A 51,744-nucleotide genomic window follows, 5' to 3' on the forward strand; every position below is an offset into this window, starting at 1 on the left:
ATTTGTAGAAAATTTATCTAAACTCGCCGTGCAATTTTTACACTTTCAATTATTGTAACATTGGTGTTTATTGGCTGTCAATCAGCGTATCCCAATGGAATAGTGCATAAATCAGCATCAATAATAAGTCGCCTTTCATTTTCAAGCAGTCCTGTTTTATCAATACCTTCTATTATTAGCACCCTGACATTTTTATCGCAGCAATGTTTGTAAAAGTTATCAATACCCATTTTTGACAAAAACTCTTTGCCAAAAACAAGAATGAGCAATTTGAGAGGCTTTAAGTCACAAAGCAAATTTACATATTCGCACAACCTTTCAAGCAAGCCCCGCTTGTCATCTGCAATTTTAAGAGAACAAACTTTGGCGAGATTGCTGCCATTCATAACCGCATCGTATTCAATGTTTAAGCCTGATTTCAATCTAAAATTTTCCGCTAAATTAAGTATTATGGCTTCAAGGTTCATAAGCGGCCCTGACTGCTCGCCAAGACCCAAAAACTCTGCGAATTTTTTGGTCAGCAAATTTGTTATTGTTTTTGAATTGAAGTTTATGTCTGTAAAATCGAATATGATTGACGCATTTTTCTCGATATCAACGGGTTTGCCACCAAAAGAAAGGTTAAGGCCATCGTCATTGTCGTTTTTACCATCTTCTATTTGACATCTTAATTCCGTCAACATTTGAAGCAAAAATTTCTTGTTTTCAACCACAAGTGTGAAAAAATTTGTTTCGGGGATTATAATGCTAGGTTCTATGCCGTATCTTGAAAGTGTAAGTTCATTCATCCTTTATTCCTCATCGTATATTGTCAAACGCTCGGTTGTGTCCAGGATATTACTTTGTTTGCTGCCCAATATCCAAGCAATGTCTGAAAACTGCTTTTCTGTTATTTCCATAACTGCTATATTACCGATTTCAGGTTTATTCTGCTCAAGCCGTCTGCGAATTTGACCGGCTACGGTTTTGTTGATTGCAAGTTTTGTATAGACAGAAAACTGTAACATCATAAAGCCATCTTCAATAAGAAATTTGCGAAACCTCGTATAATTTTTTCTGTTTTCTGCCGTTTTAGTCGGCAAATCAAAAAACACCATTGTTCGCATAAATCTCCAGCTCATTCCCGGTTCTCTTTTTCGTCTAAAATTTCTATACCGAATATATCGTCAACCTCCTGACGCATAAAGCGAAAAATGCGGTGCAGATATATTCTTATTGCGGGAACAAGGCTTTGATTTTCACCATTCATTTTTACCCTTGAATATAAAAACGGCAGCATATAGCGTTTGTATTTTTCTTCGTCATCTTCTGGAAGAAATACAACAAATCTGTCAACAACCACCCTAAAAGGCTCCATTAGGTCACTTGCCAAGTTGAAAGCATTTTCAACGCCCTTGTGCCAAATGCCCAGTTCGGTTAAGTAACCACAAGCAGAAATTTCCCGTGCAAATGCTGCCATAAGCAAAGTATAGCCATAATTTAATGCAAAATTATGAAGGCGCGGAGCGCTTCTGCTAAAGTCTGAACCAAATAGCACCCTAAAATAAACCGCCGCCGCCCTTGCCTCATGATTTTCAAAGTCGCCTATCCGTACATTGTTTTGATATTCCATCAGTGCAGAGTGTTCTTCTTGCTTGTCCAGTTCTGACAAAAATAAAGCCTGCTGGCGGATTTTTTCTTTAATTATCTGCCGCCAACACCTTGCTTTTAAGGTTTCGTTCCAAGCAATCTGCTCTTTAATGTTTTTTGCAGCACTGAAATGGGCGTGAACGGGCAGAAAAACAGAGGCTGGGAGATGCTTTTTGTCACAAAATATTATATTCGCACCTGCCTCGGTCAAATCTGCAACAAGGGCGGCTGTTAAAGCGACAGCCGTACTTTCGATGATAAGTGTTTCAATCTCTTTGATGTGTATCCGCTCTTCGGTTTCCGAGCGAACAACAAGCGAGCCGAGCAGAGATTCTAATTTACAACGCTTGTTAATGACAATTGTTCGAAAACCCGCCATAAAATCACCTTTTATGGTTTATAACAACTCTGTTTTCAAACAGCCCTGTGACTGATTGGGTGATGAGGTATATATTTCTTTCCGGAATTTCTTTAACCTTATATATGGAAACTTCATTTGCGACACCGCCAATTTTTACTGCATTGAAACCCTTGCCATTTGTTGTTATTAAATTCAAAAGACCGACCAACTGCTCCATTTGTTTATAAGTTGGCAATTCCCTGAATTTTTCTCTATCAATTTTGTTTTCTTTAACTTTTTTTGCAAAAGTGTAGTTCGCATAAAATGGCTTTTTGACTTGCTCTATTATTGCATCATAAAGCTTGAGGTTATTTTCACGGGAAATTTTTTTGCCCTCTTTTGTTTTTGGGTTTCTCTCGCGAGTGGCAAAAACAATATCTTTATATGTTTCTTTGTCTTCGGTGATTTGTTTATCTTTGACAAGTTTTTTATATTTGTAAATGTCGTGAATAATCTGAATAATCCCCTTGTCGGGATACCATTCGGTTGTAACAGAGCATTGCAAATCGCCTGAGCGCATGTGATAACGAACTCCGTCCACTTCAAGGACACTAAACATTTGTATTTTTGAAATAATAACTTTCGGGTTTTTATCAGCAATTTTATTATCAGCCACTATTTTTGCCAGTAATTCATCTCGTCTGTTGTCTTTTTCAAGATGAACAAACCTCACAGGGACAGAGAAAATACCTCGAATTCTTTCACCATTTCTGCCATCATCATATTCAATAAGGCAGTTATAAGCAGTGTATCCCCTTATATATCCGCCGTATTTTGCAGTATCAAAGCCTTTGTGAAGCTCAAACTGCCCCTTGCCTTTCGGATGAATTGTTTGGTCGTAAAATTCTCCTTTTTTCTCAAATGGGCGGGTGGTTACGGGGAATTTATCAAGATATTTCTTGTTGTCGAACAAATACGCTTTTATTTTATCAATATATGTATTTTGCCAAATACCATTGCGGTCACATTTGAACAGCTTGTCGATAGCAGTGTTTTCGTTAAATGTGAAATTAGTTTTCCAATATTGCCCAAAAACACTATCCCACACATTGCCGACAACAATATTGAGATACGCATCGTGAGCGTGGTGCAAATTGTTCACTTCGCGGCATTTGACAAGCCCATAATTATTTCTAAAATCGCTTACATTGCTTGCTTTAGAGTAAACAATTTTCGTATCATCGCCAAATAGAATTTTAAGTGCATTCGCCGTTTCTTTTACCGCTTGATTTGTCGAAACAAGCTGGCGGTTGATAAACCCGCCGATAGTGTCATAGTCCAGACTTTGAGTGCAAATAAGACGACTATATTTTTCGGCGTTTATCAGCCCCTTGCCTTTTAACATTCCCCAAAACGAGGACATTTTAGTTTGAATAGGTTGTTCAATCGGGTACGCATCACTTTTGTATGCGTTGTCGTACCGTTTAACAAGCACCCTGTTTGTTAAACTATCATCCTTGATTTTGCTTTGTGGATAAATATGATCAATGTCGTAGAGACTGTAGTTGTTCAAATTGGACAACTCAATTTTTTCGCCGCTGTACATACATTTACCCAACTGTGTGAAATAAAAATAAAGCCTATCGGAACGAAATTCCGTTTCATCCGTTTTGCCGTCAAACTCTGCTTTTAACGTCTGAATGTCACGACTATCTTTAGCGGCCTTGTTTAAGAGTTCCTCAATTTGCTTGCGGCGGCTTGATTTCATCTTGCCTTTTTGCTTTTTGTCATCAGTACGGGTTACTTCTATGAAAACTTTTTTTGGCGCACAGCCGTTAATTTTCATGAGTTCTTTACAAATTAAAATCGCTTGCCAAATGGAGCGTTTAACTGTTGGCGAACAATAAAGCCCTGCTACAAGGTCATGGTCAACTTTTTCTTTTTGTAAGCCTGCATTCTCTTTTTCAATGACATTGGTAAATTTTTCGATGATACTGCCGCCATTTCTTTGAATGTAGTGGTCACTGTTGAGAATTTCCATTAAGTTAAGGGTCGTTTCTTCAAGCAATTTTATAATTGTCAAAGCTGTTTCGCCCGTCGATTTATCAGTAACGGTAATTCCGCTCAAAAATTTAGCGGAAAATCTCGCCCAGCCTTTAAATGACAATTTACTTAGTTTTTGTATCTGCTCCTCGGTAAGTTTATCACCGTATTGTGCTTCGATTTTCGCTCTGACAGGGGACTTTTCATCCCCAAAAACTGTGTGCCACTTTATAATGTTTTCGCACATTTCTTCATTAATGTTGTTGCCCAAAATACCTTTAAATTTAATCAGTGATGAAAGCGACGAATTAAAAGCCGTGTCGTTATCATTTTCTTTGCCAACCGCATCTTTGGTGCGAGTTTCCCCTTGTTCAACTAAATATTTTTTGATTTTTGTTTTTGAAAGCGAGGTTTCGCGTTGACACATGTTATTATATAAAAGCTTCTTTAATTTTTGTCCTATGCGATTGCCATTGATTTTAAGATTATTTAAGTCATTTAAGAGCATATACTTTTGATAAAGCAAACTTGATTTCGGGATAACATCCTCGGCCTTGAGATAGGTGCATTTTGCGGTCATTCGGGTAATGAAATTTTCACCGCTTTTTGCGGCGTCAACAACTTCATTGAAATTCCAGGGCAAAACCTTTGTATTTTCAAAGCCAGAATTTTTTTCAATCCAGGTAAACTTGCCTTTGTGCTTTTCGTTTAATGGTCCAACATAGTATGGTATGCGAAAAGTCAAAAGGGATACGATTTTATCTGCGACCGTTCCGTGGTTATCTTTATTTTGCAGAAAGCCGAAGTTCCCTGTTTGTTTTTCTAAAATTGCTTTAAGTTCCGCTTCGTGCAGTTGATATGGAATATATGAATTGTCTTGCGTGTTGTGAATCTTGCAAAGTGTTTTGTTTTCAATTTTTTCTTCCAAGGTTTTGCATTCGTCAGTCGTCCTTGCCTCATCGCTTGCTTTTTCTAATATACTTTTCGTGTATTTCAAAAAATCTTCATGGTTTGCCGTCATTGGCTCTGACCCTTTGTCGATGCACATTATAAAATGCGAAACTGATTTTTTATTGTGGACAATATTAGAGCCAACATAATTAACGTAAGAGGCGTGAATAAAATCTTTATCTTTAAAATCCGTGTTCTTACGGAACATTTTACCGTATTCATTTGAAAGATATGTTTTGATAAAGTTTTTTAGTAATTTTAAATCGGCTTTATGCTCATTGTATCTTTGTACAAGCGCTTCTGAAACAAAATTTGAGTCCGCCATAACGCGATTAAGCTGCACTAAATCATAGAAAGATTTAAGCAACACTAAAAAACCAAGTTGGTCATCATTTAAAATAGTTTCAACGTCAGCTAGACATTCGTCATATTTTTCGGAAACAGCGGAAAATTTGAAGTTTTCGAGTTGTTTATTGCCCTTTAATTCCTTTTCGTCATCTTTTAAATGAGCGCCAAAAATTTCGGACAAATTGATTTTATTTCCTTGCATTGCGGTAAATACATGTTTTAATGACCTATTATTGTTGGGGTTTAGTTTTCCGTGAATCTCAAGCCATTGTTTTGCCACGGATTTACTTTTATCCTTGATAATTCCGGCAATGGCTTCAATATTGGTGGCGTCAAAGGGTGTATTATTCTCAAAGGTTGTATTATTCTCTTTTTGCGCATTTATGGCATCAATTATGTCTTTGTAGCCGCTATTGCTGCGGCTTGTATTGAAATTTGAGGATAAAAAATGCCCACGATATTTTATCAAATGATGGCAGGCAAGATATATTAAGCGAGGGTCTTTTTCGTCATTTTCAAGAAGATGCTTTCTCAAATGATAAATTGTCGGGAATTTTTTGTAGTAGTCTTTGTCTGCAAAATTAGAGTCATTAAACAGGGGATATTTAGCTTTTTCAGTCTTATCGTCGAAATGTAAATTGCTTTCATTTAAGCGAATAAAAAACGCTTGGTCCTTTTCCGCAATCGCCGAATTAAAAAGCTCTTGCAATAAATCAATGCGAACCTTGCGTCTTGCAAAACGCCTGCGTGATGAACGAAAACCGCGCCTTGTCGATGCGTCTTGCGCACCTTCAAATAATCTTACACCACATTGCAGTTTACCGTTTTTGGTTAGAATATTATATTCTGAATCAGTGGCGGAAAATCCGACTGAATTTGTACCTATGTCCAGCCCCAAATACCAGTCCCTTATCATTTTCTTTGCCAACGGCATCTTTTTATTTATTTGCTTCATCCTAGCCCCCCATTCCTTTGAAAATTGTTTAGATTTTAATCATAATTAAATCCCAAATATCACCCTCTATTTGTTAATTCGATTATTTCTCTTTTATCCCGACAATACTTATAATTCACAATTTCACCCGTAATAATCAGTTCTATTGCAGCGCAATCACATCAAAGGGAACCTGAAACCACTCATTCAGATTTCTATTATACCATAAAAATATTTTTAAATTGTGTGCAATAGTCACAAAATATCCAGAAATACCTGCTATTCATCCGGTTCAGAGTGATCACTGTAAGTATATATAAATAAAGGAGTTACTCCTTGCTGGCTTTGATTTTTGTCAAAATATAATATCACTGACTTTAAATTTATTATGCAAAATTTTCTCAATGATTTGTGTTTATCACCTTTGTACTGGGTTTCACTTACAAGCATAAAGGCAAGCCGCAGGGAGCGATTAAGCTTTAGCCCCTTGGTTTTTCGACCTCATTTATATATTTCGTCCATAATCCATTAATGCCTCTAAAAAACAGAAATTACTTGAAATATTACTTAAACGCAAGACTTGAGAGGGAAGGGTGCGTTTAAATTTTTTAAGTGCTCTATGGTCCGGAAAAACAAATTTTGGTGCAATTTCATTTTTCACAGAATCCGACTTTTCGGGATGCCTCTATCTCGAGCACACCGCCAGTCTTGGCGATTGCAATGCAAGTGATTGAAAAACCATACTGCCCGATACAGGACACGGATTTCAAACAGGCTATTTTTTGTGATTGATAAAAAGGTAAGTATATGATATTATTGACAGGATTAAATGCCGAAGGCGGGATTTGAACCCGCACAGGCTTGCACCTACTAGACCCTGAACCTAGCGCGTCTGCCTATTCCGCCACTTCGGCACTGCATCAGCTTATATGGATATTGAGTCTATGTCAAGAGGTGAACTATGAGAATTTTTGAATCCCTCGATATATCCGAGAGATTTACCAATCCGGTGCTGACCATAGGCAACTATGACGGGGTTCATGTGGGGCACAGGCAAATCATTGAGAAAGTGAAGGATGAGGCTCATCGCTTGGGAGGAACATCCATGCTTATGACCTTTAGCCCCCATCCCCTCACAGTAGTGAAGCCGGATGCGCTTATCGGACTCATCTCGCCCAACGGCTTAAAGAGAAGGTTGATAGAGGAAGCGGGGATTGATGCGCTTATCATTGTACCTTTTACGGAACAGTTCCGTCTTATAGAGCCCGAGGACTATGTAAAAGACATCCTTGTGGATAAATTGGGTATCAAGGGGCTTATTATAGGTTATGATTTCAGGTTTGGACGGCAGGGGAGAGGGGATGTGGATCTTCTGAAGGGTTTGTCGGCGCAAAACGGTTTCTTCTTTCATGTCGTCGAGCCGATCACACTTGATGGCGAAAAAATCGGGAGCAACAGGATCAGGAAGATGTTGAGATCGGGCGAGACCGAGAGAGCCATGGCATGCCTGGGCCAACCCTATCTTATGGAAGGACGGGTTATAAAGGGATTTGGCAGAGGAAGAGAACTGGGGTTTCCGACCATCAATATCGCGACAGCGGTCGAACTTATCCCGAAGGAAGGTGTTTACGTAACGGAAATTGAAACGACCAACAGACGGTTCCATTCAGTGACCAATATAGGTTATAACCCAACTTTCGACGGCAAGGAACTTTCAATAGAAACTCACATCATGGATTTTTCCGGTGACCTTTATGGCTGCGAAGTAACCCTGTATTTCTATAAGCGGATTCGGGATGAAATGAAATTCGGTTCCGTGGAAGAGCTGAAGCGGAGGATAGCGTTTGATGTGGAAACCGCTTCCGATTATTTTATAAAGCGGGGACTGGAGTGAGGGAGAGTTATCTTACTTCCCCTGCTTTGCCTTCTTGAGTGATTTTTTGCTGCAGGGCATATTCTTATGTACGAGTGATTTCTTGAGGGTGCAATACATGGCGACAAAGGTGCGGCAGCTGCCTGCCCCATCCAAGGCTGTTTCCTCCGGTATACTTGCATATTTGCACATGAGATCGCAAAATTCAAAAATATGTTTCATGGGACGCTCCTTTCGATAAAATTCGACCAGTCTGCGGTTGCTCAGGAATCCTTAAATCCTGCAGTTGCCTTCTCAACGGCGCGTCGGACTATCTCATCTGCCTCGACCTGGCTACCAGATTCCTTTACTCTTGCGAGACGTACTCCATCTTCATCGCCGTAGGCTATGCGTAATGTGAGGACACCATCGGTCACCGCCGCATTGATGCCGAGAGGAACACTGCATCCTCCGCCCATCATATTCTGGACTTTTCTCTCTATAGTGACAACTTTTCGGGTCTCCGGGTCGTCAATCGGTCTCAAGAGATCAATCAAAACCTTTTCATCCCGTGTCTCCACACATATGGCGCCCTGGCCAGAGGAGGGGACCATCATGTCGAGAGATAAAATATCCTTGACGAGACTCTCGAAGCCCATCCTTTTCATCCCGGCAAGGGCAAGAATAGCGCCATCCAAGCCAAGGGTCTCAATCTTACTGATCCTCGTATCTATGTTACCCCTTATCGGTATGATTACAACTCCAGGATTCAAATTTAGGATCTGGGACTTCCTTCTCAAACTGTTTGTCCCTATTTTCGAACCTTTTGCCACACGGTCGAAGCGGGAGAGATTGAAAGATACGAAAGCGTCCCGGGGATCTTCTCTTTTCAGGGCGGCGCCTACGACAAGTCCTGGCGCGAGGTCGCCGGGAAGATCTTTCATGCTGTGCACCGCGAGATCAATCCCTCCACTAAGGAGATCGTCCTCTATTTCCTTCACAAAAAAGCCTTTGTCGCCTATCGACTGAAGCGGTTTGTCCAGCATGATATCGCCTGTGGTTTTTATTATCTTCGTAATAAATTCTAAGTCCGGATGAAAGGACTTAAGCTGCTCCATAACCATGTCTGTCTGCTTTAGGGCGAGCTTACTCCCTCTGGTCCCTATTATCCATTTCCTCTTCATTCTCCTCCTCCAGTTCGAATAATTTCTTCATTACCTCCAGTACTTCGGGGTTACCGTTCTGCCTTATGAGGGCAAGGTGGGGATGGAGAAATTTGGCGGTCAGTGCCTTGGTCAGAATATCAATGCGGTCGAGAGTCTCTTTGTCCGCTCCTTTGAGTTTGGCCAATGCTTTCTTTACCTCCAATGACCGTACCTCTTCAAGCCTTCCTGTTATCCTGGAAATGATGGGGGCTATATCAAGCTGTTCGAGCCAGTGCGCAAATTTACGGGCCTCTTCCTCCATGATTTCATGCGCCTTCTGAGATTCTTTGAGCCGATCGGAAAAGTGCCGCTGAGAGATATCTTTGAGATCATCAATGTCGTAAAGATATACGTTTTCAATGTTGTTCACAAGGGAGTCCACGTCCCTTGGGACTGCAATGTCTATAAAAAAGAGGGGACGGCTTTTCCTCTTTTTCATCGTGGAATGAACAGTTTCCTTGTCTATGATAGGTTTTTCCGATCCCGTGGACGAGAGCACCATATCGACTTTGACAAGCAGGTTCGGTATCTCTTCGAACGGGTAGGGGGTGCCATTATACTCTTCGGCAAGAAAGCGGGCGTCCTGAAAAGTCCTATTGGTGATGAAAATGTCGTTAAGCCCCTCTTTCTTGAAATGCTTGAGAGCAATCTCGCACATCTCCCCTGCGCCAATTACAAGAATCTTTTTCCGGCTCAAATCCAAGAAGATTTTCTTGGAAAGCTCAACCGCCATTGAGCTTATGGATACGGGGTTATATCCTATCCTTGTTTCCGTTCTTATACGCTTGGCTACGCGGAAAGTCCGGTGAAAGACTTTGTCCAGAAGAAAGCCGGTGGTGTTATGGGACGCGGCAAGGCGGTATGCGTTTTTAACCTGCCCGAGAATTTGGGATTCACCGATGACCATGGAGTCGAGTCCAGAAGCCACGAGAAAGAGATGTTTATAAGCGTTTTCGTCGAGGAAGGAATAGACGTATGAATCAAGTGATTCACGTCCCGCGCTGAAACGACTACCCAGGATATTGCCGATGACTTCCAGGGGTTCATTGCAGTCTCTATATGAAAAGTAGATCTCTGTCCGGTTACAGGTCGACAGGACGACTGCCTCGTCTATTCCACGGTCTTTCAATTTGGTCAATAATTCGGGCTGAGAGCGTTCCGGAATATAGAGTCCTTCCCTGATCTCAATGGGGGCGGTATTGTGGTTGAGGCCGAAGACGCCAATGTGAAGAAAATCTTTCATGTCCGCCATCACCAGTTTGCATAAGAATGCAAACCCCCGATAAGGAGATTTACTCCTAAAAAAGTGAAGAGCAGGGAAAAGAATCCTACAATCATCATATAGGCCGTCTTCCTGCCCCTCCATCCTATTGCGAGGCGGTTATGGAAGAGAATTGCATATAGAATCCAAGTGATCAGAGACCATGTCTCTTTGGGATCCCAATTCCAATGCGATCCCCATGCGAGGCCAGCCCAGATTGATCCGGTGATGATTCCCATGGTGAGAAAGGGAAAGCCGTAAGAGATACATGTGTAATTTATAGAATCCAGGGTTTCGAGGGAAGGGATACGCAAAGAGAGGGAAAAGAGTGTTTTTCGTTTAATGCTTCTCTCTGCCGCGAGATAGAGAATCGAAACACAGAAGCTTATAAAGAATATGGCATTTCCAACAAAGGAGAAGATCGCGTGAATAGGAAGCCAGTAACTTCTGAGCACAGGCGGCAGAGGTTTGATCGCTACGGGAAACATGACCGCCCATATGAGTATTACGGCCAGAATGGCGGCTATTATGCATCCTATGATTTCTATACGGTAAATCCTTCTGAGATAGAGATAAAAGCCAGCGATACAGAAAGAGAGAAATAAGAGGGCTTCGTGGAGGTTTGTTGTGGGCGTGTATCCTGCTTCCACGTACCGGAGAACAAGAGATATGAATTGAAGGAAAAAGCCCGCTATCAAAGAAAGGTGGGCGGGTATCCCAAGGCCTTTTTTCCCGGAGACGAGAAGGGTCAGATAAAGGAGGGTGGATACAAGGTAAAAACAGAGAGAGGTAATCAGAAGGAATATACTCATTTGTTGCCGGACGTGAGGAACAGTTCCTTGACTTTGCGGAAACCCATCCTATTTACTTCTTTAATATCCATTTTTCCCAGCTCGCTTAGGATCATCCTCCTTTTCTTGCCATCCTTTTCTGTGTCAAGGAGGAATTTTCTTGCTTTGCCGACTATATCCGCATACCGGACATAATCGTTGCCGATCTCATCCGCAATCAACCCTTTCAATCTTTTTGACAAAGAAGGGAGGGTTCCTGAAGTGGAGATAGCGATGACAATGGGCCCCTTCTTTACTATGGAGGGGACGATAAAATCACAGAGTCTCGGGTTATCAACCACATTTACGGGAATATTTTTTTTCTGCGCCCCGGCCCTTATGCTGGAATTGATATTTTCAACATCGGTCGCCGCAAACGCGATAACGACTCCCTCTAGGTCATTTTCTATATAGTCTCGTTTTTCCAGATGCAACCGTCCAGTCTCCGCGAGTCTCAAGAGACCCTTCGTGACCTCGGGACTCACCAGTTTGACGACCGCGTTGAACTTGAGAAGCATCCTTACTTTTCTTTCCGCAACCGCACCGCCGCCGACTACAAGACAAGTCTTGCCTGCGATATTCATAAACAGGGGATAATACCCGACATCAGTGTTTAACTTCGAATGTAGTGAACTCACCCGTACATCCTTCTTCGGCGAACGCCTCTGTCCTCCGCCAACGCTACCCTAAGCCCTCTCTTACCGCTTGATCATGGGGGGCCTTAGTAGCCTGGACTCTGTCCACGAGGTTCCTTGCCCGTTCTTTCAGGCCCAACGCCTATCTGTGGAACGTAGGCAAAATGTCTGGAATAAACATTTTGTACTAAACCATGTACATAAATGCGAACATGTACCATCGGTTATTTTTTGTCGAATGCTTCCTGCTAATGTAGTATTAATTAACATAGAGACCTTGTAAAATCAAAAGTTTTTGAAACTGCGTGAGAAAGCAAATGTACAGAATCGGTATTGATATAAGATTCTGTCGGTGTGAACGTTGCAGTGATGGATGAATCGGGCATTGTTGTTAAGAATAGCTATTACGTGGAAGGTCGTACGAGGGCAGGGGATGTAATTACTGAGGGAATGAATATAACGCAGATTTTGTTGTGGCAACGAGAACAGGGACAAGTAACTTTGTCTCATTCATAGGTACTTTTTTTATCAACGAAGTTGTAGCTCCCACACAGGCATTCAGTAATCTTCATCCCAACTTAAGAGACGCCATAGATATTTGGGAGCAGATTCCAAGCTGATTTTTTTAAAAGAGACACCTGATGCGCAGGCGAAAAGTAAAAAATTTTTCGAGGATCAGCCAGGTTATTTCATCGCCACAATACACCACCGGGACGCCTCCATCATCATGCCACTGCAATGCTTACAGATAAAAATTTTTGTTTACCGCGTTATTATCCTCTCCTCTTAATAATTGATTACGCGCAATTCAAAGTACGCCTGCGGATGGTCGCAGACAGGGCATTGGTCCGGGGCGCTCTCACTGTCAACGATGTGGCCGCAGTTGCGGCAAATCCAGACAGACTTTTCCTTTTTCGTAAAGACAGAACCGTCCTCAATGTTTTTTAGCAGTTTGAGATAGCGTTTCTCATGCTCTTTCTCAATCGCACCTACCGAATCAAATAGGACCGCGATGTCGTTAAAGCCTTCTTCGCGCGCCTCGGTCGCCATGCGCTTGTACATATCAGTCCACTCACCGTTTTCACCGGCAGCGGCAGCCTTGAGATTATCGACAGTGCTGGGTACTTCTCCGCCGCAGAACAGTTTAAACCAAATCTTTGCATGTTCCTTTTCGTTACCGGCTGTTTCCTCAAAGACGGCTGCGATCTGCTCGTAGCCGTCTTTTTTCGCTTTGGAAGCAAAATAGGTATACTTGTTACGTGCTTGGCTTTCGCCCGCAAATGCCTCCATTAAATTTTTTTCGGTCTTGGTTCCTTTCAAGTTCGCCATTTTTATCTCTCCTTTGTTGTTTTATACGAATCCTCGGCAGTTAATGCTTTTTCCATTGCACCAACTTAGGCGCAAACTGAATAAGTTACTTTCGCGCAACCTTTTCTCCGATCTTCCATGCAAAAAAATGAAGTATACCTATCGTTTACTATATCATGCCCTTATAGCAAAATACAATAAACGCTATCACATTCCATCTGCTTCTTCGCTATAGGATAAGGCCTGAATGAGTTTTGTCAAACGGTATTCTATCGCTTTGGCAATGGGATGTTGAGTCTATCTTTACTCCTCAAAAACCCCCATTCCTCTGAATTTTTCATAGCGTTTTTGCTTCCGCACTTCGGGAGACATGTCCATTACGGTTTTCAGATTATTTGTCAGCAGCGGCGTTGTGTTCTTCATCGTCTCCTGCCAATTCCTGTGTGCCCCCCCAAAGGGTTCTCGGATAATATCGTCGATCACTTTCAACTTCAGGAGATCATATGAAGTGGGTTTTAGGGCTTCGGCGGCGAGAGGACCCTTTGAGCCATCCCTCCAGAGAATGGCTGCACACCCTTCGGGAGAGATTACCGCATAAGTGGCATTTTCCAGCATCAGTATGCGATCACCCACCCCGATAGCCAACGCCCCGCCGCTGCCCCCTTCTCCTATGACAAGGGTGATAATGGGAACGTCGAGAGAAAACATGAAATAAATACTTGATGCAATCGCTTCAGCCTGACCTCTTTGTTCCGCCTCAATTCCGGGAAAGGCTCCCGGAGTGTCTATGAAGGTTATGATAGGTTTTCCCCAGCGGTTTGCCATTTCCATAACCCTCATGGCTTTTCTGTAACCGTCCGGATGGGCCATACCGAAGTTTCTGAAAGCCATGCTGCGTATATCTTTGCCTTTCTGATGTCCGATGACCGCGACACTGATACCTTCAAGAAATGCGAACCCGGAGACTATGGCAGGGTCGTTGCGGTACTTCCGGTCACCATGAAGTTCGGTGAAATCTGAAAAAAGGCTATCCACATAATCAAGCGTATGCGGCCTGTTGAGGTGCCTCGAAACCTGAGAGCGTTGCCAGTTAGTCAGTTCGCCATAGATTTCTTTCTCCATCTTGGCGATCTTTTTTTGCAGTGAGGTAAGCTCACGGGAATAATGAGAATCATTTGTGTCATAAAACCTCTTTATCTCGTCAACTCGCCGCTCAAGAGGCTCAAGTCTTTTTTCGAAATCAAGATAATATCTCATCCAACACCTCGAAAGATACACCTTGCGGGAAATTCCTCAGTACTACGTCCATTTTAACGGGATCTACCCGTAAATCTCTGATCTTCAGGAATTCCATGTTACCGTTCAGCAGAAATTCGAGAGAAACGGACGCCTTTCCCTTGAGGCTCACCAGAATATCCTTCAATTTTCTCAGGTCTTCTTTTTTAAACACCTGGCAATCTATTCTCAAGCTCACCTGTCTTTTCATCTCTCTGGCCACATCTTCCAGAAGAGTTATACTCTTTGCTTTTATTCTCGCCCCTGTCTCGTCCGCCTTATCCAGTGTCCCCGTCACAATCAGCGGTTTCTCTGAAGAGATGCCGGAAAGGTTTTTCGAATAGAGGTCCGGAAAGACGATCACTTCAGCGGTACCCTTCGTATCCTCCAGGGTCAGATAGGCCATCTTGTCGCCTCTTTTCGTCACAACTTCCTTGCGATTACTTACCATCCCGACCATGCTTATGTCTTCCGATGTTTCAGTATCCTTCAGATTCTGACTGTCAAAGGGAGTCACCTGAGCGATTAGTTCCTCATAGCCTTCCATGGGGTGTCTGCTGAAGTAGAAACCCAAGGCTTCTTTTTCACCTCTGAGTATCTCATCGCGGGTCAATTCCTCTATCTCGGGTATGTCAATCGAATCGTTTGTTCCGTATTCCTTACCAAATATATCCATCTGATAGAGGTTACGGGTATCTTTTTTTTGTAATTTGTCCGATTTCTCCTGAAGTATATAGAGAAGCTGAGACCTCTTGAGGCCCATAGTATCGAAACAGCCCGCTTTTATGAGACTCTCCATAACTTTCTTGTTTGCTTTCCTTGAATCAATCGCGCTCAAGAATTGAGGAAAAGAAGTGAACTCTCCGAGCTCTTCTCTCATCGCAATGATTCCGTCAAGAGCTGCATCTCCCACGTTTTTTATTCCCGAAAGGCCGAACCTTATCCTGTTATCTACCACGGTAAAGGATTTATCGCTCTTGTTTATATCGGGAGGCAATATCTCTATGCCGTCCTCCCTACACTCGGTGATGTATTTCACCATCTTGTCCGTATCATTCACTTCGCTTGTTAGGATAGCGGCGAAATAGGGGACATAATGATGAGCCTTCAGGTATGCTGTCTGGTAGGAAACAAGTCCGTAGGCTGTACTGTGGGACTTATTGAAACCGTACTCCCCGAACTGGAGGATTACATCGTAGATTTTGTTAGCCGCTAAAGAGGACACCCCGTTCTCTATGGCCCCGGTCATAAACTGCTCTCTATATGCTTCAATCTGCTCCGGAATCTTCTTACTCATTGCCTTCCTCAAGGAATCGGCGTCCTTAATCGAGAACTTGGCAAGCACCGTAGCTATCTTCATAATCTGTTCCTGGTAGATTATAACGCCGTAAGTATCCTTAAGTACACCTTCCAGGAGGGGTGTCTCGTATTTTACAAGAGAAGGGTTGTTCTTCCTCTTTATAAATTCGTCTACCATGCCGCTCTTCAGGGGACCGGGGCGGTAGAGGGCGATTAGGGGCATTATATCTTCAAAGGTGGCAGGCCTCAGTTTGGTAAGAAGGTCCTTCATGCCTCTGCTTTCAAGCTGGAACACCCCGGAAGTATTCCCCGCAGACAGAAGGTCATAGGTTTTCTTGTCGTCTAAGGGGATGTTGCTTATGTCAAGGTCGATATTTTGGCCCTTCAGAAGCTTTATGGCCTCATCTATGATGGTAAGGGTCTCGAGTCCCAAGAAATCAATTTTGATGAGTCCTATCTTTTCGATGGTCTTCATGGCGAACTGGGTAATAATTTCGCCCTTGGACCCTTTGTAGAGAGGGAGGTATTCAGAGAGGTGCTTGTTTGCAATCACGATGCCCGCCGCATGAGTGGAAGCGTGGCGGGCAAGTCCTTCAAGGACCATCGCGTTATCAAGAAGCTCTCCCATCTTGGGGTCATTGCGATAGGCGTCACTTAGCTGCTGTTCGTCGGTAATCGCTTTTTCGATGCCGTTGTCTGCCGATGTGATCAATTTTGCGATCTTATCCACCTCGGCGTAAGGGATTCCCAAGGCTCTTCCCACATCTCGCACGGCAGCCTTCGACTGCATCGTTCCGAAAGTGATTATCTGGGCCACATTGTCCTTGCCGTATTTTTCTGTAACGTACTTTATGACTTCATCACGTCTTTTCTTGCAGAAGTCCACATCGATATCGGGCATGCTCACGCGCTCTGGGTTTAAGAACCGTTCGAAAATCAGGTCGTACTTGATGGGATCTATGTCGGTGATTCGGAGGCAGTACGCGACGAGACTGCCAGCCGCCGAACCCCTCCCAGGTCCCACTGGGATTTTTATGGACTTTGCGTGCCCTATGAAATCGGAGACGATGAGGAAGTAACTGGCAAAACCGATCCTCTTAATAACATCCATCTCGTAGACGAGCCGTTCCGCATATTCCTTTTCCATTTGCTCGTCGAAGTGATTATAGGAGGCCCTTATCTGCCCCATACGGTCCTTGAACCCCTTATTGCACAGGCTCTCGAAATATCTGTTGATATCAGACTGCCCGTCCGGAAGCTTGAATTCCGGGAAATGATAGGTACCCACATCAATGTCCACGTTGCACATCTCGGCTATTTTCATCGTGTTGGATAGGGCATCGGGGTATTGAGTAAAGGCGGAGGCCATCTTCTCTTTTGATTTGAAATAGAATTCTTCGCTCTGAAAGGCCAGTCTGTCTTTGTCGTTCATCGTCTTGCCGGTCTGGATGCATAAAAGAAGCTCATGGGCCTTGGCCTCTTCCTGCCTCAAGTAGTGGCAGTCGTTTGTGGCCACAAGGGGGATACCGTAACGCTTAGACAGATCGGCGAGACCGTTGTTGATTACGGTCTGCTCCTGAAGCCCGTTGTCCTGAAGTTCGAAATAAAGCCTGTCTCCGAAAATGGAATAGTATTCTTCCACTGTGTCGTGGATAACTTTCTCGTTGCCTCTTAAAATCATGCTTGGGATTTCGCCTTTCAGGCAGGCGGTAAGGCAGATGAGGCCTTCATGGTATTTTCTGAGTAGTTCTTTGTCTATTCTGGGAACGTAGTAGAATCCTTCAAGGTGTGCGAAACTGATCAGTTTGAGGAGATTCTTGTAGCCTTGGTTGTTCATGGCAAGGAGTACGATATGAAACGCGTTGTCCTCGCCCTTTACCCTTTTTTGGTCGAACCTTGATTTGGGAGCAATATAGGCCTCGCAGCCTATGATAGGCTTTATACCAAAACTCTTCGCGGTAAAATAAAAATCCACCGCGCCGAACATATTGCCGTGGTCTGTAATACTGCACGCCGGCATGCCGTATTCGTTTGCCAGTTTGAAAAGGCGGTCAAACCGTATCGCTCCGTCCAGCAGACTGAACTGGGTATGAAGGTGAAGATGGACGAAATCACTCATCTATTCCCACTCTATGGTGCTTGGCGGTTTGGAGGATATATCGTATACCACCCGGTTTACACCGGGCACTTCGTTAATTATTCTCCGTGCCATGGTGTCGAGGACGTCATTCGGCACTCTTGCCCAATCGGCGGTCATGGCGTCTTCGCTTTCCACTATCCGTAACGCGATGACATTCGCGTAGGTTCTCTCATCGCCCATTACGCCCACCGTTTTTACTGGAATGAGAATCGCGAAGGACTGCCATATGTGTCTGAAAGACATCTTCCTCTCAACTTCATCCCGGACGATGGCGTCCGCATCTTTAAGTATTTTCAACCGTTCCTTGGTTATAGCACCTATGATCCTTATGGCGAGGCCGGGTCCGGGAAAAGGTTGTCTATGGATCAGATGGTCCGGTAACCCTAGTTCTTTCCCTACGACTCTTACCTCGTCCTTAAAAAGCTCTCGAAGGGGTTCCAGGAGCTTGAGTTTCATCCTTTTGGGCAACCCTCCTACATTATGGTGACTTTTTATAGTGGCCGACGGTCCTTTGAAGGATGTGCTTTCGATAACATCGGGATAGAGGGTGCCTTGGGCAAGGTACTGTACGTCGCTTAAGCTCTTTGCCTCTTCCTCAAAGATCTTAATGAACAGTTTCCCGATGATTTTTCTCTTTCGCTCCGGGTCCTTTATCCCTTTGAGAGCGGCAAGAAATCTGTCCTCCGCATCCACGTACTTGAGATTCAGGTGGAGTCTGTCCTTGAAAATATCAATGACCTCCAGCTCCTCATCTTTTCTCAAAACCCCGTTATTGACGAAGATGCAACGGAGGTTGTCCCCTATAGCCTCATGGATCAAGGTGGCTACAACAGATGAATCAACCCCTCCGCTCAGGGCACATATTACTTTTCTATCACCTACTTCGTTCCTGATACGCTCGACAGCGAGTTTGGCGAACGATTTAGGGGAGAAAAGACCCTTTACTTTGCATATTTTATAGAGAAAGTTTTTGAGAATACGATTGCCCTTGAGCGTATGGTGTACCTCAGGGTGAAACTGAACCCCGTAAATATCTTTCTCCACCGACCTTATAGCGGCGTGCGGGGAGTTGTCGGAATGAGCGAGGGTCTTATACCCTTTGGGCATCCGCAGTATCCGGTCCGTATGGCTCATCCACACCACGTCCCCGTCCTTGATTCCCTTAAGCAGCAGATCGGAGTCGTCGACGAACAGATGTGCCTTTCCGTACTCACGCTTAGTCGATTTGTCTACCGTTCCTTCGCATAACCTCGTGATAAGCTGTAAGCCGTAACATATACCGAGTATGGGCACGCCGAGAGAGAAGACATTCTCATCGCATATGGGGGCGTCGGCCTCGGTCACACTTTTCGGACCCCCTGAAAGAATGATCCCTTTCGGATCCATCAATTTAATTTTTTCAAGGTTGAGGTTAAAGGGATAGATCTCGCAGTACACCCCCAGCTCGCGCACTTTCCGGGCTATAAGCTGTGTATACTGGGACCCGAAATCCAGTATTAGGATTATTTCCTCATGGTAATCCATTTAACCTCACTCAATTCTGTAGTTGGGGGACTCTTTCGTAATGATTACATCATGGACATGGCTTTCTCTGAGTCCGGCCGCCGTAATCCTCACGAATCTTCTAGTCTCTCTGAGATCCTTGAGACTTGCGCATCCGAGATAACCCATGCCGGAGCGTAGACCGCCCACAAGCTGCTGTACCGCGACTGAGAGGGAACCCCGGTAGGGAACCCTTCCTTCAATTCCTTCCGGCACAATCTTGGATTCTATTTCATCCTCGGCAATACAATACCGGTCTCTAGTCTTTCCTTCTTTCATAGCCTCCAGAGAACCCATCCCTCGGTAGACCTTGTAGGTGCGGCCCTGATAAAGCACCATTTCGCCAGGCGTCTCGTCCGTTCCCGCAAAAAGGTTTCCTATCATGACCGTATCCGCCCCTGCTGCCAATGCCTTAGTGACGTCTCCGGAAAACTTAATGCCACCGTCTGCTATTATGGGTATGGCGTACTTCTTTGCCACCTTTGATACTGTAAATATGGCGGTGATCTGCGGTACGCCCACACCGGCAATAATTCTTGTAGTGCATATTGAACCCGGTCCCACGCCGATCTTCACGGCGTCACAGCCCGCCTTTATAAGAGCTTCCGCGCCTTCGCCCGTCGCTACATTACCAGCGATAAGTTGGACATTCTTGAAATTCCGCTTTATTTCAATTACAGAATTGATTACATTCTGGGAATGGCCGTGAGCTGTGTCCACCACAATAACGTCACAGCCAGCTTTAACCAGGGCCTCTACCCTTATGTCACGGTCTTGAGCTACTCCAACTGCAGCTCCCACCCTCAGCCTTCCGATCTGGTCTTTGCATGAGTTGGGGAACTTCCTCATTTTTTCTATATCTTTAATAGTAATGAGACCCTTGAGATTGAAGCTCCGATCTACCACGAGGAGCTTCTCTATTTTGTGCTTATGAAGGATCTTCTTGGATTCTTCCAAGCCTATCCCTTCACTCACCGTAACCAGGTTCTCTTTGGTCATGACGTTTTTTACCGTTTCGTCCAAGTTCGTTTCAAAACGTAGGTCCCTGTTCGTGATGATACCCACGAGTTTTTTACCTTTTGTCACCGGGATGCCTGAGATCCTGTATTTTGCCATGAGGTCAAGGGCGTCTTTTATTTTCTGTTCCGGTCGAATGGTTATGGGGTCAACAATCATACCGCTTTCCGACTTCTTGACCTTCTCCACCTCCTGGGCTTGCTCCTCCACGCCCATATTTCTGTGGATAATTCCTATGCCACCTTCCTGGGCAAGACATATAGCCGTTTTGGCCTCGGTGACCGTATCCATTGCGGCGCTTAGAACCGGTATATTGAGTTTGATACTTCTTGTGAGGTAGGCGGAGACATCCGCCGCGTTCGGCATAATGCTGCTCATGGAGGGAACAAGAAGCACATCATCAAACGTCAGGCCCTCGTTAATATCCTTCTCTTGCATTTGTCACCTCTTAAATTTCCCTTGTGTCCGCATGGGACGGCTGAAGGTTAATCAAGGCTTTCCAGCTCTTAAACCCTGTCTGTTCTGGGTCAGACTTAAGCATGCCGCTTTTCTCGGATTTAAATAAACTGACACTCCCTCAAGGGTAAGATTTTTTATAAACCTCACGCTCGTAATTGTTTTCCATCAGACTCCGTCATATCAGTCGTGTGTATTTCGTCTAAATCAGTAGCGTTAAAACCATTTGCGAGCAAGATTATAACAACCTTACCATTTTAATTGGGTTAGTATAATCCATAAGGTTAAAATAATCAAAAGTTTTTAGGCATGGGATAGCGCGAGCAGATTGCCAATTTTTTATCGACTGGAGTCAAGAATTTAACATTCCTGTAATTTTTATTTCCCACGACTTTAATATTTTAGGTTCATTTCCGATAATATTGTTGTTATTCACGGGGAAGGACGCTTGATGCGGAGATCGGTGACGAAGTATTTCGCGAGCCACTCCAACCCTGCAGGATTGATGCTGATTAACTTAATTAAATTAAGGCGGGAATAATTGCTAGACTATGAGACGCTCAATCCTTCAAAGGATTCTATCCACTATCCAAGATGGGGTATGAAAGAAGAATCATACGCGACGAGAACGCCGGATCTTATTATAAATAAGGAGCGCGGGACAGTCTGTTGTCTGGCAGACACTCCCTAATAAACTGATACGAAAATTGCTAATATAATAATTAATTGCAAGGAATTACCAACAAATGCAAGAGATTTTCACAAAGTGTGGCACAAGCCATTGGTTTGGCAGGAAAAAGTTTGTTATAATTTCACTGTGGATGTACTGTGTAACTCTTACCAAGAGGTGTTTCATGTTTAAGATTCAAAAGAACAGCAAAGGTTTCACGTTTATTGAGTTGATCATCGTCACCGCAATCATCTGTATTCTCGCCGCGATTCCAATCCAGTATTATACGAGGTATGTGAAGAGGACGAAGATCCAGGAGGTTGTCCATTCAATGGATGCAATAAAGACTGCGATCAGCGTCTACTACGCGGAGACGGGTACTGGTCTCGCTGCTACTTTGAGCCTTACTGACATCAGGACACAGCTCGGTGTTGATGTTCCCACTAAGTATCTAAAGGGTATGACGGTAAATAGCCAACTCAGCGATGGTACGCCCAGCGGAGGCGGTGTTATTACCGCGACGTTCTGCGATGCAGGTTCGGCTAGCCCTAAAAAACCGATCGGTTCCGGCGTGGATGGCGCCACTCTGATACTCTATCCTACCAGTGATTATAAAGACTGGAAATGGGCGCCTAACCCCACCAGTACATTAGCTCCAGCATATATACCCAAAAATTAGCACCTGATTTGCCGGCAGGATGGAGGTGTAATACCCCCTCTACAATTTTTTCTATTTACCAAAAGGATGGTTTTCATGCTTATTTCAGAATTATTCCACTGGTCGGATATATCTCAGGGATTCCACCTTGGATTGTGCGGTGCATCAAGGCAAGTGCCAAGGACATATTCATGAGAATATTTATTGAACCCTGCTTATTTATGTTTGGAGCCGTCATAGGCAGTTTTCTGAATGTATGCATATACCGGATACCGAGGGAGAAATCAATCATACATCCCCCCTCCTCATGTCCGAATTGCGGAAGACCGGTCAAGTTCTACGACAACATACCGCTCGCGAGTTACGTTTTGATGAAAGGCCGTTGCAGGAGCTGCGGCGTCAGAATATCGGCAAAATATCCGATCGTCGAAGCTTTAACAGCCTTGTTGTTTGTAGTCCTCTACACACATTTGGGCCTTACTTTTGAGTTGTTCGTATTCATGACATTTACGTCCGTCCTGATCGTCATATCGTTCATAGATCTGGAGTTTAAGATCATCCCGGATATACTGAGTATTGGCGGCATCATTGCCGGCTTGGTTTTCTCCATCGCCAGGCCGTTTTTCCGGAATTTTGGCCTGAAATTCGATATTCTTGACTCAATTTATGGTATCCTGTTGGGGGGTGGCATCATCTTCGCCATCGCTTGGATATATCAGCTTATTGCCAAAAGAAAGGGGATGGGCGGGGGAGATATAAAGCTTTTGGCGATGATAGGCGCATTCTGCGGACTGAAGGGTGCGCTTTTCAGTCTCATATGCGGTTCCATGGCGGGCATCATCGTTGGTGTGCCACTCATGCTGGCAAAAGGGGAGAACGGCAGGTATGCCATACCGTTCGGGCCGTTTCTTTCTATTGGCGCGTTTGTCTATTTATACACCGGAGAACGGGTCATATTCGAGTTTTTGGAGTTTCTGGACAGAGGCTGAGGCCTTAAACGCCGGATCCGTGAGTGCTTGATAAAGGGGAAGCTTGAGACGATAGACAGGTCGAATCTCCTCTGCTCCTCGCTAATGATACAGGTAAGAAGGTAATGCTAAACACAACGAGAGATGGAGATTTCTTAATGGAATTCAAAATGAATGCGGCTTTCGAGAAAAATCCGATTGAAATTAAGGTCTACAGACAAAATGAGCGGAAACACGTTCTGCTCAAACCGATTTATAGAACAGAGTCAGACAAGTTTGTCGACTTCTCCAAGGATTGAGAGATGTCACCGGTTCTAAGACTTTCAGTATTCTTGTCCCGAGCAGGCGTATCCTCCAGACGCAAGGCGGAAGAGATTGTTGCTTCCGGGAAGGTTAAAGTAAACGATCTAGTTGTATTGGAGCCGCAGTTTAAGGTAATACCAGAGAAAGATGTTGTAACACTTGATAATACCAAGATAAACGAGACAAAAATAAAATTATACATTGCGTTACACAAGCCTCCAAAAGTATTATCTGATCTTAAGTATGATGATGACAGAGAGATTGCACGAAATCTTATAGGTATTCAGGGCTATCTTTACCCTGTGGGGAGGTTGGATTACCACTCTGAAGGGCTGATGATTTTTACGAATGACGGAAACTTTGCCTACCGGGTGTCACATCCTAGGTTTGAAGTGGAGAAAGAGTATCTCGTCAAATTCAAGGGAACATTGAGCCAACATGACCTGAAACAGATGAAACGCGGTATCCTTATTGACGGGGAAACATACAAGGTAGACAGCATTTCATTTGTAAAAATGTCTCTGCATAATAGCTGGTACAGGATTGTTCTCGGAGAAGGGAAAAACCGGATGATAAGAAATATGGGCAAGGCGCTGGGATGTCATGTACTTAAACTAAAGCGTATAAGAATAGGAAATATAACACTAGGCAGTTTGAAACCCCGTGAGTACAGGTATCTTGAGGGTCATGAAGTTAAGGAACTGCAAATAAAGTATTTTTAGGTTGACCTTGGCCCTCATTCTTATTTAAAGCAGTCTGAAATATGCGTTACCTCCTTTCTCTATACTCAATCTGACACCATGACAGACTCTTTCGTAAAGTAAAGCGGAATCATGGAAATACCTAAGCTGGCGTCTAAAGCAAGTGTGAACACCCCTCCAAATGTCCAGAGAGACAACCTTCTTTGGAATATGATGGCGCTCAAAAGAAGCGCCGTCACTCTAAAACCCCGTAAATTTTCCTCTCATTTAAAGAGATGGAGGAAAAAGAACAATTAACAGAATAAAAAAGATACTGACGGAAGCACAGAAGTTACGAAAGGCAATTGATGTACTTAAGCGCTTTTCCGTAAAATATTCAGCGATAACCTGTGGCATGGCATAAGGGAAATGCATACCGATAGAAAAACCGAGAATCAAGTTGAACAGGTAGAGTACCGGAAATACTTTTACGAAGAAAAAATGAGGTGCCGATGAAAACGGATGTTACTATTGATCTCTTGCAACTAAGTTTGTCGGCAAAAAATCCCAAGAAAAACATGAAACTTCACGCTCTATTACCTGGAATGCAAATATGCCGTTTGCCGTGGCTTGGGTGATGGCAAACTCATCTTCAATGAGCGGCACAATGGATGAGAGTATTCCTACACAACAAAGAAAAAGGTGTCAAATTGAATATGGTGAAGGCAGGTAAGGAGGGCCTTTCTTCGGGCAGTCTTGATACGTCAAGGAATGCTCCAGAAGCTTTCATCTATTTTATTGATCCTTCTGTTAAAAAATATTTAATATTTTTCTCCATTCTTTATGCACTAATTTTTTTCCATCGGGTTATGTCCGCCCGTAATCGTCGTCAAGGCGTTCGATATCATCTTCTCCACAATATTGCCCCGTCTGCACTTCAACAATGATCAGTTCATCTTCGCCGGGGTTCTGTAAGCGATGCAAAGCCTGCTTAGGGATATCTATGGACTCACCGCTTTCAAGGATGCTTTGTATGTCGCCCGATCTTACAATTGCGCTTCCGGACAATACGTACCAATGTTCGGCTCTGTAAAGATGGCGTTGCAGACTCAGTCTTTTGCCGGGAAGAACCACAATTCGTTTTACTTTGCAATGATCTTCATCCAAAAGGACCTCATAATACCCCCAGGGGCGATGGTCTTCTTTTCGCGACCCTTTCAATATGGCCTCCTCCTTGACTTATCCGATATCTCCGCCCTAAAGGACGGAGAACGATAATGCTTCCATAGAGTCTCGTAAATTATAATAATTTATTCCATCCGGTCAAGATACTTTGGGCATCTATCGCAAATTGAGTGAAAAATATTCTTGTCGCTGCCCGATATATGAGGATTGAGATTTCTCTTTTCATTTTTGGTGATAAACTATACAATGTTTCCCGTCGGTGTACTCTGCTGTTTACGGGTGAGACAGCAAGAATACCTGCAATCCTCCGAAATTGATTGTGATATAGAAACAGGCGGTTGTGTATATTTATGGCGCTTAATATCTCCATGGGTCGGCAATAGCCCAGTTTCGAGGATACCTTGTTGAACGAAAGGAAGTGCTTCATGAGAGAACTTCACGTCGGCGAGATTATTGCTGCGATGGAAGTGTTATTTATTGACGCAAATGTGGACCTGTCCGAAGAAATGATGACCGCTTTCAATAGGGCTATAGAGCATGAAACATCTTCTGCAGGGAAGGAAGTTCTGAGGGAACTGATAAGGAATGCGGAAATAGCGAAGGAAGAAAGGATTCCCGTTTGCCAGGATACAGGGCTTGCCGTGACATTTCTTGAAATAGGGCAGGATGTCCATATGTACGGAGGTTTGCTGGAGGACGCGGTTAATGAGGGCGTGAGAAGGGCGTACGATAAGGGCTATCTCAGAAAATCGTGTTGCGATCCTTTTGTAAGGCGTAATACAGGAGACAATACCCCAGCTATCATACATACAAGAATTGTACCTGGCGAGAACGTTAAGATTACCGTTTTCCCAAAGGGTGGCGGAAGTGAAAATTATGGCGAAGTAAGGATGATGACACCTTCACAGGGCAGGGGGGGGATCAAGTCATTTGTCATTGAAATGGTGAAAAAAGGGGGTCCAAATTCATGTCCACCCATTATTGTTGGCATTGGAATAGGCGGAAATTTAGAAACCGCTGCTCTTCTTTCCAAGGAAGCGTTGATGGTCCGTCTCGGAGTGCGAAGCAAAGACCCTTCCATTGCGGAGTTCGAGTCTGAACTCATAGCAGAGATCAACAAGACACATATCGGACCAGGAGGGTATGGAGGTTTTGTAACCACCTTGGATGTTCACATCATGGTAATGCCATGCCATATCGCTTCTCTACCGGTTGCAGTCAATATTCAATGTCATGCCCATAGAATGAAACAAATGATTCTGTAACGCCTCCTGGGTTACAGCCGACAATGAAAAAAACAATATAGCGCGAGGTATAAAATGGAAATAAGGCGCATTCAAAGCCCCTTAGAAGATGCTGTTATAGAGTCGTTGAAATCAGGAGACAAGGTCTTCTTGAGCGGCTATATCTATACGGCAAGAGACGCTGCCCATAAGAGATTTGTTGAGACTCTGAAAGAGGGGAGGGCACTTCCTTTTGATATTGCCGGGCAGATCATATACTACTGTGGGCCGACACCAGCGCCTCCAGGGAAAATTATCGGCGCATGCGGACCCACCACAAGTTCAAGGATGGATGCGTATACCCCGACATTACTTTCTCTGAGATTAAAAGGAATGATAGGCAAGGGGAAGCGGTCAGAGACCGTGAAGGATGCGATAAAGAAGTACAAGGCGGTTTATTTCGGGGCAACGGGTGGCGCAGGTGCGCTTCTTTCAAAGACCGTTGTCTCCTTTGAGTCTATCGCATATGAAGACTTAGGCCCGGAGGCAGTGGTCAGGCTCGGAGTAAAGGATATGCCTTTGTTCGTAATTAACGATGTGTACGGAAGTGATTTGTATGAGACAGGGATGACAAGATACAAAGAATAAAATTCTTTTTTTTTTGCATTTTATAAAGAGACAGAGAGAAGGATGAAGGGGGAACTTGGGGTGTAGAACGAAATCGACAAAAATGTCTCAAATTGCACATTGAGAGATTTTTCAGAGAATTTCAGGAAAGTCTTGAACGGCTGTCACCATCGTTTGTCGAGGCAAATAGTGCTGATAAACCAGCGTATATACAGCGAAGTAAAAAATTTCACAAAGAAAATCATAACGAAGGCTTGGTTGGTGGAGATTAACAGACACGCGGTTCTACCGACTTTAGCTCTCTACCGCCAATCAGCTTTATTCCGACAATTGAGCAGTTAATTTATATGGTGACAAAATGGTAGGAATAATACAATTCACAACCCTGTCCGCACGTGAAATGGAAAGCAATAGGCAAGGTATTTGACAAAGGCAGGGTGATGACATTGAAATCAAGCAGTTAGACGATTTGATGTTGGCGCAGAAGTATAAAACCATCCATAAAAACGGGATAAATTTTTTGAAGCCGATTATTATAATGAGCGCCTTACGGCTCAAAAGAACGTATGCTAATAAAATACACCCTATTTGATTTGTCAAAAATTAGAGTTTATACGCAGAGAGGCAAATTTTTGTGTGAGGCGCAAAGGGTTATGCCGCTTCATCCTGTGGCAAATTATATGGGTGATATTCAGAGTTTGTTCCAAGCATTGAATTTAAACGGTTTTTAAGAAATGGCTTACGGTTCATGAAAAATACAATCCTGCTGGCGTTTTTGTGGTAAAATTGAGAGGTAAAAGTCGAGAATAGAGGCGAAGCATGACATCGGAGACAAAGGAAAAGGCACTTGGGCTATATACATTTATTCATGAATTAATAGCAACAAAATACAATGTTATTACGGATATCGAAAAACAATTTGGCATAAGCATATAGCGTCCATCCATGAGGACAATAAACATATTAAGTGGCCTTATTTAGACACATCAGATGAAACAACCGCCTCAACTGTACTACTACAGGTGCAAAAACCGCACTTTGACCATCCGCCAGAAGTTCCAAATAAATTATTTGAAATGGATAAGCCCACAATATAAGTACTTTTTGCACGAGTTAAAACCCAAAGAATCTATAGAAAAAGAAGATGCGACCCTTATTGTTTTTGTTGACAATATAGAAATTGTTGAATTATTTGATTTATATAAAGAAGAGTGGAATAAATGGGCTGAAAAACAAAAAGTGTATGATTTAACGAGGCAGTTATATAAAGATTTATTCAGTTTACGTGAAGAATTAAAAGCTAATCCTGAAACACGCGAATTTGTTGTTGGTAACGGCGAAATGTCTGTTGGCAGCAACAGAAAACATCCTATAATAACTAAAAAGGTTAGTATAGAATTTGACATGGCGAGCAATTCGTTACAAATTTTAGATAACGATACAGATACGCTGTTTTATAATGAATTGCTTTTAAATGTAGAAGATATATCAGCCGACAGCCTAAAAACTTATAGAGACATTCTTGCCAATAATCCGTTCCATCCGCTATCAGAGCAAGATGCTAAAAATTTTTTATCTCAGTTTGCATTCAAATTATCTAGCGATACTATATTTGTTGATAATCCTTGCAAGCAAGATACTGGTAATTACAGGATAACCATAAAACAAAATCCAGCATTTTTTCTCCGTAAAAAAATAGATGGTACGTTGCAATTTATTAAAAAAATAATTGAGGATATAAATAATGGCGGAAATTTAATGCCGTCACTGCCCCCCCATACTTGGCGAACATAATAGTTTCGAGGTGGAAAAATATGTAAAGCCCGAATTTGAGCAAGAATTAGCTGCACTTAATGGTGAAAGTCAAGATATATTGCTGCCAAAACCAGCCAATAGGGAGCAGTTGCAAATTGCTGAACGCATCCAAAAAGAAAGTGCTGTTGTCGTACAAGGTCCGCCCGGAACAGGCAAAACGTATACCATTGCAAATATTTTGGGGCATTTTTTAGCAGAAGGAAAAAGTGTTTTGGTAACGAGCCAAAAATCAAGGGCACTAAGTGTCTTGCAAGAAAACTACCTGAAAAAATAAAAGGGCTATGCGTGCCCGTTTTTGATGACGGAATATCTGAAGTTGAGCGTTCGGTAAATGAAATTTCGACACAAATCTCGACAACCAACTCCATGCAACTCAGTGAAAAAATAAAACGTACCGAAAAATTGCGCATGGAAATAATTAATTTGCTGAACGAACAACGTAAAAAATGTTTGCTATTAAATTTCGAGAATTTGAACCGCTGACCTACAATGGAGAAAGATACAGACCGCTTAATATGGCAAAAGAAGTGGCGGCAAATGCAGAACTTCTGACAATTATTCCGTCAAATATAGTTAAGAACGCTGCATTTCCGCTTGAATTAGATGACTTGTATAAATTATATGCAACAAATGAGACTATAACATCTGACGATGAGGGTGCGCTTGAGTTTGACATCCCTAGCCCTGCTGAGTTTGCGTTTTGAAAACGCAGAAGAATTTAAAAGATATATTGATGATTTACAACAAATTGAACAGGAGCTTTTAATCTATAAAGATAAAAATTCCGACTTTTATTTTTGTCAAGCAGGAATATATAAAAATGAGAGATTGATAGTTACACCCACTTCTAAAGACGACCTTGCAAAATTGCAAAATAGTTTAAAAGAAGTTGAAAGTATACAAAAATGGGCTATTCAAGTAGCTGCAGACGGGAAACAAGGCGAAGGATTCAAAGAGCGCTGGTTAAAGCTAAAAAAAGAAATCGAATGCGTGTATAAATTTTCTCGCGATTGTGCTGCGGATTCTCCGGGAAAAATTTTTAAACATAGTCCCGATACTGATAAACAAGAGGCGCTTCAGCTGCTGACTAAATTGAGCAAAATATTGGCAAAAGGCAAAATTGGAATAGGTGCTTTTTTATTCAAGCCTAGCTTGAAAAATTTTTACAAAAACACAACAATAAACGGTGTCAAGCTTAAGACAAGCGCCGAGTGCGATGTTTTTAAAAACTATATTGATTTAGAGTTGCAACGCAAAGATTTAGCAAAACTTTGGAATGATTTAATGACCTCGTTTGGTGTACCAAAGTTTGAAAGCTTTGGCAAGGGTCCTTTTGATAAGGGTCCTGAAGAGACTGCTAAAAATTATTGCCCCAAAATAGACAAATATCTTGACTGGCACGACATTGAACATCCAAATATAATGCAGCCCTAAAAGATTGCGGCATCATTATAGAAGAATTTTTCACATTTGATGACAATGTATCTGAGAGCGAAAAATTGGAAAAAACAATTGAAATTCTTAACTGTGAAATAATGGCACTTATACCTACAGTGAGGGATTATATTGAAGTTAAAGATATTAATAATAGACTTGAAAGATTGCGTGCAGAGTTTAATGATAAAAAGCAAAAACACATAGAAGTGCTAACAATGAATGAGCGAATCAATTCCAATGTTTGCAACAAAATGGCAGAAGCTGTGCAAAATCACAACATTGATGATTTTAACGAATGCTATAAAGAAATATCGAGATTAAGTGGCAAATACGAGGCGCAAAATTTTAGACGTTCTGCTATTGAAAAAATAAACAAAGTTGCACCAGCTTGGGCGCATGCTATTCAAAATCGAGATGGCATACACGGTGAAAAATCTGTTCCTGAAAATATTTTAGACGTTTGGAAATATAAACAATTCTCAGCTACTCTTGACGATATTACAAAAGAATCTTTTGAAAAATTACAACTGGAAACAGTGAAATTATCAAAAGAATTAAGAAAAACAACTGAACAACTGGTTGCACATAAGGCATGGTATCATGTCTTGTTGCGCATAGAAAAAAATAATTCCATGCGACAATCTCTTACAGGCTGGCTGCAAACTATTAAGAAAATAGGCAAGGGTACTGGTAAAAAAGCTCCTATGCTTAGGCGCAAATCAAGAGAAAACATGTTGATGCCCAAAAAGCTGTTCCAGCTTGGATTATGCCAGTTACAAAAATAATGGACAATTATAATCCTGATGTAAATAAATTTGATGTGATAATTATTGATGAAGCGAGTCAATCAGATGTTTCTGCGCTGGGCTTGTTTTATATGGCTCATAAAATAATTGTTGTCGGAGATGATAAACAGGTGAGTCCATCAGCAATTGGCATGGTTGATGATAAAATAGCCCAGCTTCGCACTATACATATTGAGAGAAAAATTCCAAATGACCATTTATACGATGGGACAACGTCACTCTATGATATAGCAATGACCACATTTAACCATTAATGCTAAAAGAACATTTCCGCTGCGTGTCTGATATTATAAATTATAGCAATAAACTTTCGTATGATGGAAAAATCAAACCACTTCGTGATACAAATGAAATTTATACAACGCCACATATTATAAATTATTCCGTTGACGGCAAACGAAAAGGCAAGACAAACAAAACCGAAGCTGAAACAATAGTATCTATAATTAAAGCTTGTACCGAACAAGAAGAATACAAAGATAAAACTTTTGGCGTTATTTCATTATTAGGAAATGAAAAAGACGAGCAGGTAGGCTTGATACAAAACTTAGTTGGCGAACGATTGGATTTGGCACTAAAAGAAAAACTTAATTTGCGAGTAGGTGCCGCTCCTGACTTTCAGGGCGATGAGAGAGATGTTATATTGCTGTCAATGGTTGATAGCAATGAAAATGATGGACCGCTTCGATTGTCTGATATTGAGAAAAGAGAAACCAAGCAACGATATAATGTTGCAGTAAGTCGTGCGCGCGATCAAATTTGGATTGTTAATTCATTAGACCTATCACGCGATTTAAAAACAAATGATATAAGAAGAGATTTATTAGAATATGCAAACGACCCAAAATTATTCTCGGATAAAATTCTAAATATAAAAATCAAATCAGAATCACCGTTTGAGCGTGAAATAGCTGAATTTTTAGTAAGCAAAAATTATAATATTATTCAACAATGAGAGGTTGGGGCCTATCGAATTGACCTGGTTGTAAATTGTGGAAATAGAAAAATAGCACTTGAATGTGACGGTGAATGCTATCACAGCACCGAAGAACAGGTTAAAAATGATATGGAGCGGCAAACTATTTTAGAACGTTTGGGCTGGTATTTTATCCGCATTAGGGGCAGTGAATTTTATCGTAGTAAAGAAAAAACTTTTGAGCGACTAACGAGTGAACTTGAAAATTATAATATTTATCCCGAAGATATGGTGTCGGAAAATAAAAACGAACGCTCTTTGCTTGAAAAAATCAAAATCAGAGCAACGCAAATCCGCGAGGAGTGGGAAGCGGAATATAACGCAGAGCAGGATGAAGCTATTACTACAAATACCACTTTTTCTAATATAGGTAATCAAAATGAATAATAATTAAATTATAATCTACCGAACTCAAGACGAACAAACAAAAATTGATGTCAAAATCGAAAAAGCACCATCTGGTTTTCGCAAAGTCAGACGACAGAACTTTTTCAAACTACAAAACAAAACATCAGCCTGCATATTAAAAATGTTTTTGAAGAAGGTGAGTTGGACGAGATTTCAGTTGTCAAAGATTTCTTGACAACGATACCTTAGAATTCGGTGGTTTCTTAAATTCGGCCGCATCGCGATGTGTCGTCTTCCTTCTCGCCGTTTTAACGCAAATCACGGTGGATTCAGAGGATCATTCGCATGCAGAACAGAGATAAGCCGAAAAATGAGGCTGCGGAGGAAATCAAGATTCAACCAGATTGTAAATCTCTTCCTTGAGGATGGATCTAGCCATCTCATTCGGTATATCGGTTTTGACAATTCTTCCTTTGACGAACAGGACGGCCTTAGTTTTACCGAAGGCTATGCCCACATCAGCATCCTTCGCCTCTCCCGGACCGTTAACCTTACAACCCATAAGAGCTACATTGAGATACATCCCAATATCCGCAATGTCCTTTTCAAATTGCTCTACAATCTCTGCCAGATTTGTTTTGCATCTGCCGCATGTAGGGCATGATATGATATTTATACCGGTTTTTCTGAGACCCATGTCCCGCAGAATGTGATAGGCGGCAATTACCTCGTAGGTTGGATTACCTGTGAGAGATACTCTTATTGTATCCCCGATACCTTCGTTAAGTAAGATACCTATGCCTATGGACGATTTGATGACTCCCGAAAACACAGGCCCGGCTTCCGTGATGCCCACGTGAAGTGGGTAATCCGACACTTTTGAAAATTTTTTGTATGCCTCTATGGTCTCGAAAATGTCTGATGCCTTGAGAGAGACTTTGAGTTGTGTCCAGCCGGCATCCTCAAAAAGCTTTGTATAATATAATGCACTCTCTACCATAGTCTTCGCGTTGGGCTTCGCATGATTTTGGAGCAGGCGTTTTTCTATTGAACCGATATTGATGCCGATCCGCACGGGTGTACTCGTATCTTTTGCAAGCAGGGCAATTTCTTTTATCTTCCGAACATTGTTTATTGTTCCCGGGTTTATCCTTATTCCATCTATACCCGACTCCATGGCCCGGAGGGCAATTTTATGATTAAAATGAATATCTCCGACAATCGGAACATCTGTTTCCTCTTTCAGGAAGGGGACGATCTTACATGTATCAAGCTCGGGAAGGGCAATCCTTACAATCTCGCATCCTGCTTTCTTCAGTTCTCTTGTCTGATTCAGTGTTTGCTGAAAGTTTTCCGGATCCGCCTTGAGCATGGATTGAACCACTATTGGACTATTCCCCCCTATAGAAACATTACCGACTTTAATTGTCTTTGTCTTCTTTCTTTTCATATATACAAGCTATCCTTAAAATGATTATGAGAATGAGCCGATGGGCCGCCTGACCCGCACAACCGAGCTCATTGTATACAACTATACATCCTTTCGAAAACCTTGTCAATGTCATAATTTCTTTCGTGACGCACGCCCTTACCATGCTGAAACCTGAAATCTCAGTCCACGAGTGCGTTACTTACACACCGCAGTCATTACATTGACACGCGGATCGGCAGAATCACTGTTGCCACGCCGTTCCATTGGAGCCTTCGTTGGATGGAAAAAGCGGTCTCATTATGGAGTATTTTCTGAAAAGGGTTCTCGTGACGAAACACTAGTTTTCCGGTGAATACTGTCGACCTCGGAAACTCTCTTACTACCGTTTCCGCAAGCTCGGTCACTGTATCCACGACATCCGTTCCCACATCCATTCTGAAATCTGCTGGAAATCCATGCTGACGCGTAATTTTCACGTATTTCTCGAGATCTTTTTTCACGGAGGCTTTCAGTGCTTCAATTTCGGCAATGCCTTTGAAGGTACCAGAATCAATTTCCGCGACAGCGACAAAGATAAAATTGGCATACACATTAGGGAAAGACCGAACGATTGACAAGAGCGTATGAAGTCCAAACCCGTTAAACCCACTTACCAGCAATATTGCAGTCATATTCCTGAGGTCAACCGGTTTGGCGTTAAAAGGAGTAACTGCAGGTATGTCGGATAACATGTCGGCCAGTTTTCCCATGACTTGACTCACTTTATTATAGTGCCTTCGTATAAGGTAACATAATCCTATCACAAAGGAAGTGATTACGATGGTAACCCATCCGCCCTCTTCAAATTTTTCGTAAAGAGTAACTACTAGGATTGTTACGCAAACCATAAATCCTATAAGGTGGATAACAATATGTTTTTTTCCGTTTTTGCCTTTCTCCTTATTTTTCATGAAAAATCTGGCCATTCCGAACTGGGATAGGGAAAAAGTAACAAACACGTTAATTGAGTACATGATTACAAGGGATGTAATGGAGCCATGTGTATAAATAAGGATGGCAAATGCGGCCACACCCATTAACAATACACCATCTTGCATTGTCAGTCGCTCGGAAAGAGCTGCGAACCGGCGTGGAAGCCAGCGGTCTATCGCCATGTTCGCCATGACGGCCGGACCGCTCGCAAAACCAGACTGGGCTGCTACAACAAGAATAGCGCCCTCCGATAATATCGTGACCAGGGCGACGACGTTACCCAGGGGCCATTCTCCGAAAACTTTCTCGGAAAGGATGGCGTTCAGAGTCTTCCCTTCTGTTGGTTTTATATTGAACAGAAGATAGCATATGAGGAGTCCCCCTGCGGTTACGGCCAGCGAAGTGGCCATATATATCATGGTCCGTTTTCCGGTCTTAATTTTTGGTTCCCGCATGATGTGCATAGCATTGGAGACAGCCTCAATTCCTGTATAAGTACCGCCCATAGAGAAAGCGCGCAGGAATATACCCATCATACCTACGCATCCAAGAGTCGAAAATCCCCCGGTGAAGCCTGCAGTCAGATTCTCCGTCAAAGGTCTTACCTGGGACGCATGACTCACTATGCCGTATCCTATGAGTACGGCATGAGTTACAACAAAAATAAAGAAAATAGGTACAAACATCTTCACTGACTCTTTTACTCCTCTCAGATTAAAAACAACCAGAACAATAATGAGAAATCCTACAAAAATCAGTTTGTATTTCTGAAACGAGAGAGGAAAAAAACTGAAAATAGAATCACCGCACGATACAAGGGATACAGTAATGGTGAACATGTAGTCGACAAGAAGAGCGCATCCCGAAATTACACCCGCGCCTTTGTTAATGGTGTGGGTTGCGACGATGTAACCTCCTCCCTGTGGAAAATGCTCAATTATCCTAGAGTAAGTATAAGATATAACGATCACGGTGAAAACGGTTGCCAAAGCCAGAAAAATGACCAGGTAAGTGTGCTGCCCCAAAGCTCTGAATGTTTCTTCTGGACCATACGAAGCAGATGACAGACCGTCGGCGCCAAGTCCTATCCATGCAAGTATTGGAATTAGCGAAATCTTGTGGAATATGGAAGGCTCGGTAACACTTCGGGGTGTCCCTATGAGCGTCCGTTTCACTTTTTCAACGAAAGTCAACTTATGGTCTGAGATATCTTCGCCCATACTGCCCTCCGTCGAGGGGGACCCGCGCTTTATTTCGTTGGTAAAGGTATTTTAGCTTCATCACAGACTGTATCTGAATATTTGTTTACTCAATTCACAATAGGTTACCCCTTACCATGAAGAAATTCAACATTTTCGTTGGTTTTGGTTTACAGGCTGCGGTGACCATCGGCGATATAAAGTATAGGGTATTAATGAAGCGGTGATAGGGGTGTCCATATCTGACAATAAAGCCGCTTAAAAGGAGATACGGTTCTTTTCTGGAAGTGGTTTGACAAATAAGCTATTTTAATATTGAATAATGCTCATGCCAGAAGTTCCATCTTTTCCTGAGTTTAAATCCATTGAGCTTGGGGATCGCAGTGTTTTCACTCGTATTTTGAAAGAATACCAGCCTGAGACTTCGGAGTGGACCTTTACGAATCTTTTTATTTGGCGTGACCATTACCGGTTTCGGTGGTCCGTCTATGGAAATTTACTTATCATAACTGGTGAGCAAGACGGGACCGGCGCCTATGTGATGCAACCTATGGGGCCGCCCCCAAGACGAGACACCGCCCTGACGGTCTTGAAATGGCTTAGAAAGGAAGAAGGAGTATCCCTCCCAACCATAGAGAGGGTGGATGCGCAGATGATAGAAGAACTCCATGGAGCACCTGGTTTATTTATTGAGCCCACTCATGATCATTACGATTATGTCTACCTGAGAGATGATCTTGTGCAACTTGCCGGAAACAAGTATCGTACCAAGAGAAATCGCATCAACAGAATCACGCGAAATCACAGTTTCACGTTTGAACCCCTTGAGGAGCGCCATTTAGAAGCATGCCTTGAATTGCAATCTAATTGGTGCGAGGTACGACGTTCCGAGGAAGACCTTAGTCTCTTGGGAGAGTGGGGGGCAATTCAGGAAGCCATGGAGAATTTTGAGGCCCTCGGGCTTCAGGGAGGCGTGATCACTATCGGGGGAAAGGTGAAAGCCTTCTCTGTAGGTGAAATGCTGAATGACGCCACGGCGGTAATTCATATCGAGAAAGCAAATCCTGAAATATCGGAACTCTATACGATCATAAACCAACGATGCGCTCAGGAATGCTGGAATGTGCGTTATATCAACCGGGAGCAGGACCTTGGAATACCTGGGCTGAGAGAAGCCAAACTTTCCTATCACCCTCACCATATGGCACCCAAATACAGGGTTACTTTAACCGGCTTCGAGTAATAAATAAATTCCTCCTGTCCGGTTCGTTCTTCGGGCGGCCGCCCCTGTGTGGTGCCTCGCCGAATGAGACTCAGCGATAGTTTTATTGGCCTATTTTCAAGACCTTAGCGCCTCGTATTTTGCTTTCCCTAAGTTCGGCTACAGCCCTATTCGCTTCCTCAAGGTCGAATATCTGGATCTCTGGTCTTATCGGTATCTCCGCTGCCAACTCAAGAAATTTGCTTACATCCCACCGTGCGACATTAGCCACGCTTTTCAGCTCCTTCTCGAGCCATAAGTGAGTGGGGTAGTCGAGGTCAAGAAGAGACTCTTTGTCGGTTGACTCTTTGCGAATAGCATTTACGACAAGCCGACCTCCTTTTCTGAGGTTCTTCATAGACTCCAAGATCGGTTTCCAAGCGGGTGTTGTATCAATAATTGCATGAAGTTTCTCTGAAGGATCATCCTCTATACGTCCTGTCCAAAAGGCCCCAAGCTCTCGCGCCAGCCCCCTTTCGGACTCGCTTCTTGCGAAAACAAAAATCTTGCTTCTCGGGTACATGTGAAGTGCCATCTGTATCACAAGATGGGCGGACGCGCCGAACCCGGTAAGACCCAAATTTTCTCCATCTTGCAAGTCCGTAAACCTCAAAGAACGGTAACCGATCGCTCCGGAGCAAAGCAGGGGAGCAGCTTCAATATCAGGAAATGATGGCGGAATCGGAAATGCATAATCTTCTGGGACCAAGGTAAACTCGGCATAACCGCCATGGACATCCCTGCCGGTTGCCTTAAAGTTGTCACACAGATTGTCATTACCCTCGGCGCAGTACCGACATTTCCCGCAGGAAGAGTGAATCCAAGCCACGCCGACGCGGTCTCCTGTTTTGAACTTGGTTACCTTCTTTCCGGCCCTTTCGACTCTCCCTACGATCTGATGTCCAGGGATTATAGGGAGAAAAGCAGGGGCTGTCCGTCCTTCTATCTCATCAATTTCCGTGTGACAAACCCCACAGGCTGAGACCCTCACAAGGAGATCATTCTCTCCTTCAATGGGCACAGGCATATCTATCAGTTCCAATGGGTTGGTCCCTGAGCCAAGGCTGCCGATCCTCGTTATTACCATCGCTCTCATTCAGTCAACCTCCTCGCAAAACAGTTACCACTGGTGCTGGGACGTATCGCTTATTAAACAAAACCGGAAGGCGCACGACCCATTTACCGCGGATTACGCTCGGTTTGGTACCGAAATTTATTGACAAACTATCTGCCGAGAATTTACTATAACTCTTGCTTGCCGGTTTGTCCAGCGGGCGGGTTGGAAAGATGGTGGCCGGTTCAAAACGGCGTATATTCCATTTTTCCAATGGCCAGCTACAGCAAAGGAGGACTATAGTGAAGATCAGAAGGGCAGTGATAAGTGTCTCCAGCAAGGACTATTTATCGGAACTTGCATTGTTTCTTAAAAATAGCGGGGTGGAGCTATTGTCTACCGGGGGCACAAAGAAATTTCTTGACGACATCGGTGCCGATCCCTTGGAGGTTAGTTCTTATACAGGTTTTCCAGAAATAATGGATGGGAGAGTTAAGACACTCCATCCAAAAATTCATGGAGGAATTCTCAACATACGAGACAACGAAGAACATCAGAAAGCAATGGAATCTCTGGACATAAAACATATTGATATGATCGTCGTGAACCTCTATCCCTTTAAGGAAGTGATAAACAAAGGCTGTACATTCGAAGAAGCAATTGAGAATATCGACATCGGGGGGCCTTCAATGATTCGGGCTGCTGCGAAGAATTTCAAATACATGACTGTTGTGATTGATCCGGACGATTACGGAAAAGTAATGGAAGAAATGAAGACCCACTATGGAGAGACTACTGAGGAGTTTAGATTTTATCTCGCGAAAAAAGTTTTTTATCTGACTTCGGATTATGACAGGGCGATTCATGCGTACCTGTTTGAATCAAAACTTTAGGGAAGGCGATTCATGAAGGTACTTATCATAGGAAGCGGGGGCAGGGAGCACGCTCTTGCGTGGAAATTATCGCAATCGGATCTAGTAAAATCCATATTGTGCGCACCGGGAAATGGCGGCATATCGGACATTGCCGACTGCGTCGAGATTGATGTCAATAACACGGATGGGTTGGTTCGGCTGGCAAAGCGGGAGAAAATTGATCTTGCTGTTGTGGGGCCGGAAAACCCCTTGGCTCAAGGCATTGTAGATCAATTTAATGGTACCGGGATCGCAGTTTTTGGCCCGTCCATGAAAGGTGCCGAGATAGAAGCAAGCAAACTCTTCGCTAAGGAAATGATGGTTGGAAATGGAATACCGACGGCCCCCTTCAGGAGTTTTATCGATTACGATGATGCTGTGCGGTATATCAGGGACATTGCCGCGCCTTTCGTGATAAAGGCCGATGGTCTCTGCGCAGGGAAAGGTGCTTACGTAATAAAAGATAATGAAGAGGCGGAGAAGGTGCTGGAAGACCTCATGGTTCGTAGGATCTACGGGAATGCAGGTGTGAAGATTATCATTGAGGATTTCCTTTCCGGGGTAGAGGCGTCTTGCCTTGCGTTTACCGACGGAAAAACCATTCTGCCTATGCTTCCGTCCCAGGATCATAAGCCTCTTCTCGATAATGGTGAAGGGCCAAATACGGGAGGGATGGGGGCTTATACGCCCATACCTTTCGTGGATGGCCAGATGGATGACCTAATACATTCGCAGATCATGATGCCGATGATTATGGCTTTACGCAACCGAGGGATCGTATATAAGGGGGTATTATACGGCGGATTAATGATAAGAGACGGCAATCCCTTTGTCATTGAGTTTAATGCCCGATTGGGAGATCCGGAGACGCAACCCATTCTCTTCAAGATGGAAAGCGATATTGTTCCGATTTTAATGGCATGCGTGGAAGGACATCTGGACAGTATCCCCGAGATAAAGTGGAAACCAGGTGTTTCCGTTTGCGTGGTACTGGCTTCGAAAGGCTACCCGGACAAACCGGAGAAAGGAAAGGCGATAAGAGGTCTGGAGGAACTTAAAAAGCGTGACAACGTGATGGTTTTCCACGGGGGTACGAAAAAGACGGGAGATACGTATTACACGTCTGGAGGTAGGGTCCTAGGAGTGACCGCCACAGGCAATACGTACGAAGAAGCCATAAGAATTGTATATGATGCAGTGTCGTGTATCGAGTTTGAAGGCATGCAATACAGGAAAGATATCGCCGGTAAGGCGCTTAAAATTATGAAGGAAAGGGACACCAAGCATGAATAGGAATTACAATATTGCAGTCATTCCAGGAGACGGAACCGGCCCGGAAGTAATCACCGAAGGCGTAAAAGTTCTTAATGCTGTATCCCACAAATTGGGTTTCACTCTCAGCTATACGGAATATGACCTCGGGGGCGAAAGATATATGAGGACAGGCGACCTGCTTCCGGAGAGCGTTTTATCCGAACTGAGGCAATTCAACGCAATCTATCTCGGCGCCATCGGTCACCCTGACGTGAAGCCTGGCATTCTTGAAAAAGAGATACTCCTGAAGGCAAGGTTTGAACTGGACCAGTATGTAAACCTGAGACCCGTAAAACTCTACGAAGGAGTCGATACGCCTCTCAAAAACAAGGGACCTGCAGAGATTGACTTTGTGGTAGTCAGGGAGAATACCGAGGGTCTGTATACGGGTGCTGGCGGTGTACTGAAGAAGGGCACTAAAGATGAGGTAGCAGTTCAGGAGTCGATCAACACGCGTAAAGGGGTGGAAAGATGTGTAAGGTTTGCTTTCCAGTATACAAAAAAACGGGGCAAGGAAAAGAAGCTCACTTTATGCGGGAAAACAAATGTTCTCACGTACGCGTTTGATCTCTGGTCAAGGACGTTTTATGATGTTGCGAAAGAGTATTCTGATATAACGGCAGATTATGCACATGTTGATGCCATGAGCATGTGGATGATCAAGAATCCCGAATGGTTCGACGTTATCGTGACAGACAACATGTTTGGAGATATTATCACGGACCTAGGGGCCATGATACAGGGCGGAATGGGAATAGCGTGCGGTGGCAATATCAACCCTGAGGGCGTGTCGATGTTCGAGCCTATTGGTGGTTCCGCACCAAAATATACGGGCATGAACGTCATAAACCCGCTCGCGGCGATTATGGCCGGCGGGATGCTCCTGGAGTTTATAGGTGAACAGGAAGCCTCAGATCTTATTGAGAAAGCTGTTCAGCAGGCCATTGTCAAGAACATAAAGTCGCAGGATGCAGGAAAAATGGGTATGGGGACCTGTGAGGTAGGAGACCTTGTTGCCAAAATAGTGACAAACCTTTAGTCCCGTCCGTTGGGGTTCAGCTCTTTAAACTTTTTCCCTAGAGTGTTCCTGTCAATGTCGAGAAGTTTTGCGCCTTGGGGGTGACTTTTTTAAGACGCATTGCTGCGTTACGAAGATTTTTTCGGCATAATATGGACATCGCCGTTGTTCTTTGTGGGCAGGAGATTGACTATATGCTAAAATTACGCCTCAGCTCGTCTCTCAAAGAGTGTAGTAATTAACGGAACCCCTTGGGGGGTACAATTGTTAAAATCTTGTCATTTTCATAAATACTTTTATAGTTGCTTTCTAAACTTTAATTAGTACCGATAAGAGATATTATGTTAACTTTTATCTAAGACCCACCTCTTTTACACACACTTCTTGAAAAGGCTCCGATTTGCCTCTCGTTTTTTTCTCTCATAGCGGAACATTACCCTTATCCGTTATATTGTTGTGACGCATGTATCTTTGGAACCAATACTTGTACTTGTATTGAAGAAGGTATGAAAACCAACTTTCAGCTTCAATACTACCGGTAAATTATAAATCGTTTTCAATGTCTATCCACAATGTCTTAAACTACGGCACCAGACTCTATGACAGAATGAATTCTCCCATCGGGCTGCTTTCAGGCCAAGGAATATATAAGATTGTTACATTTCTACAAAATATTTCAGCCGTTTCGCTCTGCTATGGTGCTTCAGTTTTCTTAGCGCCTTAGCCTCGATCTGACGAATTCGCTCCCTCGTAACATCGAAAACCTCTCCCACCTCCTCAAGGGTGTGGTCATACTTTTCTCCAATACCAAAACGCATTCTCACCACCTTTTCTTCTCTGGGAGTCAGGGTTGCCAGCGTTTTGTCCAATTGGTTTGCCAGGTCATCACATATGGCATATTCCTGCGGGCTCGGCGTGCTTCTATCTTCTATAAAGTCGGCAAGATGGGTATCATCCTCGTCGCCGACAGGGGTTTCAAGGGAGATAGGTTCTTTGGTGATCTTAAGAACTTTCATCACTCTATCAAGAGAAAATCCTATCTTCCGGGCAATCTCATCCGGCTTGGGTTCTCTCCCCAATTCCTGGACCAGGTTCCGGGAAACCCTGATTATCTTATTGATAGTTTCAATCATATGGACAGGTATCCGTATTGTTCTTGCCTGATCGGCTATGGCCCGTGTGATTGATTGCCTGATCCACCAGGTAGCGTAGGTGCTGAATCTATAACCTCTTTTGTATTCAAATCTATCGACTGCTTTCATTAAGCCGATGTTTCCTTCCTGGACAAGATCAAGAAGGGAGAGCCCGCGGTTCATATATCTCTTCGCAATACTCACTACGAGGCGAAGATTGGCTTTGACCAACTCATTCTTGGCAAACGCGCATCCATCTTCAGTCTTCTCCACTCTCTTCAGATATTCTCTGAGTTCTTCTGGGTCCATTCCCATTTCTGCTTGCACCATCTCAAGCTTTCTTCGGATCATCTTCGTGCCAGTTTGTTTCTGCAGATCGTTTTCAAGGATTTCGATCTTGTCTACATAGCGCCTCATCCGTTGCACTATTCTTTCGATAATCTTCCTACCGAGGTTTATGTCGGCAATAATAGTATGGATCTCCGCAGAAACGGCCGCTTTATTGGTCGCCTGAGCAGATTTATACCGATCATTGATCTCCTTCAATCTATCCAGTAGGATTATTACCCGATTTCGCTGAAATTCTACTTCTGAATCACTCTCTTCTTCATCGACTTCCATCGTAATATCCTGGATGCTCATCTTCCCTGATTTTAGAGAAGGTAAGGCGGCAAGCAATTCTCTGACCGTCCCCGGAAAAGAAAGGATGATCTGCTTGATTTCTTCTTTCGCCTGCTCCATTTTGACGGCTATCTCTTTTTCTCCTTCTTTTGCAAGGAGCGTCATACCGGCCATTTCTCTAATGTAATGCCGGATGGGATTTGTTAAGTTGTCTTCTATTGCCCCTTCAAGGTTTTCCTCCATGACACAGTGGTTGTCACCCGGTTCAACAATGCCTGTGTCATTCTCCGTTGCTTCCATATCGAAAAGCTCAATCTCATCAAACATGCTTTCCGGCTTATCTTTGTCCGACATAGGAATAAAGAAATCTCCGTCTTTCAGGCTTCTATCATAAGAAAAAAAACCTCTGGTCTTTTCAGGCATGGTTCCCCCGCTATACAAAATGTGATTTTATAAATGCCAATACCTGTTTTTTTTGCTGGAGAAGTTCCATAACTTTTTTATCGTTACCATTCCTTTCAGCTTCCGACAATCTTTCGGTTATCCGCTCCGCCTCTTCTTTCATGTATTTTTTCTCTACATGTTTAAGATAGTCGGACAGGATTCTCTTTGATTCCGTCTCATCGCATTCGGCCACATCAAGAGCCGACTGAACTACGAAATCTCTCAAATTGGTATTGTCTAGCAATCCGATAAAGCTGTTGATCTCCAACTGTTTTTTTTCCTCAAAATATTCAAACATTCTTTTCAAAACTTCCTTTATATCATCATTCTTTACGTGTTTTATCACCTCCCTACCGTTCATTGCATGGATTAACGACGGATTGTTTATCAGGACCCCTACCACCCTTTTCTCAATAATATTCGTCGTATCCTTTCTCGTAGGCTTTGAAACTTGCCCCGTCGTGGTCGTTCCCTTAAAACTGTCGAAAAAGTGCTCCTCTTCTACACCGGTCAGTTCCGAGAGCCTTTGTATATAAAGCCTTTTCTTGATCCCATCCCGTATTGTCTCAACGTGAGGTGTTACCGTCTTTATAAAGGTCAGTTTGCCTTCAAGCTTATCGAGCTTGCATCTTGCCATATAATAGTCAAAGAAATAATCAAGAATCGGTTTTTTGCACTCTGAAAGTGTGTCCAAACCCCCCGTTCCTTTTTCACGAACAAAACTGTCAGGATCATGCCCGTCTGGAAGCACGATCATACTCCCGTTAATATCCATTTCCGAAAGGATCCCTATGAGCCTCAAGGCACTCTTTACTCCCGCCTCATCTCCGTCAAGCATGAGGGTTATATTTTCAGTGTAGTTTCGGAGCTTAGAGAGCTGTCCTTCGGTAATTGATGTTCCAAGAGTGGAGACCACATTTTTAATGCCGTTCAAATAAAGCGCTATAAGATCAAAGTAGCCTTCCACAATAAAAACTTCATTCTTTTCCGTAATATACTTTTTTGCCTTATCTATTCCAAAGAGAGAAAAACGCTTCGAAAATATGGAAGACTCTGGTGAGTTAATATACTTGGGAATTGCGTCCTTCTCCATGGCACGCGCCCCGAACCCGACTACTTTTCTAGTCACATCAAAGATGGGGATTACGATCCGGCCCCTGAAAATATCGTAGATATCACCATCTTTCATTCTCAGGATTCCTGTCCCAAGAAGAATGTCATCAGGTATGTGCGCACTCTTGAGAAAACCTCTCATGCTGTACCTTTGGCGGTCGCTGAAACCAATCTTGAATTCATTAATCCCATCTTGATTGAGGCCACGATCCGAAAGGTACCGAAGCGCTGAAGGATTGCTTTTCAGGCAATCGTGATAGTGTTCCACCAGTCTTGCAAGGGCATCATGCTGTTTGGGCCTCTTTGTATTCCCTGCCTGCTCCAGTTTGATTCCGTACTGACCGGCGAGGGCTTCCAGAGCCTCCTGAAAACTAAGATTCTCATACTTTATTATGAAATTGATCGCATTGCCACCTTCGTGGCAACCAAAACAATAATATATTTGTTTATCAATACTTACAGTAAATGAAGGTGTTTTTTCTTTATGAAATGGACATAACCCTATGTAATCCTTACCTGCTTTCCTTAATTTGACATACTGAGAAACGACATCAAGAATATTAATCTTGTCAAGGACCTGGTCGATATTGGTTCTCATGGCAGTTCTACCACCGTTACGCCTGCATTTGTATTTCCCTCATCTCTCTTTAATTTTACGTAGTCTACGCCATGAAGATGTTTTTTGACCGCTGTCATCAGTTTGCCCGTGCCAACGCCATGCAATATCCGTACTCGTGGCATGCCTTGCAGTATTGCCCTATCTATAAATCTGTCGAGTTCTTCCATGGCCTCCTCGACTCGCATACCGATAAGATTCAACTCAGCTTCCGCTATGGGTTGAGCGGCAATCTGAACGCTTTTACCAGACAGGACTTTTCGCTCAATCGCTACTCGCTCAAGTTGCCCCATGGGCACTTTTGTCCTGATATTGCCCACCTGAATTTCACACATACCTTCTTCGTCAGTTTTCAGTACATACCCATTGGTCCCCAACGTGCGGACTCTAACATAATCGTCGACTTGAATATTCTGCGTGGCCTGCGCTGTGGCGGGCGTCTTGCCATCTACTCTGTTTTTTAGTGTTTTAAGCCGTTCTTTGGCGGTCTTTGTCGCCATTTTCTCTTTCTTCTCAAGTTCTCTGCGTATTTCTTCTATCTCAGTTTCAACTTCACGCATGCGAGACTCACATTGATCTTCAATCTTTTTTAAGTACTTCTCCCGGTTATCCTTGAGGAGGCGGAGTCTCTTTTTAGCCTCTTCTCTAAGCCTGGCCAATTTCTTCTGTTCTTCTTCAATTTTCTTTCCCCCTAACTCAAGAGCCATGACTAGATCATTCAACATGTGCTCCTGCTTTCCCAAGTATCCGTAACTGGCCTCAATAATGCTTGCAGGCAGCTCAAGACTCTTGGCTACGCTGATCGCATTACTGTAGCCCGCGATCCCGTAAACAAGTCTATACTTTGGCTTCATTGTGTCTTTATCGGACTCTGTGGCGACATTTAGGGCAAATGGCTTCGTGTAACCATACGCTTTCAGGAGGTTAAGGTGTGTTGTAACAACCACTCTGCACCCTTTTCCTACAAATCCGTCGATGATGCTCATGGAAAGAGCCGAGGCTTCCTGTGGTTCCGTTCCTCCGCCGATTTCGTCAATGAGCACAAGTTCGTCACCTTTTGACCGGTAGAACAATTCCTTTATGGTTTGCATATGGGCTGTAAAACTTGACAGCTCCATCGAAATATCCTGTTCGTCGCCCATAACCGCGAATATGTGAGAGGCAATGGGTACGAGCGGTCGGCCTGCCGCCGGAATGAAAAGGCCGGCCTGAGCCATCACGGACAAGAGGCCGATCGTCTTAAGAGCGGCGGTTTTGCCGCCTGCATTGGGACCGCTTATTATCATTGCCTTCTTATCGCTGCCCATAATCACATCTATGGGAACCGCTCTTTCCCGCTTCGAAAGCACAATAAAGGGATTTAGGGCTTGCTTTATCTCAAGGGACCCTCCCACGCTGATTTCTGGTCTCACACACCCAAACTCCAGACTGAAGAGGGCAAGACAATGATAAAAGTCCAGATTCCTGAGGATGTGCATGTTGATGGCCAGATCGCCCACAGAATCTCTCACGAAATCCGTCAACTCACTGAGAACCCTCTTCTCTTCTTCCCTTTCTTCCTCTTCCAGGACATTGATGGAATTGTTTAATTCGACGCACTCAATGGGTTCTGTAAATGAGGTTTTCAATGAGTGGGAATAGTCGTGTACAATGCCTTTCAGGGCTTCATTAAAATTAGGCTTCAGAGGGATTACATATCGGCCGTTTCTTATCGCTATATACGTATCTTGCAATACAGGGCGAACAGCTTCCCTGTCCATGATTCTTTCAAACTTTTTCTTTATTCGCTCTCTCAGACTGAAAAGATCAGACCTTATTTTTGACAGCTCATACGAGGCGGTATCTTCAATAAATCCTTCCACGTTTATGGTTTTCATTATTCGGGAGTTCACAGTATGAAGCGGCCTCAGAGCCTCAAGCACCTCTTCCGTGTATGGCCCTCTCACATGAGTCTTCCTAAGAAAAGAGGAGATATCATCGCATGCACTCAAGAAATGGGAAATAAGAATAAAATCTTCTGATCCCAACACGGTATTGCGGACCGAAAGCCTCTTTGATAAATCATCTATATCTGGGATGTCTGAGAGAGGGATCTTTCCGTCCCATTTGATAACTTCAAGAACTGACCCCAGTTTTTCTTGTTTTTCCATCACCTCGCTGGGATCACTCAAGGGCAACAGTCCGCTTATCATCTCATCGGCAAAATGTGTCGACGAATAGCTTTTTAAAATGTTGAGTAATTTTATGTAATCAAGATATGATAGGGTTTTGTCAACCATAAAGGGCTTTGACTATCTTATTTAGAAGATAGTCTTTTAAGCACCATTTCACTCAATACTTTTCCATCCACTCTTCCGGGATACTTCCCAAGGATAGTTTTAATGATTTTCCCCATATCTTTTTTATCTTTTGCTCCAGTTTCCTCAATCGCCCATTCGATTTCCTTTGCCATTTCCTCCTCCGTCAGCTGGGAAGGAAGAAACTCTTTCAATATTTCAAGTTCTTTTTCCTCTTTTTCAACCAGATCGTTTCTTTGCCCTTTCTTAAAATTTTCTATCGATTCAATATGTTGCTTTATGGATGTTTTGATGAGAGAGAAAAACTCGTCTTCGTTTATTTGTCCTATTTTTTCAACTTCTTTATTTTTGATAGAGGTCAAGATCATCCGGAACAGAGACAAGCGTACATGGTCTCTTCCTTTTAAAGCCTTCTTCAGACCTTCTTCAATCATGGTTTTATATTCCATTGTTAATAAAGACCTTATTGGCTGCCCGTCTTGTTTCCTAAGTCTTGTGAGGGTACCCTTCGAAGGGCTTCCTTTCGCATACACTTACGGCAGGCATCCGTGTCCCCCTCCTTTGAGTATAAAATAAAAAAATATGAGTATTGAATTGCTCTATTTAAACGTAATTTCCTGCCGAAGTCAATAGATTTGTTAAAGGTAACTTCCTACAAAAACGGATTCCTGAGTACAATGGTGTTCTCACGATCAGGTCCCACCGAGACTATATCAATCCGGACATGGAGTAATTCCTCCAGTCTTTGCAGGTATTTTTTTGTATTCAAAGGCAGGGCTTCATATCTGGTTATGTGTGTTGTCGGCGTCTTCCATCCCTCAATTTCCTCGTACTGCGGTTCTGAACGCTCATAATCGGCAACACTCAAGGGCGGAGAATTATGGAATCTTTTCCCTATCTTGTAACTGACGCATATCTTGATCGTATCAAACGAATCAAGGACGTCGAGTTTCGTGAGGCACAACCCATTTACACCATTCACCTTGAGTGCCCTTTTTACAATCACGGCGTCAAACCACCCGCATCTGCGCGGCCTGCCGGTAGTGGCCCCATATTCACCGCCAACTTCCCTCAACTTGAGGCCTTCATCGTCTTCGAGTTCGGTAGGGAACGGTCCCTCACCTACCCTGGTAGTATATGCCTTGCAGATGCCGAGTATATAATTGAGCGCCGTGGGGGGCGTTCCTGAACCAGACGCGATACTTCCCGACACGGTATTAGATGAAGTCACATAAGGGTAAGTGCCATGGTCGATGTCGAGATACGTGCCCTGAGCCCCTTCAAAGAGTATATTCTTTCCCTGTTCTATGTTTGTGTGCAGGAAACCTGCCGTATCGGCAGCGTATTTCTTCAGAACCTTTCTGTATCCGTTGAAGGACTTTATGACCTCTCTTGCACTGAAGCCTTCATCTTTGTAATATTTTTTGATCACAAAGTTTTTAAGCTCCAAGTTCTGTTTCACTTTCTCGGAGAATACTTTTTTATCTAAAAGGTCAATCACTCTTATGCCAAGCCTGCTCATTTTGTCCTCATAAGCAGGACCGATACCTCTTCCAGTTGTTCCTATCTTTTTTCTGCCTTTTGCTTCCCTCAGGGAATCCAGTTTTTTGTGATAAGGCATGATGACATGAGCAAGATGACTTAGGAGGAGTTTCTTATCATCGCTCAGATAACCAAGGCTTTTCAATTCCTCAATTTCCTTCTCGAATACATCAGGGTCCAGGACCACGCCGTTGCCGATAACACAATATTTTTTCTCATGGAGTATGCCAGACGGGAGGAGGTGAAGCACTACCTTCTGATCGCCTACCACAATCGTGTGTCCGGCATTGGCTCCACCTTGGAAACGCACAACCACATCGGCGTAGTTGCTAAGCATGTCTATTATCTTGCCCTTTCCTTCGTCCCCCCACTGAATTCCCACTACTCCTACGTTAGGCATATTTCCTCTCCAATTCTCTCTTGAGATAAGCAAACGTATATTTCTAATATACCTTGGAAGGCAAAATCAAATAAAATCAACACTTGGAAATTTATACAAGATGGTATCCTCCCAGTTATCCATAATTATGAGACGCTCACATCAGAGGACCACGTCTGCCCGGCCCAAAAAGGATAGATAGAGGAAGCATGCACCTATCGAAGGCTGATAAAGCGTCGGCCATTTCAAAAAATCAAACGCATACAGCCCATATATAATATAACTACCTTAGATCCAACCGACTATACTCAGACACAAAACCGGGTATTCCGAACGATGGTCCCCAGGATCATGAGCAAAAGTACCATCGAAGCCTTTCTGTTGCAACTCATCGTGGTTGGTGTTACAATTAAAAGAGGTATGCATGAAAATCGGGATAATCTCTGACACTCACGAAGATAAAATGAAGGCTTTGCAGTACATAGTCAGGAAAGAATTTTTGCCGAGAGGGGTTGATCTGATTATCCATTGTGGCGACATAATTCCTGAACACGTTAATCCTGAATTTTTTGGGAATCTGCCGGTAATCTGTGCCTTGACGGACGAGCAGGAAACTGATTGTGCGGAAGGAAGGGCTGATTCTCTTTGTCCCGGGGCCGAGCCGCCTGACTGGCGATTTACCCGTCCAGGAAAACGGATCGTGCAAATCGGAAAAATCAGCGCCTATGTCGGCCACAAGTTGTCATATGATTACTGGAAGTCGTCCAAGGGTGAGATTTACACGAAGATGTATGAAATTCGAAAAGATCATAACAATGTGAGATATCTGTTTGCTGGTCATATGCATCATCAAACTTTAATCGAATCTCCTCTCATCAGTTTCATAAATCCGGGGGCAACTGAAGGCGCCTTTGGTGATGCCGGAGGCTATGAGTTTGCCACGGTGGACACCGACAGCGGTGAGATTGTGTTCAGCAGGATAAAATATCCTCTGCCCGTGAAAAAGCCTCTCAGGCTTGGGGTAATTTCCGATTCTTTTGACGTCTCGGAAATGAATCCCAGTTTTTGGCGGAAGCTGGCAGGGAAATTTCGAGAGGCAGGCGTTACGCACATTATTCACTGTGGCAATATATCTTCCGAAGATGTCGGATTGGATGTGCTTTCCGATTTTCAGGTATTCTACTATTTACGGCCCGAACAAGAACGAAAAGCGCGTCAGCCTGACAATTGGATGCTTATCCCCATTGATCCGCCCATAGTCGAGATCAACGGATACAGGTTTTTGGTGGATTTAACGTTAAGCAGAAAGCTCCTCGGTAAGAGCGAGGCCGAAACTTATTCCATAACCAGTGGCATATTAAAGGCAAATCCTGAGACAAATTTTATACTTACAGGGTTTACGCAAAATGCATTCCTGGATGAGATGCAAAATATTGTGGTTCTTAACCCAGGAGATATAAAAAATGATCAGGACTACGTTATTATTGATTTGCCTAGATATGAGATCACCTTCTCCCACATTCAGCGCGAGCCTCTCCCGTTACTCGATTAACGTCTCCACAGGAAGAAGATAAATCCTGCCACCCGTCACGTTCTTGCTGCCAGGAAAGTCACCTCTTTCAAGGACGATGACCTGGAGATTGTTCTCTGCAAGTTTATACGCGCAGGAGAGTC

General features: G+C 43.4%; 42 protein-coding genes, 1 tRNA gene and 1 pseudogene. 20 read left to right on the top strand and 24 right to left on the bottom strand.

Going from position 1 to position 51,744, the window contains the following annotated elements; genetic code table 11:
• Positions 1 to 77: 77 nt before the first annotated feature.
• The 5 genes from csn2 to LBQ00_05260 form a co-directional block, all read right to left on the bottom strand.
• The gene (gene csn2, locus LBQ00_05240) at positions 78 to 788 is read right to left on the bottom strand and encodes a type II-A CRISPR-associated protein Csn2 (protein MDR2018262.1); all 711 of its coding nucleotides are present in this window, start codon (positions 786 to 788) and stop codon (positions 78 to 80) included.
• Positions 789 to 791: 3 nt separating this feature from the next.
• The gene (gene cas2, locus LBQ00_05245) at positions 792 to 1,121 is read right to left on the bottom strand and encodes a CRISPR-associated endonuclease Cas2 (protein MDR2018263.1); all 330 of its coding nucleotides are present in this window, start codon (positions 1,119 to 1,121) and stop codon (positions 792 to 794) included.
• Positions 1,118 to 2,008, bottom strand: coding sequence for a type II CRISPR-associated endonuclease Cas1 (cas1, locus tag LBQ00_05250; GenBank protein MDR2018264.1), 891 nt, complete (start codon positions 2,006 to 2,008; stop codon positions 1,118 to 1,120). The genes cas2 and cas1 overlap by 4 nt, the downstream gene beginning before the upstream one ends.
• 4 nt (positions 2,009 to 2,012) lie before the next feature.
• Positions 2,013 to 6,266, bottom strand: a complete 4,254-nt coding sequence (gene cas9, locus LBQ00_05255; GenBank protein ID MDR2018265.1) for a type II CRISPR RNA-guided endonuclease Cas9 — start codon at positions 6,264 to 6,266, stop codon at positions 2,013 to 2,015.
• A gap of 809 nt (positions 6,267 to 7,075) precedes the next feature.
• Positions 7,076 to 7,159 (bottom strand) — tRNA-Leu (locus LBQ00_05260).
• Between the two features lie 47 nt (positions 7,160 to 7,206).
• On the opposite strand from LBQ00_05260, the gene LBQ00_05265 reads away from it, so the two are divergent.
• Positions 7,207 to 8,139 carry a bifunctional riboflavin kinase/FAD synthetase gene (locus LBQ00_05265; GenBank protein MDR2018266.1) on the top strand — a complete coding sequence of 311 codons (933 nt, stop codon included), beginning with the start codon at positions 7,207 to 7,209 and terminating at the stop codon, positions 8,137 to 8,139.
• A 12-nt stretch (positions 8,140 to 8,151) separates the two neighbouring features.
• On the opposite strand, the gene LBQ00_05270 is transcribed toward LBQ00_05265, so the two are convergent.
• From LBQ00_05270 to guaB, 10 genes are all read right to left on the bottom strand, one after another.
• Positions 8,152 to 8,340 (bottom strand): hypothetical protein, encoded by a 189-nt coding sequence (locus LBQ00_05270; protein ID MDR2018267.1) that lies wholly within the window; start codon positions 8,338 to 8,340, stop codon positions 8,152 to 8,154.
• A gap of 41 nt (positions 8,341 to 8,381) precedes the next feature.
• Positions 8,382 to 9,281 carry a hydroxymethylbilane synthase gene (hemC, locus tag LBQ00_05275; protein MDR2018268.1) on the bottom strand — a complete coding sequence of 300 codons (900 nt, stop codon included), beginning with the start codon at positions 9,279 to 9,281 and terminating at the stop codon, positions 8,382 to 8,384.
• Positions 9,244 to 10,545: a glutamyl-tRNA reductase gene (gene hemA, locus LBQ00_05280; GenBank protein MDR2018269.1), complete on the bottom strand. Its 1,302-nt coding sequence runs from the start codon at positions 10,543 to 10,545 to the stop codon at positions 9,244 to 9,246. Before hemA ends, hemC begins: the two co-directional genes overlap by 38 nt.
• An 8-nt stretch (positions 10,546 to 10,553) precedes the next feature.
• Positions 10,554 to 11,375 (bottom strand): c-type cytochrome biogenesis protein CcsB, encoded by an 822-nt coding sequence (ccsB, locus tag LBQ00_05285; protein MDR2018270.1) that lies wholly within the window; start codon positions 11,373 to 11,375, stop codon positions 10,554 to 10,556.
• Positions 11,372 to 12,031 (bottom strand): bifunctional precorrin-2 dehydrogenase/sirohydrochlorin ferrochelatase, encoded by a 660-nt coding sequence (locus tag LBQ00_05290; GenBank protein MDR2018271.1) that lies wholly within the window; start codon positions 12,029 to 12,031, stop codon positions 11,372 to 11,374. Before LBQ00_05290 ends, ccsB begins: the two co-directional genes overlap by 4 nt.
• A gap of 783 nt (positions 12,032 to 12,814) precedes the next feature.
• Positions 12,815 to 13,357, bottom strand: coding sequence for a rubrerythrin family protein (locus tag LBQ00_05295; protein ID MDR2018272.1), 543 nt, complete (start codon positions 13,355 to 13,357; stop codon positions 12,815 to 12,817).
• 282 nt (positions 13,358 to 13,639) lie between these two features.
• On the bottom strand, positions 13,640 to 14,593 hold the full coding sequence (locus LBQ00_05300; protein ID MDR2018273.1) for an acetyl-CoA carboxylase carboxyltransferase subunit alpha: 954 nt from the start codon (positions 14,591 to 14,593) through the stop codon (positions 13,640 to 13,642).
• On the bottom strand, positions 14,577 to 18,029 hold the full coding sequence (locus LBQ00_05305) for a DNA polymerase III subunit alpha (protein ID MDR2018274.1): 3,453 nt from the start codon (positions 18,027 to 18,029) through the stop codon (positions 14,577 to 14,579). Before LBQ00_05305 ends, LBQ00_05300 begins: the two co-directional genes overlap by 17 nt.
• Positions 18,030 to 19,574 carry a glutamine-hydrolyzing GMP synthase gene (gene guaA / locus LBQ00_05310; protein ID MDR2018275.1) on the bottom strand — a complete coding sequence of 515 codons (1,545 nt, stop codon included), beginning with the start codon at positions 19,572 to 19,574 and terminating at the stop codon, positions 18,030 to 18,032.
• A gap of 6 nt (positions 19,575 to 19,580) precedes the next feature.
• Entirely contained in the window at positions 19,581 to 21,047 is a 1,467-nt protein-coding gene (gene guaB, locus LBQ00_05315; GenBank protein ID MDR2018276.1) for an IMP dehydrogenase, read from the bottom strand.
• An 872-nt stretch (positions 21,048 to 21,919) separates the two neighbouring features.
• Here guaB and LBQ00_05320 point away from each other — a divergent pair.
• From LBQ00_05320 to LBQ00_05335, 4 genes are all read left to right on the top strand, one after another.
• Positions 21,920 to 22,414 (top strand): pilin, encoded by a 495-nt coding sequence (locus LBQ00_05320; protein ID MDR2018277.1) that lies wholly within the window; start codon positions 21,920 to 21,922, stop codon positions 22,412 to 22,414.
• A 170-nt stretch (positions 22,415 to 22,584) separates the two neighbouring features.
• Complete coding sequence (locus LBQ00_05325) at positions 22,585 to 23,382, top strand: prepilin peptidase (GenBank protein MDR2018278.1); 798 nt, start codon at positions 22,585 to 22,587, stop codon at positions 23,380 to 23,382.
• A 137-nt stretch (positions 23,383 to 23,519) separates the two neighbouring features.
• On the top strand, positions 23,520 to 23,660 hold the full coding sequence (locus LBQ00_05330) for a hypothetical protein (protein MDR2018279.1): 141 nt from the start codon (positions 23,520 to 23,522) through the stop codon (positions 23,658 to 23,660).
• A gap of 3 nt (positions 23,661 to 23,663) precedes the next feature.
• On the top strand, positions 23,664 to 24,386 hold the full coding sequence (locus LBQ00_05335; GenBank protein MDR2018280.1) for an rRNA pseudouridine synthase: 723 nt from the start codon (positions 23,664 to 23,666) through the stop codon (positions 24,384 to 24,386).
• Between the two features lie 825 nt (positions 24,387 to 25,211).
• Here the strand turns inward: LBQ00_05335 and LBQ00_05340 are convergent.
• Positions 25,212 to 25,565 (bottom strand): phosphomannose isomerase type II C-terminal cupin domain, encoded by a 354-nt coding sequence (locus LBQ00_05340; protein ID MDR2018281.1) that lies wholly within the window; start codon positions 25,563 to 25,565, stop codon positions 25,212 to 25,214.
• A 389-nt stretch (positions 25,566 to 25,954) separates the two neighbouring features.
• On the opposite strand from LBQ00_05340, the gene LBQ00_05345 reads away from it, so the two are divergent.
• From LBQ00_05345 to LBQ00_05390, 10 genes are all read left to right on the top strand, one after another.
• On the top strand, positions 25,955 to 26,794 hold the full coding sequence (locus tag LBQ00_05345) for a fumarate hydratase (GenBank protein ID MDR2018282.1): 840 nt from the start codon (positions 25,955 to 25,957) through the stop codon (positions 26,792 to 26,794).
• A 54-nt stretch (positions 26,795 to 26,848) separates the two neighbouring features.
• Positions 26,849 to 27,400, top strand: coding sequence for a Fe-S-containing hydro-lyase (locus LBQ00_05350; GenBank protein ID MDR2018283.1), 552 nt, complete (start codon positions 26,849 to 26,851; stop codon positions 27,398 to 27,400).
• A gap of 969 nt (positions 27,401 to 28,369) precedes the next feature.
• Positions 28,370 to 29,173 (top strand): hypothetical protein, encoded by an 804-nt coding sequence (locus tag LBQ00_05355; protein MDR2018284.1) that lies wholly within the window; start codon positions 28,370 to 28,372, stop codon positions 29,171 to 29,173.
• A gap of 10 nt (positions 29,174 to 29,183) precedes the next feature.
• Complete coding sequence (locus LBQ00_05360; GenBank protein MDR2018285.1) at positions 29,184 to 29,468, top strand: AAA family ATPase; 285 nt, start codon at positions 29,184 to 29,186, stop codon at positions 29,466 to 29,468.
• Between the two features lie 241 nt (positions 29,469 to 29,709).
• Positions 29,710 to 29,898 (top strand): hypothetical protein, encoded by a 189-nt coding sequence (locus tag LBQ00_05365; GenBank protein MDR2018286.1) that lies wholly within the window; start codon positions 29,710 to 29,712, stop codon positions 29,896 to 29,898.
• On the top strand, positions 29,858 to 30,628 hold the full coding sequence (locus LBQ00_05370; protein ID MDR2018287.1) for a hypothetical protein: 771 nt from the start codon (positions 29,858 to 29,860) through the stop codon (positions 30,626 to 30,628). The genes LBQ00_05365 and LBQ00_05370 overlap by 41 nt, the downstream gene beginning before the upstream one ends.
• Positions 30,629 to 30,693: 65 nt before the next feature.
• Complete coding sequence (locus LBQ00_05375; GenBank protein MDR2018288.1) at positions 30,694 to 31,416, top strand: hypothetical protein; 723 nt, start codon at positions 30,694 to 30,696, stop codon at positions 31,414 to 31,416.
• Positions 31,398 to 31,691, top strand: a complete 294-nt coding sequence (locus LBQ00_05380) for a hypothetical protein (protein MDR2018289.1) — start codon at positions 31,398 to 31,400, stop codon at positions 31,689 to 31,691. The genes LBQ00_05375 and LBQ00_05380 overlap by 19 nt, the downstream gene beginning before the upstream one ends.
• On the top strand, positions 31,691 to 32,392 hold the full coding sequence (locus LBQ00_05385; protein ID MDR2018290.1) for a hypothetical protein: 702 nt from the start codon (positions 31,691 to 31,693) through the stop codon (positions 32,390 to 32,392). Before LBQ00_05380 ends, LBQ00_05385 begins: the two co-directional genes overlap by 1 nt.
• A gap of 18 nt (positions 32,393 to 32,410) precedes the next feature.
• Positions 32,411 to 32,800 (top strand): DUF559 domain-containing protein, encoded by a 390-nt coding sequence (locus LBQ00_05390; protein ID MDR2018291.1) that lies wholly within the window; start codon positions 32,411 to 32,413, stop codon positions 32,798 to 32,800.
• A 349-nt stretch (positions 32,801 to 33,149) separates the two neighbouring features.
• Here LBQ00_05390 and ispG read toward each other — a convergent pair whose 3' ends face one another.
• Both ispG and LBQ00_05400 read right to left on the bottom strand, forming a co-directional pair.
• Positions 33,150 to 34,211 carry a flavodoxin-dependent (E)-4-hydroxy-3-methylbut-2-enyl-diphosphate synthase gene (gene ispG, locus LBQ00_05395; GenBank protein ID MDR2018292.1) on the bottom strand — a complete coding sequence of 354 codons (1,062 nt, stop codon included), beginning with the start codon at positions 34,209 to 34,211 and terminating at the stop codon, positions 33,150 to 33,152.
• A gap of 197 nt (positions 34,212 to 34,408) precedes the next feature.
• Positions 34,409 to 36,385 (bottom strand): APC family permease, encoded by a 1,977-nt coding sequence (locus LBQ00_05400; protein ID MDR2018293.1) that lies wholly within the window; start codon positions 36,383 to 36,385, stop codon positions 34,409 to 34,411.
• Positions 36,386 to 36,692: 307 nt separating this feature from the next.
• Here LBQ00_05400 and LBQ00_05405 point away from each other — a divergent pair, with 307 nt between their 5' ends.
• Positions 36,693 to 37,607 carry a phosphatidylglycerol lysyltransferase domain-containing protein gene (locus LBQ00_05405; protein ID MDR2018294.1) on the top strand — a complete coding sequence of 305 codons (915 nt, stop codon included), beginning with the start codon at positions 36,693 to 36,695 and terminating at the stop codon, positions 37,605 to 37,607.
• Positions 37,608 to 37,689: 82 nt separating this feature from the next.
• Here the strand turns inward: LBQ00_05405 and LBQ00_05410 are convergent, their stop codons facing one another.
• Positions 37,690 to 38,721: a zinc-dependent alcohol dehydrogenase family protein gene (locus tag LBQ00_05410; GenBank protein ID MDR2018295.1), complete on the bottom strand. Its 1,032-nt coding sequence runs from the start codon at positions 38,719 to 38,721 to the stop codon at positions 37,690 to 37,692.
• Positions 38,722 to 38,981: 260 nt separating this feature from the next.
• On the opposite strand from LBQ00_05410, the gene LBQ00_05415 reads away from it, so the two are divergent.
• From LBQ00_05415 to LBQ00_05425, 3 genes are read left to right on the top strand one after another with little or no spacing between them, the layout of a single operon-like run.
• Positions 38,982 to 39,572 (top strand): IMP cyclohydrolase, encoded by a 591-nt coding sequence (locus tag LBQ00_05415; GenBank protein MDR2018296.1) that lies wholly within the window; start codon positions 38,982 to 38,984, stop codon positions 39,570 to 39,572.
• A 12-nt stretch (positions 39,573 to 39,584) separates the two neighbouring features.
• Positions 39,585 to 40,886 carry a phosphoribosylamine--glycine ligase gene (purD, locus tag LBQ00_05420; GenBank protein ID MDR2018297.1) on the top strand — a complete coding sequence of 434 codons (1,302 nt, stop codon included), beginning with the start codon at positions 39,585 to 39,587 and terminating at the stop codon, positions 40,884 to 40,886.
• The gene (locus LBQ00_05425; GenBank protein ID MDR2018298.1) at positions 40,879 to 41,946 is read left to right on the top strand and encodes a 3-isopropylmalate dehydrogenase; all 1,068 of its coding nucleotides are present in this window, start codon (positions 40,879 to 40,881) and stop codon (positions 41,944 to 41,946) included. The genes purD and LBQ00_05425 overlap by 8 nt, the downstream gene beginning before the upstream one ends.
• A gap of 635 nt (positions 41,947 to 42,581) precedes the next feature.
• On the opposite strand, the pseudogene rpoD reads toward LBQ00_05425, so the two are convergent.
• The 5 genes and pseudogenes from rpoD to LBQ00_05450 form a co-directional block, all read right to left on the bottom strand.
• Positions 42,582 to 43,283 (bottom strand): annotated as a pseudogene (gene rpoD / locus LBQ00_05430) (RNA polymerase sigma factor RpoD).
• Between the two features lie 829 nt (positions 43,284 to 44,112).
• Positions 44,113 to 45,834: a DNA primase gene (dnaG, locus tag LBQ00_05435; protein MDR2018299.1), complete on the bottom strand. Its 1,722-nt coding sequence runs from the start codon at positions 45,832 to 45,834 to the stop codon at positions 44,113 to 44,115.
• Positions 45,831 to 48,131: a Smr/MutS family protein gene (locus LBQ00_05440; GenBank protein ID MDR2018300.1), complete on the bottom strand. Its 2,301-nt coding sequence runs from the start codon at positions 48,129 to 48,131 to the stop codon at positions 45,831 to 45,833. The genes dnaG and LBQ00_05440 overlap by 4 nt, the downstream gene beginning before the upstream one ends.
• A 17-nt stretch (positions 48,132 to 48,148) precedes the next feature.
• Positions 48,149 to 48,682: a GatB/YqeY domain-containing protein gene (locus LBQ00_05445; protein MDR2018301.1), complete on the bottom strand. Its 534-nt coding sequence runs from the start codon at positions 48,680 to 48,682 to the stop codon at positions 48,149 to 48,151.
• Between the two features lie 119 nt (positions 48,683 to 48,801).
• Positions 48,802 to 50,091, bottom strand: coding sequence for an adenylosuccinate synthase (locus LBQ00_05450; protein MDR2018302.1), 1,290 nt, complete (start codon positions 50,089 to 50,091; stop codon positions 48,802 to 48,804).
• A gap of 403 nt (positions 50,092 to 50,494) precedes the next feature.
• On the opposite strand from LBQ00_05450, the gene LBQ00_05455 reads away from it, so the two are divergent.
• Positions 50,495 to 51,622 (top strand): metallophosphoesterase family protein, encoded by a 1,128-nt coding sequence (locus tag LBQ00_05455; protein ID MDR2018303.1) that lies wholly within the window; start codon positions 50,495 to 50,497, stop codon positions 51,620 to 51,622.
• Positions 51,623 to 51,744 lie beyond the last annotated feature (122 nt).

This window comes from Syntrophobacterales bacterium (assembly GCA_031274925.1).
Taxonomy (GTDB): domain Bacteria; phylum Desulfobacterota; class Syntrophorhabdia; order Syntrophorhabdales; family Syntrophorhabdaceae; genus PNOM01.

Bases quoted from the DNA above. Each gene is read 5' to 3' on its own strand.
- LBQ00_05325 (MDR2018278.1), top strand. From the start codon at position 22,585: ATGAGAATATTTATTGAACCCTGCTTATTTATGTTTGGAGCCGTCATA.
- LBQ00_05355 (MDR2018284.1), top strand. From the start codon at position 28,370: ATGAAACAACCGCCTCAACTGTACTACTACAGGTGCAAAAACCGCACT.
- purD (MDR2018297.1), top strand. From the start codon at position 39,585: ATGAAGGTACTTATCATAGGAAGCGGGGGCAGGGAGCACGCTCTTGCG.
- LBQ00_05380 (MDR2018289.1), top strand. From the start codon at position 31,398: ATGCCAGTTACAAAAATAATGGACAATTATAATCCTGATGTAAATAAA.
- ispG (MDR2018292.1), bottom strand. From the start codon at position 34,211: ATGAAAAGAAAGAAGACAAAGACAATTAAAGTCGGTAATGTTTCTATA.
- LBQ00_05320 (MDR2018277.1), top strand. From the start codon at position 21,920: ATGTTTAAGATTCAAAAGAACAGCAAAGGTTTCACGTTTATTGAGTTG.
- LBQ00_05455 (MDR2018303.1), top strand. From the start codon at position 50,495: ATGAAAATCGGGATAATCTCTGACACTCACGAAGATAAAATGAAGGCT.
- LBQ00_05305 (MDR2018274.1), bottom strand. From the start codon at position 18,029: ATGAGTGATTTCGTCCATCTTCACCTTCATACCCAGTTCAGTCTGCTG.
- LBQ00_05270 (MDR2018267.1), bottom strand. From the start codon at position 8,340: ATGAAACATATTTTTGAATTTTGCGATCTCATGTGCAAATATGCAAGT.
- LBQ00_05295 (MDR2018272.1), bottom strand. From the start codon at position 13,357: ATGGCGAACTTGAAAGGAACCAAGACCGAAAAAAATTTAATGGAGGCA.
- cas1 (MDR2018264.1), bottom strand. From the start codon at position 2,008: ATGGCGGGTTTTCGAACAATTGTCATTAACAAGCGTTGTAAATTAGAA.
- LBQ00_05425 (MDR2018298.1), top strand. From the start codon at position 40,879: ATGAATAGGAATTACAATATTGCAGTCATTCCAGGAGACGGAACCGGC.
- guaB (MDR2018276.1), bottom strand. From the start codon at position 21,047: ATGCAAGAGAAGGATATTAACGAGGGCCTGACGTTTGATGATGTGCTT.
- LBQ00_05265 (MDR2018266.1), top strand. From the start codon at position 7,207: ATGAGAATTTTTGAATCCCTCGATATATCCGAGAGATTTACCAATCCG.
- cas9 (MDR2018265.1), bottom strand. From the start codon at position 6,266: ATGAAGCAAATAAATAAAAAGATGCCGTTGGCAAAGAAAATGATAAGG.
- LBQ00_05365 (MDR2018286.1), top strand. From the start codon at position 29,710: ATGGCAAAAGAAGTGGCGGCAAATGCAGAACTTCTGACAATTATTCCG.
- hemC (MDR2018268.1), bottom strand. From the start codon at position 9,281: ATGAAGAGGAAATGGATAATAGGGACCAGAGGGAGTAAGCTCGCCCTA.
- dnaG (MDR2018299.1), bottom strand. From the start codon at position 45,834: ATGAGAACCAATATCGACCAGGTCCTTGACAAGATTAATATTCTTGAT.
- LBQ00_05450 (MDR2018302.1), bottom strand. From the start codon at position 50,091: ATGCCTAACGTAGGAGTAGTGGGAATTCAGTGGGGGGACGAAGGAAAG.
- LBQ00_05330 (MDR2018279.1), top strand. From the start codon at position 23,520: ATGGAATTCAAAATGAATGCGGCTTTCGAGAAAAATCCGATTGAAATT.
- guaA (MDR2018275.1), bottom strand. From the start codon at position 19,574: ATGGATTACCATGAGGAAATAATCCTAATACTGGATTTCGGGTCCCAG.
- LBQ00_05335 (MDR2018280.1), top strand. From the start codon at position 23,664: ATGTCACCGGTTCTAAGACTTTCAGTATTCTTGTCCCGAGCAGGCGTA.
- LBQ00_05410 (MDR2018295.1), bottom strand. From the start codon at position 38,721: ATGAGAGCGATGGTAATAACGAGGATCGGCAGCCTTGGCTCAGGGACC.
- csn2 (MDR2018262.1), bottom strand. From the start codon at position 788: ATGAATGAACTTACACTTTCAAGATACGGCATAGAACCTAGCATTATA.
- LBQ00_05300 (MDR2018273.1), bottom strand. From the start codon at position 14,593: ATGAGATATTATCTTGATTTCGAAAAAAGACTTGAGCCTCTTGAGCGG.
- LBQ00_05350 (MDR2018283.1), top strand. From the start codon at position 26,849: ATGGAAATAAGGCGCATTCAAAGCCCCTTAGAAGATGCTGTTATAGAG.
- LBQ00_05405 (MDR2018294.1), top strand. From the start codon at position 36,693: ATGCCAGAAGTTCCATCTTTTCCTGAGTTTAAATCCATTGAGCTTGGG.
- LBQ00_05440 (MDR2018300.1), bottom strand. From the start codon at position 48,131: ATGGTTGACAAAACCCTATCATATCTTGATTACATAAAATTACTCAAC.
- ccsB (MDR2018270.1), bottom strand. From the start codon at position 11,375: ATGAGTATATTCCTTCTGATTACCTCTCTCTGTTTTTACCTTGTATCC.
- cas2 (MDR2018263.1), bottom strand. From the start codon at position 1,121: ATGAGCTGGAGATTTATGCGAACAATGGTGTTTTTTGATTTGCCGACT.
- LBQ00_05400 (MDR2018293.1), bottom strand. From the start codon at position 36,385: ATGGGCGAAGATATCTCAGACCATAAGTTGACTTTCGTTGAAAAAGTG.
- LBQ00_05385 (MDR2018290.1), top strand. From the start codon at position 31,691: ATGCTAAAAGAACATTTCCGCTGCGTGTCTGATATTATAAATTATAGC.
- LBQ00_05345 (MDR2018282.1), top strand. From the start codon at position 25,955: ATGAGAGAACTTCACGTCGGCGAGATTATTGCTGCGATGGAAGTGTTA.
- hemA (MDR2018269.1), bottom strand. From the start codon at position 10,545: ATGAAAGATTTTCTTCACATTGGCGTCTTCGGCCTCAACCACAATACC.